The sequence below is a fragment of the Bacillus sp. FMQ74 genome, from assembly GCF_001875785.1.
In the GTDB taxonomy this organism is placed as follows: domain Bacteria; phylum Bacillota; class Bacilli; order Bacillales; family Bacillaceae; genus Bacillus; species Bacillus stercoris.
Window position 1 is genome coordinate 1 of record NZ_MOEO01000018.1, and the last position, 43,754, is coordinate 43,754.

Here is a 43,754-nt window from a genome sequence, read left to right on the forward strand (position 1 = left end):
TATTTGGTATAGGTCTGAAATTAATTATCAAAAGCAAGAAATTAAAACAAAATCAACATTTATATTTTTAAAAAGAAGTAACCCGCCTTGTAGGAGGGTTACACAGGTAATCCGAATTTATTTAAACAAGTTCTCTTTTTTTAGAACTTGTTTTTGTTTTTGTCCTTTAGCAGTTACGTAATTGTTTTTGAACCATGCTACAGTAGTAGTACTGGTTGTAAAGACGATAGTGAAAATTGTATATAAACAATCATATAAATCATTTATGTCCTCTTCGTTAATGATGAATGCTGTTTTACCCAGCATCATCATTATTTGATTGAGTAAAGCTATTGCGAGTAAAAGAGTCCTAACAATTGTGCCTTTATCAATATTCTCAAACATTGAATTCCTCCTACTTAAAATTTTGTTCGATTTTATCTAGCTTTTCGATTACAACATCGTACTTTTCACTGAATTTACCCAGCACTTCGTTTTGAGAATCGATTTGATCATAAAGTTTCGACTCTCTTTCCTTACTAGTTTTCATTACGTAGAAAAGTAGCCAACAAAATAATACAGCAAATGGCCCCTGGGTAATTAAATATTGTGTTATATCCATTTCCATAAAATGTTCACCACCTTAGTACCATAGAAAAGGATATTTACTGATACATTAGATCAACAAATATCCTCCGAGATAATTGAGTATAATTAGATTTTTGAACCGAACTGTCCTGAGATGTATCCTCGTTTACCTTTATAGATAACTTCCCAGTAACCTTTGGAATTGTTTTTACCTTTAACTGAACCAGAAATTGAAATAGTGCTTCCAAGCTTGACTGTACCAAAATTTTTTGAACTATTTCGATCAGGTTTGTCCATTACGATTGCTGCGCTTGATACACCAACAATTTTAATTTTTCCTACCGATTTAATAGATGAGGAACTTGAAGAAGTTGATGTTGTTTTAGGGGAAGGTGAAGAGGTTTTCACTGATCCTGTAACATCGACATATTTGTCAGAGGCAGTGATGTAATACGTAGCGCCTTTAGAGTTCTTAACTTTGTATTGATACGCAGATCCGACTTTAACTTTCTCAACAACTGTAGGGAATCCAATGCCTTTATTTACTGTACCGACAACATCTTTATCTTCCCAAGATGGTTTTGAGTAGAAACGAAGGCTATCAACTTTTGATTTAAGGGAACCACTTGCTGCTGATGAAGAGGAAGGGGAGGAGGTTGTTGGTTTGGATGGAGAAGTTTTTGAAACAGTTTTGCCTGACATTTTTGCCTTTACTCGATTTTTAAAGTCTACAAATTTTTGGCTGTTAGATACCCATGGTGCAGGGCAATTCTTATGGGTGATGTCATAATGACGAACAATATCATCAATAGGATCTAAACCAAACTTATTACATAATTCAACGAACACATCCTCGGTTCTTTCAACTGTTTCCGAATGGAATGAACCGTCTTTTTCAAGGCACATCTCAACCCCAATAGATAAGAAGTTAGCATTTGGTTTCAGTGCAGCAACTCCTCGATAAGGATTTCCGGCACTATCTCTTTGCTGAATATCATTAGCATGGTAAGCTACTTCATTTAACGGAATGATACAAATTGCTTCAGTCTTATCTACGAAAATGTGAGCTGATGCATAAACTTGTGCATTGCTGAAGTATCTTCGATGATTATCTGCGCCGGCGCCCGGATTTGCTGTGTAATGAACAACTAGCTTCTTAACACCATTTAACTTTAAACCAGGTCGAGTATACTTGTTTACTGGAATATAATTATTTGTATAAGCTGACAAAAAACATCTCTCCTAATAATTAAATTTGAGCACAAAAAAGAGAGAAGGGGACTAAACCCAATCTCTCTTTTATCTGACGTATGCTCTTGTTATTTCTGTCTTTCAAGTATGTATTTTGAATAAAATCTATATTTTATCTAGAACGTAACCACCACCTTTATTGTTCCTTTAGTCTTAATCCAAGTTCAAGCTAGGAATATTACCAACGTTACCCGACACTCGTCTTCTGTCTATATCTGATGGAGTTCTAATAAAAGCTGTTCCTTCAACATCACTGTAAACTGAATTCCCAGTTACAATTAAATCGTTTGTCCCAGTGTCTTCTTGAATAAAGTAAAGGTGATAATCAGAGTGGCATTGCTTGAAAACATTATCAGAGAAAATAGCTTCTCTTACAGATCCCCAAATTGCGCGATCAATATTATTAGTGATAATGTTTCCTGAGCAAATTGCATTTTGAGAGTTTTTATACCGGACGAAGGTTTTTAAGGATTTTGCGAGGTTATTCTTAGTGAAGATATTTGCAGCATTACCCACCCAAAGGGCAGTACCGCTAAATGTGATCTCAGAGTCAATTAGTTTAATAATTTCTCCTTCAGCAACGTTAATGCATTCGTTGGCTATATTGGAAATATACATTCCTTCAATCGTTATAGACTTGCCGATCCCGTGAATACTCACTCCTCGGTCTGTAGCATTAACCAAGCTGCAGTCTTTCATTTTAAACGATTTTATATTTCCGCCTGCGATCAATCGGCAGCTACTCTTATTTACACTGCTATTGCCATCAATTTCAATGCCTTCTATAAAATTGTGATCTGTGATTCGCAGCAATTCATCAAGTGAGTGATTTGGATTTCGAAGGAGTTTAGTGTAGGATCTTCTTTCACCAACAATTGAGACATTTGGAGGGAGTTCAATTTTTTCACTAGCACTAGTTGTGTTCTGTTTACCGATTAAATATGTGCCTTTCGGAAAATGTAGTTTCCCTCCACCTTTTTCGGATAAATCACTAAGGGCTTTTTTAAACTTAGCTGTATTATCGATTAAACCATCTGGTGAGAAGCCTAAATCTAATACATTCCAAGTAGGCTTGGATTCGATAAACTCTACACGTCTGTTTAGACTTGTTGCCAAACCTCTTCCTTCTTGAACTTCAAAAAATCTGCTATCTGTATCATCATCAGGATATGAAATTGTTAAAGTATCAACCACTGCACGTTCAATACCATCACTAATGTTATTAATATATTTTCCTTCGACAGCAGTTTGAGAGCTTCCACCACCATCTAAAAGAAATGCATTAACACAGCCTTCAGATAAAAATAAAGATGGCATATCATAAGCCGTAATACCACTGGATCGAAGTGAACGGCCATCTACAGTAATGATAACTAGTGTACCATCAGATCTTTGCCCAATGGCTTGTCGAGGATGCTTAACATTTAAATCTGCCCATGTAGTCATTTGAGCCGTTCTTGGCTTAGAATCTTTAACTAGCCAAATGCCAAAAGCAAAAGAGTTTCGTGCGCCTTTAGAAATTAGGATGTCGGCATCAACTTCTCTGTTTCCGTAAACCTTCATAGTTCCATCATCAAAAAATACACAAGCCTCAGCGCCTGTGTATCCAGCAGCGTCATAATCTTTGTAGAGAACTCCGTCTTTAATTTGAAGCCCCATGACTTCACCATTTGATCGCCAACCACTAGCGTTTATTGCAACAACAGATCTTTTTCGTTTGGCCATACTTAAAACTGTTTCACGATTTGTTGTACCAAAATAAGAAGAAGTGGGATCAATGGATTTTTCAAAGTCATATGCAAACGTTTTTTGAACCATACTTTTTTTAGCTTCGGTTGTTTTAGGAGTAACCTTTGTAACATAGTACTCAATACCGAGAGTGGTATCCTGTTTAAAAGAGCTTGTTACTGTAAAGTACCTGTCATCAGTTAATACCTTGTTTAAAATTTCTGTTGTTTTCGTTTCTACTTCGTTAAACTTCTGAGTAATCTTAGGAGCGGTGTATTCTTCTCCTTCTGAAGCCAGTAGTTCAACAGGCATCGGAACATATTTATCTAAATTTTGATCATATCTATAAAACCCAGCCATAACTTTCCTCCAATAAAAAAGATCCCGGAGGGGATCTTAGTCAGTTTTGTACCATACTTGTCCTGAATCTGGTGCTGTATCTGAAACAACAACTCGTTTTTTCTCAGGTGAAAAAGAGGCATCCTTATACCAGATATAATTTGCATTAAATGGTTCTGTTGCGCTTAGGAGTATATTAAAACCTTCATATACTTCGGAAGTTCCAATATCTACCCACTCAAATCCATCCCATCGATAAACGATTTTTGTTTCTTTAACAGTCACCGTCCAACCAATCTGTGGGGTTGGGTAATAGGTGAAAATATCTGAATAGGTATAGACAGATGGTTTATAAATTTTTCTTGTGTTTTCTACAACTTCTTCATAATTTGATGTGGCCTGTCTACACCAGGCTGTCACTTCTTGGCATCGTTTTGTAACTCGTTCACATTCAGCTAAACGTTCATTCATTCGAATTATTGTATCTTCAGCTTCATCGATAAGTCCTTGAAGAGTTTCAATAACCATATTCCCTTGTCGCCTTATCCAAATTCGAGAGGCAGGGAAGAAGGAGGCACCTTCGCCACTATAATTAAAGGTAAGTGATTTTCCTTCATTTGAAACATTAAAAAAGACAACACCCATAAGGTAATCAACCTTAAAATAATTGTCTTCAAGCTCTCCATCTTCAATTTCTCGCCATTCCTTGTTACTTCCTATAACTTCGACACGAAACTCTCTGTTTGGAATCTCAGTCAGAAGTACTCTGCCGTTATAGACAGTTAATGTCTCATTATAAGTCAGATAGGGATCATCAACTGAACCTTTTCTTTTTTTACTTAAAATTGGATCGTTATACAATTCAGCAAAGTCGGTCAGATTAATCACCTCCGTTTAATTTTGCTGGTAAGCTTCCCATATATATTTGACATTTAATTTGTTTCCTCTAAAATTTTCATCTGAGCCAGTTAAAAAGATTTTATCGCCTAAAGCTCCGTAGCTTAAATCTCCGCCAATTAGAGAGAGACCAGATGCTGTACATTGATAGGCATAACCACCTGTAGGACTTTCAATAACCAGCATACTGTCTTCGGTTGAAATTGGAGTTACTTTGACTAAATCTGGAGTAAAGGAGAGGGGGATTTGTTTACTTGGAGTACCGTCTCCTATATAAATACCCTTCGAGAACTTAGGAGGTAGAGGGATATTTTCAGCTAATGCATAATCTGATGCTGCTCGTCCACCTAACAACTCTGCATTGCCGTCTATTGAACCACTAATAATTCCTAATTCATTGCGCACTGGTATTGAATTTGGCGAGGTGGTTGTAGAAGCTGTAAAACCATTTAAGGAGTCTGCTGAACCTGCAGATGAGACAATCCATTCTTCTCCGTTAAACAGTTCTTGTTTATTGTTCTGGGGATTGATCCAAATTGTCCCTGTCTCTGGATCTTCTGGCTTAGTTTCTGTGGAGATTGTATAGAGACCATTAACTTTTCCACTAAGGCTTCCTTTTACTTCGATAGAAGGAGAAGGGAGGTAGGGGTTTTCAGAAGGATGATTTGATTTAACTATATCCGAAAGAAGAATCTGATTTATATCTATATCTGCATCTACTCTTCGATAAGCTTGAACACCGATAGTGTAGTACATATTTGAAGGTAATCCGGTAAAAGTGGCTGTGCGTCTGTCAAATTTAACATTTTGTAAATTTTCACTGGCTTGCACAGAACCAAATGTGTATTCCTCATTGTCATCACTACCGTGTAAGTAAACCTCAAATCCATCAATGTTGTATTTGTCTTCATCGGAATCAACATAGTTCCACTGAATGGTTATATCAACTGAACCATTATCATTTACTTTATGGGTAATTGCAGTGCCATCAGAAGTAATGGTAGGGGGTGCAGGCTGCACTGAGATTCTGTCATTTCGGATATTGAAGTTTTCAGTTACTTTGTCCCATTCAATCTTTCTTTTATTTAATTCAGTACTTATTTTGTTTGTTCTGTAAACGGTCTTAACTATTTTCTCAAAATCAGATTGAACTCTTTTTCCATTTGTTATAGTGACACTAATATTTGGTTGTTCAAAATCAATTGTTATTGCTGAAAGTATGGCTTTAATATCGGTATTTAAATCATTCTGTTGAACTCGTACTATGTCTCCTAAACTGAACCTATCCCAGTTATGTTTTTCACTAATACAGTTAAAAAAGTTTACTATATCGAGTGTTACATTCACTGGCGGTGTATTACGGCTTTCGAGTTCTTCGTTGGCATCATCATAAAGTTCATTCTCATCATAGATGCTGTCATTTGACCACTCAGTTGTCGAAATGAAACGTGAGAGCAGTTTTTGCTGATTTTCACTAAAATTGTTCTCAAAAGAAAGCTTTTCTTTAAGCTTAGAAATAGAAGCAGATATTTGAGAAATTGTTGATTCAGTCGTAGCAATTTGGTTTTTCTTTTCTGCAACTGCTTTCTGTTTTACGACAAGTTCAGCTTTCAGTTTACTTGTGTCATCACCAGCTTTCTTCGCAACTTCAATTCGATCTAATAGCTTTTGGACTTCAAGATCGAGGGTGTAAAGCTCATTTTTCAATTCGGTTAAACTAGTCTCAGCTTCGTTCTTTTTGGTGAGAAGTTTATTGAACGCATTTCCTTCGTTATTAACAAGGTCATTGTAATCAAGAATTGCATGACAAAGTTCATCGGGCATATAAGCACTGTGGGAAATTACATTTCGTTGTTCGTCACGTTGAAAGGGGAAGAGGAAATAAGAAAAGTCATCAATGTAGGATTGTCCAGTTGGGTTCACTGAATTAATACCGATACCATCTTTTCCAGTAGCATATAGTCTTGTTATTAATTCATCTGCATCATCCGAATCGTCCATGCTAATCATATACTGTCGGGGGTTAAGTTTAAGGCCTTTGTATTTGGAAATGTCAGATTCTTTATAGAAGCTTACAGTTTCTTTTACTGTATCAAAGACTGGAATTGCATCAAACTTTTCGCAAATTGAATATAAGAAATCAAGCTTGTTAGTCGATGATACATCAAACTGTCTTCGTTTTATGTTAAAGAGAGTATCTATGTATCCAATCGTCCAGCTTGTATGTTTTAAGCAGTCTGTAACTACTTCCTGTAGGTTTTTAGACGTCTCCTCATATTTAAGAACGCTCATTCTGCTTAATTCATGTTGAAGTGACCTACATTCAACTTGTATTGTATCCATATCGCTACTGTGTGACTTAGTTCTTTTAGTAATAATAAACCAAACAGTAAGCCCGTAAAATTCAGTTTTAATTAAATACCAGGGTTTGAGTAAATCTACAACATGGTTTCTTTTAATTATGCCATCATAGGTTGCTTTAAGCGGAATAGAGAAGGAGAGTTCGTGAACGCTGCTTCCATGATTTAAAGTTACAGTTGGATTCAGAACTTCATCAATGTTGGCTATTTTAGTCTTGTCTGGCTTAGCAAGGGATAAGCGTATGTTTTTTATTTCTGTGTCCTTGCGAATAGTTATCAATTTTTCACCTTCTTATCGATACTTAAATCTGAAAGTGAATCTCAGTTTGCATTTTCCGGTCACTTTTAATCGGTTTTTTCCGTAATCCAATCTAATATAATTGTCATTAAAATCATCATATCTTTCATTCCCATATAAAGACGATTCAATAATTTCTTTGACGCCATTCACTTTAACCATTTCTCTGTCTTTTAGATTACTGAAAATAAAGGGGGCAGTATAATCACTTAGGTTCTCGATTTTCACATCGCCATCGCCAATTTTTAGAATTTCAACAGTAGGGTAAATCGCAACATCGCCTTTATTATGGAGTTCAATGATTTTCATTCCTGATGATATATCAAAGGAGTGGGTACTTGTGTTTCGACTGTATGCATAAGGGGAGTTGCATTTCATTGTCAAACGAACATATCCATGTCTAGCTGCATTATGGACTAAATCACTGGTGTCCACGGGCATTGCATAATATACAATATCTAAATTTTCGCTGAACGCTAAGGGCTTGTAATCATCGACATCTAGCCAACGCTTAATTGTCCTTATTTTTTTCTCATCATAATTTTCACCAACGTAAAAATTTAAAGGGAATTGTTTTGATTCTCTTTTGACACCTTCAGTGTATGGCTCTGATCTTCCTTTTACATAAGTTTCATTAACCGATCGTGAACCCAAAAAAGATTCCTCAACTAACCCTGATTCTGTATTAACGTTTTCAACACCGTAGTCGATTGACTTAACGTTATCAAACATGAAATATTGGCTCTGCCTAATCAATTTTTCACCCCCAATATAAATAGAGCCGGCAATCTTAGCCGACTCATGTGATGTTGAAATTTAGTCCGGTATTTTTAAGCCCATTTGCTAATTGTTTGTACACTAAGCTTGCAGTCTCTTTAGCATTACTAGCTTCTGTTACATTAATTGTGAATGAGTTCTGATTGTTTGATGTATTCCCTTGAGGTGTAGAAGGGGGAACAGTAGGGGTCGAGAAGTTCTTAAGAGTTGGAATTAAACCATTAGTTAGATTTGTTTGACTAGAAACTGCGGCATTCATAGCAGGTGTGACAAGAGCAATACTCTTACTTAAAACATCAGAAATTTTATCAGGTTGACCCCATTTAGAGGCAGTCTTTACCGAGTTATCAGTGGACGTTTGACGTACTTGTTTCACTGCTTCCAGCATGTTTTCAGTATCTGTCTTGTTTAAAATAAGTTCCTTGTCATGTAAGAATGCAAGCTTTCCTGCTCCAAGTCCCGTGCCTGTATATCCACCAGAAGCAAATGATGACACCTTTTTACCTGTTGTATTTCCAGTTGTAACGGTATTTAATGCACTGGCAGCGTCCTTAAGTTTATCAATCAAGTTATTGGAAATACTTTTCCCAATCGACTTCATATTCTCGTTTATGAACTTGGTGAATTCATTAAGCTGTTTAGCGATATCAGTGATTTTACCATCCATAAGCTTATCTTCAAGCTTTTTGAATGCTCGTTCATCATTTACCAGGTCATCGTACTTGTTGTTAATTGACTCTTCATCTTTATCAAGCTGATCCTGAAGGGCTTCTTTCCGTTTTGTGTTGCTACGATCTTTAATATACTCATCCAAAGCTTCCTGTTGTTCTTGAAGCTGTTTCTCTAGGTCTTTGACTTGCGACTTAGCCTCAGAGGAGTCGTCCATGGAAAGTTTATTGATCTTATCTTTTGTTTCCTGTATTGCTTGGTTTTTCTCCTTTAATTCCTTTTGATACTTAGCTTCTTCGTCTTCTTTGTCGATCTCATCAATCTTATCTTGTGTTGCTTTCTGATGAGCTTCTAACTCAATATCCCGCATTTTTTCGTACATCTCTTTGTAGATGGATACAACTTCATCAGCCAATGATTTATAGATATCCTTGATCGACTTCTTGGTGTTATAAAGCTCTAGGTTAAAATCTTTCTGTTTATCTTTCCAGTTTTCGATTTCTTCAGTGATCTGTTCCTGGATGTCAGGGAAACCTTTCGCAGCTTTCTTTTGCTCTTCAAGCTGTTTGATATATTTTTTGGCTTCCTTTTGTTGTTGCTGAATAAGCTTTATCTGTTTGCTATAGTACTTAACCTTGTCTTCATCTTCTTCGGTCATTGATATTTTATTATCAACATCTTTAATTTTCCCTTGGGTTTTAGAAGATGACTTTTCAATTGACTTGAGTGTCTCATCAACTTTAGATTGAACTAGTTGTTTCTGTAGCTCACGAACCTGATCTTGAACAGAAATTAAATCTAGCTTGGCTTGTTTAAGCTCTTCTTGAAGCTGGGCACGTTGAGCGGAATTCAATGCTTTATTTGTTTTTATTTCTTTTTGAATCCAATTAACTTTTTGTTGTTGGATTTTAGCTTGCTCTGCCACAGCTTTTTTCTGATCAGAGGTGTATTTGCGGAATTCCTTGCTGTCAGAAGTGTATCGGTTAGCCATTGATTCATCTTTAGCTATCCGAACATCAAAATCCCCAATTCTTTTATCAAACTCATCGAGTTTAGATTGAACTAGTTCATACTGAAGTTCTTGAATCTGATCATTGACTGAACTGATATCTCCTTGAAGGGAGAGGAGATCAGATTTAGCCTGGGCTATCCCTTGTTGCCGTTCTGCCTCAGCTTGTGACGCATCTGAAATAGAAGTTCCAATACCTTGCATGTACTTTTCAGGATCGATTGTTTTTCCATTTTGCTCAATTTGTAGGTGAAGATGGTTCCCAGTTGAGTTCCCTGTGCTGCCAACTTTACCAATAGTTTGACCGGCTTTAACTGATTGACCTGTTTTAACAGAAGGAGTGTTAAGCATGTGCATGTACTTGGCAACTGTTCCATCATCCTGTTTAATAACAACCCAGTTACCTGCAGTTTTACTGTAGCCAGCAATTTGGACTTTACCACTTTGAAGGGATTTAATTGCTGTACCTGCTTTTGCAGCAAAATCAGTTCCTTTGTGTGGGGTGGAGCGGAGACCAGATTCCTGTTGTCCATATTTGGAACTTACCCTAAAAGCGCTATTATTTGTATAATAGCTGGCGATTGAAGAAGTTGCAGAGGAGAGGGATTTGCTGTAGTTGGACATGATCTTCTTGACGTAATTCTGTGTTTCTTTAAAAGGAGGGATACCACCATATTTAATTACGTTACCAGGCCCTGCATTATATGCAGCCAATGCTTTTTCAACATTACCGCCAAACTTTTCAAGTTGTTGGGCGAGGTACTTTGTTCCACCCATAACATTTTGATAAGGATCGTAAGCGTTATTTACTCCTAAGCTTTTTGCTGTTGCGGGCATCAGTTGCATTAATCCCATAGCACCTGCGCCAGATCGTGCTTTAGCATTAAACCCTGATTCTTGCTGAATTACAGCTGCAATAAGGGCAGGGTCAACATTGTATTTACTAGCTGCTGAATTTATGTAGCTTGAATACTTGCCTGAATATGATCCACCAGTTGAGGAGGAGGTTCCACCAGAAGAAGTTGTAGAGGTTACAATACCGTATTGAGTAATGTTACCGGATTTAATTTGATCTTTAAGCAGCTTAGCTTGTTCCTGCATAAGCTTTTTCTTTTGTTGAAGAGCTTTAATTTCTTTCTTAATTGCATCTCGATATTTCTGAGAGTATTTTGGATAATCATTGACCTGCTTGTTGTACTTGTCAATCTCAGCATTAACTTTTTCTAGTGCTTCCTTGTATTTATCAACAACATACATCGAAGTCTTGGTTTCTTCATTGGCTTTTTCTTGTTGATCTGTCCAATTCTCCAACGATGTTCCAGCTTCAACAAGTGCCTGTTTATTCATTTCTTGTGTACTGGTGGCCTCTTCAGATGCAGAAATATAAGATTCTAAAGCTGATTTAACGCTTTGCATTGCTTCAATTTGACTATTGGAGTATCCACCAGGTTGAAGCATTTTCTCTTCAAGCTTTTTAAGTTCTTTTTTTGCATCTGCAACATTATTAATTGACTTAACTTCTAAGTCTGAAAGTTCAGCCTCAGACATATCAAGCTTTCGTTCTTTTCGTAGCTTTTTCAGGCTGTCAATCCGTAAGGTATCAGCGTTTAAAGTTTTGATAGCGTTGTTAACTTCAGTTTTCATCAATTTATTGCTATAGGTAACCATGTCGTTATAAGCATCAAGTTTAACTTTTCTTTGTTTGATAACTTCATCACGGTTAATTTTCACAACGCCGTTTTCGATGCTAATAGCCTTGGCAAGTTCCTTATCTTTTTGAATAAGGGTATTGGCTTCATTTGCAGAAATGCTTTTACCTTCAGCCATTTTTTCTAGAAGATCATTGAGAGGAGCCACTTGATCTTTGGTGTTATTAAAAATATCCCCATTTAAGGCATCTTGAACGGAATCAAACTGCATAGCATCTGACATTTCTTTAATAGCTGCCTTAATATCATCGACACTATTTGCATCCAGAGCTTCTTTTAACTTCTTACCAAAATCTTCTGCCTGGTTACCTGCTTCTGCCAGCGTCTCACCCAAATCGCCAACTTCAGATTTAACGGAAGATAAGCTCTTATCTCCATCTTTTATGTTCTTCTGTGCTTTGTCGAAGCTCATTTTAAAAACATCAATAGAGGAATCGGATTTAGAGTATGTTTCTAAGAGACTTTGAAGATCTTTTTTTGCGTTATCGAAAGCTTTTTCATCGCCTGAATCTAAAGCTTTTTGCATTTTTTCTTGAAGCTTTCCTAAAGAAGAGGAGAATTTTTCTAATTCTTCAGGATCTAAATCATCTTTTAAGTTAAGTTTGTTGACAACATCACTAATACTCGTCTTTAAAGTATTACTGATATCAATTGAACTATAAGCATTTGCAATTGAAAGGACGCTATCTTTTACTTTAGCATTTCCACTCTCAATGTCAGATTGAGCTTTGAGCATACTTTGTTTAGCTTTATCAGCTGCAACCTTATAGTCATCGTCATCTGCAATGAGATCCCATTTAGGTCTACCTTTATCGTTGTAGTCAGCTATTTGTTTGTACTGCTTTAATTCATCCTTAGACTTTTTAATTTCCTTAGAAGCGTCTTCGAATGTTTTCTTTGCGCTGTCTCTTGTTTCTTGTTTCTTTAAAGCCAAATACTCTTTAGTATTCTCAATCGCTTTTTCAAGCTCTTTATTTGTCTTAAGAATTGCATTTCCTTGAGAATCATAGCCTTTAACTAATGCAGGGAAAGTTTGTGCTAATTGCTGAGTGACTTGAAGGTATTCTTGCTCTTCATCTGAAGTTAAAGATCTTGACTCTTTAACTTTTTGAAGCTCTTTATATTGCTGTATTAGTTTATCAGTGGAGTCTTTATTGGTCGTAATTGCTTCGACATTGGTTTGCTGGCTCTGCTCAAAATCATCTTTAGCTTTTTTAGCTTCTGCAAAAGAAGAAATCAATGATTCTAGCGCCCATCCTAAAGCAGCAAATGCACCGCCAACTAATGTTGAAACAAGCAACCCTCGAAGAGCAGTTTTTAGAACTCTTGAGGCGACTGCTGCACGAGTCATACCAGCTTCTAGCCCAGCAGTCGCTAAAGTTTCTTGCCCCATTGCACGTGTGCCCAAAATTAGGGTGCTGGCTAATGTGCGGGTATTCTTACTGAGCAAAAGGGTTGCAGTGCTTACTGCAGCTAAAAGGGGAGGTAGGAACCCAACTGATTTGATTACTCCTGTTGAAGCGTTAAGCAAAGAACCTGCGGCTTGAGTGAATTCAATTAATCCGTCGCTAATAAAAGCATCTGAAGCCGCAATAGCAAATTCAGTAAAGTTATTTTGAAGCTTATTTATCCTAGCTTGTAGACTATCAGCATACTTTTGCTGCTCACTCCAAGCACTTCCTGTTGAGTTAGCAGCAGTTTTAGCCGCATTCTGAGCAATAGAGAAGTTGTTCATCATTGCATTAAAACGGGATAACTGATAAATACCTGCTACTCCAATTGAAGTATTTTGCTTTTGAGCATCAGTAAGCGTATCCCACTTACCAGCAACTTCACTAATTAAATCACTTGCCGATTTAGCTTCTCCACTAGCAGTTTTGACAGAAATACCGATTTCATCTAATGCTTTAATTGAGCTTTGATTATTCCCAATTCGTGCGAAAATTGTCTTTAGAGAGTTACCGACGATATTCCCTGATTCACGTGTTGTACTAGCAATTGCGGTTGTGTAACCAATAAGATCATTTAACTCGACTCCGAATGTAGAAGCAGTTGAACCTGCTTTACGGATAGAATTCGCTAGATCGAGGGTTGTAACAGCATAGTTATTATCAACCTCATTTAATTTATCTGCAATTGATATTGAATCATTTGCTGCAATATTAAAGTTGAGCATTGCTGCCGTAAGAGTATTAACTGTATCATCGGGTGTTAAATCGGAGACATTTTGAAGAACTTGAGCGGTTTTTGTTAACGTGGTAAGCTCACTCTCGTCAAAACCCATTCTTCCAAAATCGCCTGTCATTTGGAGAATATCTGCGAATTTATTCGAAAGTGTATTACCTAAGTCAATAGATTCTTGGAGAAGTTCATTATATTTATAATCCGGCTCATTCATAACACGGCGAATATTTGTCATGAGAGTATCAATTTCTACTGCCTGGGATACCATTTCTTTAAGGCCGGAGATAGCTCCATAGAATAAAGAACCGGAGATTAAATAGGTGGACATGCTTTTGAAGGTTTGGGTTAGTTCTGCTCCAAAAGAAGAGGCTTGGTTAGCAGCTGCTTGAGCACTGGAGGCTAATTCTCTAAATTGCATATTCAAGCTTTGAATTTGTGATCTTGTATTACTGCTTCCAGCACTTACGTTAAGGCTATTTACTGCATTCAAATAATCTTGAACAGCTTGTCTATTACTAGACCCCATGGAACTGCCATACCGTGTATTAAGGTTTTGGACATTTACTTGTGCCTGTCTCTGATATAATTCAATGGTTTTCTTTAATTCATTGTTCTTCGCAACTGCCGCAGATTTATCATCTAACATCCTTATCTTATTTTGCAGTGCTTCAATTTGTTGAGCAGATTGAGCTGTGTTTATTTTTCGGCCAAGAGATGAGATGGTCGTATCGGTAACAATACCTTGCTGTCTAAGCTTCTCTAAATCTTGCTTAAGCTGCTCAATTGCTCTCCTTTGTTGGTCATAATTAGTTGTAGTTTTTGAAGAGGTCGAATTAGTTTTAGGATCAGTTGTATAAACAATATCATCGAATCCGTGGCGATTTTTCTGCACAACCTTTGTTGGTTGTCCTTGCAGATTTCTCTGCACAGTCTTTTTTTGAACCTGTCCTAGTTTCTCAGTGGCCTGTGTAAGCTTGTTAACCTCTTGAGTTTCTTGCTTTAATGCTGTATTACGATTGTTGATTATTTTTGTTTCACGTTGAAGTATCTCACCATTTTTCTTATACTGCTGGGTGAGCTTTTCAACTGATCCGTCAGCATTCTTAATTACTGTTGAGGTTTCTTTAACTGTTTGATTATAGGATTTTAGGTTTTTCTGATATGTGTCGACAGCAGAGGAGAATTCATGCAGAGCTTTTAAGGTTGTAGAATCAATGTTTGTATTGAGCTTGAGGGAGTTGAGTTTTTTTTCCAGAGATTTAATTTGCTGATTTAACTGTTCGACAGTTTTGGATGAGGTATCAGCTTGTGGGGTTAGTATAATTTTAAGGTTTTGACTCAAGTAAGAATCACTTCCTTTCAGTAGGGGAGATGACAAAGAAAAAAGCCACTCAGTTATTGAGCGACTTTGTTTGCTTTCTTAATAATTTCATCCATAACACCATGCCAATATTCAGCATTCTTAAGTGCTTGTTGAATGATATTACTATCTTTTTTATACCCCTGAGTATTATATCCTTCAACTTCTTGTGTAGGGAGAAAATCGATGTAATGGATAGGTTTACTGAGGTCTTCTACAGTAATCTTTAGCGTGACAGATTTGATCATTTCATTTTGTATTGAAGAGGCAGACAACCCTCCAATTGCAGCTCCAATGCCACCAGCTAACAGGCCGCCAGCTACGATTCCCGATTTTGATACTTTGGAAATTATTTGATTGTCTAAAGTAATTTCGGATTCGATAATATTGGAAAAAGGGACTGTGTATTCTTCAATATGTTCATCTCTATTAAGCTGATATATTTTCACAAGAGAATCAGATTCTTTAAAAGCAATTTTAGTTTTGTAAGTATTAAAGAAATTGTCTGGATTAAAACCAACGTCGAAGTGCTTAAGTGTTTCCGCATTTTCTTTTAGTTTATCTATATGTTTTTGGCTTTTAATTTTATAAGGTTCAAGTGCTAATAGGGCTAATCCTGCAATTATTAAGCAAATTCCCATGCCTCTCCAGCCATCCATTAACAAAAAGAAAAGACAGAATAAAAAATAGCCACCATAAGCCATTAACTTATATCCCATTCAACCACCGCCGGTATCATTTTCCTACATTATACCACTGTTGCCAAAAGTTTAGAACAGAGTGAGATGAATAGAACGTGCCTTTACCTGCTATCTATTGTTATAAAAATGGCTCTCTAATATATCAATATTATTTTCCCTTCACTAGAAAGGGAATAGTTTATATGTCCTATTGCGATTTTTGGATGTCATTCACTTATGAGTAAATAATATTACCTTAAAATTGCTAAAATGTATAGAATTGGACATAGATTATATGTTATGGTTCTAATTGAAAGGAGGGACATATTATAAAATGCCTACAACAGGTTTAATCAACATAGAAGGCTCTATTATCAATCAAAAAAGGAGCTGTTACTATGGGGAAATTTAAAAAAACACTTTTTTCTATTTTGGGTTTCGTGTTAATTCTGTCATCTTTCACATTTGCCACTGGAAGTAAAACAGCAAGTGCAAGCGAAAAGAATGAGATCAATTCAATTCAAGAATATCAAGATTTGCTTTTAGTTACACTAAAAATCTCTAATCCTCAAGATGAAGAACAATTAGAAAATGCAGTAGATCAGTTCAATTCTAAAAACGAATTCACCGAAAAGGCTTTGACAAAATATTATGTTGAAACTAACAGCAAAACAATATTACCGAATGTTGACAACACAAAAAAAGAACTTGATATTGATAAGTACATCCAATCAAACGTTGGTATAGGTCAATTCACCACACACAAACTTAACGAAAACATCTCCGTTACATTCACAAATACTCCAGTTTACTTCATTGAGTCTACCACCGAAGAAGAAACACCACCAACTTCATCCGATGTTGAAATAGCAGCAGCAAAATACAAAAACACAAAAACATACACACATAGCTATACGGCCAAAAACTTTTTAAATATGAAGCTTTTCACAGTTAAGACAAAGGGGTATTTCCAATATAATGGTACCGATGTTAAACCGAAGTTAAATGATGCCTGGTATACAAGAGGCTTCTTGTCCATCTGGCAAGTTTCCAACTGGCAAAAGAGCACATATAAAAAAGGATCTAATTACGCTGAGGTTTACGGAAGAGGAAATTTCCACTTTGGTCTCGAAATTAATGGTTATGGCTTGGTAGTCCAAGATCAATATATCAAAGTTTATTTAACAGGCAATAAAAAAGGAACAGTTTATAAGAAAACAAGCGTAAAATAAACAAAGGAGGTGATATTTTATTATGAAACATTTTTTTCTTTCTAAGACCTTCGCATTTTCATTTCTCTTTTTTGCTTTGTTTTTCGGATTTCAATTAAACACTGATGGATTACAAGTCATTTCAATTTTGAATTTGTTGTTGGTTAGCTTGATTTGTTCATCGGCGTTCACCTTTATCGTACGATTATTCAAAAGTAAAAGGCCCATAGCGAATTAGCAACAGAATTCAACCAAATGAAGAGGAACGCTTAATGCATTCCTCTTTCTTATTTTATGTAGTGTTTATATTCAATACATCCTGACACTCCTTTAATTTTATTTTTTAGAAGAGTGGTAAAAGATTCACTATGAATAAAAAAGACATCAGTTAAGATGCCTTTCCTTTAACATTCTCATCTTTAACCTGTTCAAGCAGACTCTTTAAATAAACGGCGCTAATTCGTCTACGTGTTTCCCTAGCTATCATTTTCAACAATACTAATATTATTAATGTTGTTACAATGAAAGCCCACCAGAAGTTAACCTCTAAATAAAACTTTGCTGAAAGTGCAATTAAAGCAACAATTGCTGCAAAGTATTTTGAGTGATCAAATTGTGATTCGACTTTTGTTGCTTTTGCAATGCCATAAAATAAACCGTCATTGTCAAGACTTCTTAAAAGATCTAACATATCAATAGAATTCCCTTCGGACTTTATTGAAAAATTCGATTCTATAAACTGATGAAATTGCTCTTCAGATGAAGTTAAGAAAAAGTGTTTAGCGTCTTCTTTGGTCCATTCTTTAACATCTTTATACTTTATCTCGATTTTTTTCTTAAATGGCCACATTATCATTAATCACCTCAAAGTGATTATCGACTAAAATGGGGAAATTTTAACAATCTTTTATACTTAAGCAAAATCCCTCAGATGAGGAATCTTGATTCTGCATAAAAGAGGGATTTTAACTAAACAAATATTTGATTCTTTTCTTCTTCAAAATCCCGTAAATCATAATGTTTGATTGTTGTTGAGACATCTTCATGATGAGCTACATATTTGCTTATCAATTCAATTTTGATTTTCTTAACTTCTAGGAGATAAGTGATGCATGAAGCTTTGAAGAGGTGAGGGTTAATACGCCGGCCAAGAATGTCTGATAAAACGTCCGAGCAAAAATAATCAGCCCAAGACTCTGACATCTGTTTAGGCTCTCCACCATACTGAGTAGTGAAGAGGTATTCATGATCATAACCGCGTTTTTCATGCCACAATCGAAGGTACTCCAATGCTTCTGTGTTAATCATGTACTCAAGTGGTTTTCCTTCACCTTTACCTTTTCCGAATACCTTATGACTCATTACATATGACTGCCCCTCTGGAATAGGGTAATCTAATATTTCTGTTTTTAACTGTATGAGCTCTGCTCTTCGTCCGCCGACATTAAAGGCAGTGGCAAGCCATGCCATCCCCAAATAATTTTCATCCTCTTTTAGGGCGTCCATCATTAGTTTATATTCATCATATGTAACTTTTACTTTTTCATATGTTGTGGTTTTTGGAGTAGCCGGGAGTCCACGTGTGAAGTTTCTGAATTTCTCATAATTCTCATCATCTTCTGCAACAACATTTTCAATGTAATTATTTAATGATGATACACCGGCTTTTTTTAATGCAATCCCACTGGATGACATTCCACGATTTTTTAAGAAACTTTGATACCTAATGAAATCACGCTTTGAGATCTTATAAAGTTTTTTGCCGTTAAGAGAGGTATGTACCCACCAAAAGAATTGGCGGAGGGAGGAGTAATACTGTTTTCGTGTTTTATCTCTAAATGAGTGAGCATCTAAAAACTCTTGAACCAAGCTTCTGTGTTCTTCATCTACTTGCTCCCACATTGACTCCGTGATCTCGGGGAGTTTTATTGCTCGAGATCTGAGCATATTCTTTTCAATTGGTTTGGTCATTAATTCACCACCATTAGTCTGTTTTAATACCATCTGATTTTAAATCTTTTTTTAACGCTGTATTTAATCGTCCATCTCTTAAGGTCTCAGAGGTATTCTTCATAAAAGGACGAGGTTTACCGTATCCATATCCATATGAATCAGGGTATGTATACCCCTGCCCGGTTTCAATAACTGAAGCAATGTCTTTTCCATCATCTTCTCTAATATTGTCTAATGAGATACCGTTACTTTCATTATTAGTTGTAAAAGCGCCTTTAAGGTTTCCTGTGCGTTCATAGAGTAGGGGGCTATAGGCGCCATAAACATCCTCTTCAACATGATCTTGGCCAGTTTTCATCATGACTTGTTTAACATTGGAGGAAGACTTATGTATAGACTGAATGGCAGCTTTCTCAATCATTGCTTTAATTTCTTTTATATTTTTCGCCATCATTGTGAGACAGCGCTGCCTTCAATTTCTTCGACCTTCTGAAGGATAAGATTATTTGCTTCTTCCTGAGATTTTTTTGATAACTCATCTATGTTTTGTTGCAACATCATAGTGGCCTTTCCCAGCTTCTCTAGACTTTCTTTAGGGAAACTATTAATAATCAAAGGGAAATACTCTGAGTCTACCAGTTTAAGATACCATTTGACTTTATTTTTAATGTCATTTGGAATACCCAAATCTGTAAATTCTTTGATTAGTGAGAAGAATGCCCAGTGAACTTGATTTATATCCTTGAAGGATTTGATACCTGCTTCTTTTGCTTCTTGTGGATCTGAAATCAATCCTGTTAACATTTTTGTTAATCGAGAAGGGGAGAAGTATGGATAAATGAATACATGAACGTCATCAGTTAATGTGACTTTTTCTTTCTTGTCATATTTACTGATGCTTTCCTCAATTAAACCTAAATTCAACTTTTTTGATGCCATTTAATATCCTCCTTTAATATCCTCATTTTGAGCAAAAACATGCTCATCTGTTTATTCAGTAGATAAAGTAACTGAAGTATAGGCTTCCCCAACAATTTCTTGATATTGTTCAGGAGTAATTAAGTTATTGTCTACTCCTTCTTTGAGTTCTTCCTTAGTTACATCATCGTAATAATAGGCTTCTTTAACCTGATCAAGAGTTGCCCAGTTTTTGTTTAGAGCTATAACCCAAAAATTGTTCATGCTGTTGTCCCATCTTTCAAGTTTTTAACTTCATTTTGTAAATTTAAGATTAGGCGATTTTGTTTTAAAATTAAAATTCTGGCTTCAGCTAGTGATTGCCCAAGTAATTCCACATCAGAAGGTTCTTCAGGGGGTGGTGAGAGGCTGTCTATGTATTCTTGAGAGGCTGTTTCTATCCAAACTTGTTTTGATAAATCAAATCGTGGAAGGTAATAGGAGGGAGAGTCAGGTAATGGAACAGAAGTGCAATTATCAGGGAAAATATAATCTCCCTTTTCGTCAATTTCAGTTACAACTAGGGGTTCAACAAACATAAAATTTTCGTCATATTTATAGACTTGTATCATGACTTACCTCCTAATTCAACGGAACAACTACATCTATGTAGTAACCAGTTATTGCAGCACTGTTGTCAGCTGATACCCCACTTAGCTGAAGGTCACCATTAGGATTTACAAATAATTTGCTTTTGCCAAAAGTTCCACTTACTTCAACAGACTTAACAGCACCTTGCGTTGGAGAAAATTCAGTTGGAATAGAAGCAAATACTACATCTCGGTTAGTTACAACGTGCCCACTAAGCTGTAAAGTTCCAGCTACTTTACGATATAGAAGTGGCCTAGAACCAGTCTTTGCGCCATTTTTATATGTAACGCTTAACCAAGGCACATTATCAATTTCACTGCTACTTATCAATCGTTCCCAGCTTGACCATGCTCCGTTTATCAATGATTTTCTGTAAGTCTTATTATCATTAGTTAGAACAATAGCTTGACCATAAAGTTTATCAGCACTACATGTCCAAAATCCCCGCCCGTTACTAGGAGGTGCTTCTAAGGCAGCCTTATCATATCCGAAGTATGTTAAAGTAGGAGAATTCAAAAGTTCAGCATGAAAGTCGCTCGTTATAGAAACTAGCGGTTGTCCATCGTCGCCTGATATTTTTGTTAATTGAGCCGAATTCCATTTGTTTCTTTCGGTATTGGTGATATGGCGCTCATTATCTTTTGTGTGTGCATCAAATTCTAATTTTGTCGCTTGTTTATCATTCGTAAGGTTTCCTAGCCCGACCTGAATTGCAGTTACTTTATGAGGATTGTTTGTGTTCTGAGAATGTGCGTCGGTATACTTTTTGGAATTACTTTCAGCTGCATTCCAAGTGGTTCTTTCGGCGGCTGTTATATGAATAATTGTATTTTGAACATGTTGATCAAATTCAGTTTTAGTTGCTTGTTTTTCATTCAAGACATTTGCTAAACCTACTTGGCTTTTAGTTACAGAATGGGGGTTGAGAGTATTGTTTAGGTGCTCGTCAAATTCCTCTTTAGTTGCTTGGACATTATTTAAAACATTGCCCAAACCAACCTGCTCTTTGGTAACTAAATGAGGATTAGACTTATCATCAGTATGTTTCTTAAGCTCATTCTGTTGATACTCCATAAATAAATTTGTTTTTTCTGTTAAAGTTTGTTCGTGCTCATGCATATGTTTTTCAGCTCTGTCATTAGATTCCCTTAATGAGTTGATCTGAATATTGTTTTGTTTGAGTTGACCAACGTATTTGCTGCTACTCATCTTAACTCACCACAATCCCTTTAACAGTCACATCACCTGTAACAGAAACAACTTCGAACATAACTTTAAACAATCCAGCAATTTCGAAGTCCCAATACTCATTAGTATTTAAAGTACTGCTCCCAAGTTGGAAATCTGTTTTGTTAGTACCACTAAGTGCAGTTTTTTCGCCATTTTCATCAACTGCATAGAACTTTATTTCTCGTGAAGTTGAGGAACCAGAGATCTTAACAGTAAGTTCCCGAAAATGACCCACTACAAATTCTTCACCTTCAGATGGGGAAGTTGCGGCTTCGTGAAATGTAAATGAAGTTTTGTCTGGAATCGTGATTACGACATTTTCAGTCGTTTCTGTCAACAACTCCACCTCCTTAATTTGAATAAAAACTGTCTTTTATCTAGAAAAACAAGAGGGGAGGACTTATTCAAAAAGCCCATCCTCTTGTAGCTTATTCCATATACCTTCCCAAGCTGGAGTAGAAGAAGGGGATGACTGCAGCGAACTTAAAGGTTCGTACTCATTGAAGTCGCCTTCAAAGCGTTGCTTGAAATCATCTGCACTGATATAGGAACCATCTGATAGCAATAGGAATTTTTGTTCCAAACCATCAAATTGTTTGAACAGACGACATACTTCATCAAATGTCATTATTCCATCCCCCAGACAACGATTTTTAACCCAGTTAGATCAACTGTACCGGCTGCTTTAACTGTCAGATGTATTTTTGGAGCAGTGAAAGTTAATTGTTTTTGCAAAGGGTAATTCTGAACAAAAGCAATGCTGTTGAATAAAACAGAATTATCATTACCTGATGTAGTTGCAGAATAAAATGGGATGTTTTTCGGTACGGAATAAATGCTTGCTAAAACTTTGCTGTTTGAGCTGTCTGTTTGAGTTGTGTACATAGCAACACCGTAAGTTCTGAAAACACCAAGTGAATCGATTAGATCAACTGTATAAGACTTAGTTGCACCTGTAGCTACGGTATCAGCATCAGTAACAACAAATTCAGAATAGGATTTTTGAACTTGGGTTTTAATTGCTGCAGTGTTTTTAACCAAAACAGGGACAGAAGCCGTATTAGTTATATTTACATCAAGTGATGTATTGGCCACATTAACATTAAGAGGCTGGTCATTTTTAAGACCAACCTCTAAAGGGACAGTGGAACGTTCAATTGATACAGCAGTTATGGGATTACCTGTCCCATCATCTTTTGCAGAGGTGTATTTATCACCGTCCTGGTTTAAAAAAGCAATAATAAACGCCTCCTTAATTATTCAGTTGTTCCGCCAAGATCTGAGCTTTGAGTTGAACCTGTTGTATCCTCAACCGGAGCTGCGGTATTTTCATCTCTACTTGCTTCGATTACTACAGCCATTTCGTCTGTATCTGTATCTGCTAACGCTTCAAACTTAATTTCAGGTGCTAAAGCATTTCCATTTTCTAATGACATTTCAAATTCCCCTGAAGGAGAAACATTAGGGAACTGGATATAGATGTCACTGTAAACTTCTTCTGTATCAGGGTTATAAGCAATGGTGCGATATTCAACTTCATAACGTTCTGAGAACTTGCTGGCTTTAATGGCTAAACGTCTACCGACTTTTTCAATTTGATACACAGCTGTTAGTTTGTCTTTAGCAGCAGCAAATGCTGTTGGGATTGTATATGTACCATCAGTTGAAATAGCTATCTTATATGTTAAACCTTTTTTGTTATAGAAAGTTACATCACTTACAGGTTTTCCTTTTAGAGTAACTTTGTTTGTATCATCTACAATCAATCCATGTTCTCTATCGAAAACCTTTACTTTTGTTTCTTCCTGAATTGTTTCACCCTGTGTCATTGCAAGCCATTCTAAATCAAAGAAAGCATTTTTGACAGTTAGGTTAATTTCCTTCTCAGATTTAAGAATGTAAAGCGGTTTATTTCCGATCCCACCTCTGAGTTTTTCTTCAGAGATTGCTTGGGAGAATGATGCTGTTTGTGCCTCGGCTGTGAATACAAGCTTACCGTCAGATTTTCGTTTGAAATAAACGTCAGCTGTATCTTGAATAACTGTTTTCATCTAATTGTTGCCTCCTTAAATAATAAAAAAGACAGCTATGCGCTGCCTTTACCAAAACCTTTAGTTTGTTTCATGAAACTTTCTCTACTTATGTAGTGTTTTTCTTCTTCAAATAAGTCGATATGTTTTCCCCAGCTTTCCATGTGTTTAGCTGCATCGGGTGAAACGGTCGCAAACAGAGTGGAGGTATCGTACTGTTTGAATTGACCAACTCTGTAGTAAGTCATGTATAACTGAAACAGAGTCATTTCATTTATATCTTTGTACAAATATCCAGTGTGAGTAGCAACACTGCTCATGATGTCTGCCATATCAACCATATCTGAATCCTGACTTTTCACCCTTTTGCTACGCTCGTTAGCTCGCTGAATCTCTGGGTTAGAGCTGATTTTTTCCTCTTTTAGACAAGACATTCTTAAGACCAGTTCTCTTAGGGCTTCGAAGTTTTCCGGTGTAAGTTTCTCTAAAATTTCAACTCCATTAAAAACTGTGCTAAATATTACTTCATATGCTTCTTTAAAATTCGGAAGGATACTTGTAATTTCAAATAGAGACAGTTTTTTAAGTTCGGCGATAAGACCGTCTAATTGGCCAAATTGGTTATTTTCCTTTTTGCTGTAAGTATAAATAATCTCTTTCTTAGACATTTTAAACCAGCTAAGGTACGGAGTTAAAAATGCATATTCCTTAACTTTAATAAATCGACAATCTCCAAATTCAGTAGGGATTGGTTCACCGGTTATGAAGAATTCACTATCAATCATTTCATCGCCCCGAAGGTATATATTAATTTATATCCGAGGTAACCATCAGGTGGATTAGTAATTAACAGTCTTTTATAAGAGTATGTTTTACCAATACCAGCAAAATTCTGATTGAACAAGAGCTTATTAATTCTGTCATTAATCTTAAGATTTCTAAATTCGGTTTCTTCAAAGGTATTAATATGGGTGAAAACATCAATCATCAAGTCTTGATCAAGAAGCATCGCACTTTGGTTTGTCGGCTTAGGCAATGCATTCCCTAAATAAACACACATTCTACATAATGGTGAATCTGATAGATCATCTGTTTTAGGTGCTCGCTTAAATATGGTATTGATTATAGCGGGTGAGTCATTTGTGGAGTCATAATAATTTTCGAGTGATTGAACATCTGGATGAGAAGGGGAGAGAGGGTCATTTTTATAATACAGAAGCCGATTAAGTTCAACATCATCCATAACTAATCTGAAGATTTTTGTCATCTGTTCAACAGTCATGCTCATGTCTTTTCACCAACTTTCTTTTTGGCTACCAGTTTTATTGTTCCATGGTCTCCATAAACTTTAGAATAGTCTATATCATCGACTTGATAATCTTCGCCAAAGAAGGTGAGGGTAAGTCCAATTTTCAATTTTTCATGAACAAGATAAGGAATTGTAATGTTTGCTTGACCATCTGGAAGATTTACAGCCAATTCAGTGCCATTTATTGAAGTTGTCCTTTCGAATATGCAGGGGACTTCCGTTTTTTCACCAGGCACTTTTTCATAAATTGGCTTACCGGTGATCTCGTTAATTTTGCCAGTATCAATTAACTTGTCTTCTGAGGTTAGGAAAAATGATGTCCCGCATATTTTTATCTCAGCCTTTTTGTAAATCTTATTACTGAGAGGGTGGGAGGTGACGAGCCATGTTTCATCATTAAACTTAACAACTCCGCCACGATAAATGTCAGCAATTTCACCTAATATATATCTTGCAGAACCGTCGCCACTAGAGTACTTAGAGGTAATCATTACTGTTTTTTCAATACCATCAATTGTGACTTTTTCAGATTCAAGCCCCTTAAGGCCTTGTTGGAAAATAAGCTTACCATCATGAAGAAGTTTATTATTAATGTTAACTTTGTGGTAATTACTGTAGTCCTTCATTTGAATCACCGTCTGTTACTAAGTTATCACTAAGTCTGTTTAATTCACCACTTACTGTTAAAATAGTGTCCCTAATTTCTGTGAGTTCAGGATCACTTAGCAGCTTTTTATTAAGGTATTTCTCCAATTTGAAGAGGACTGAATTGTTTCTCTTACACAGCTTACTGCAAAAAACATCTAAGTCCTCAAGCTTTATTTGTCCATCTTTATTTGGTGATTTTACTTTAATTGTACTCATAGATAATCCACCGCAGCATTCAATATCAAACGCTCGATTTCATTTTTCTGATCTGCCACACTTTGTTTAAGGGAATTGATTTGTGTGCCAAAGTTCTTGATCCCCACGTCATTAGTAAATGGCTGCCACGTATTCTCAAACAATGTCTTTTTATTTAACAAAAAGATGTATCTCAAGAAGTGTGCAAGAATAAGAAGATCATCCTCAGATAATTCTCTATTTACAGTTTCTGTTGAATCATCAGCCTTTAAATTGTCTCTGAGCCTGTTATTGAAATGTAGAATTGCATTTCGAATTGATTGATAAATGTGTTCTTCAGTTTGAGGAACATCAAAATCGGATGTCTCACAGTTGTTTAAAAAGGTTTCCCATATTTGATCATAAGATGTCATAAAAATCCCTCCTCTTAATCAAAGAGAAGGGAAGGATCAGCGACTCCCATCCAATCAGCCAAAACTTTTAATTTGCCTGCAGCAATGTCATCGCTAAATTCTGAAGTAACGTCAATAATAAATTGCTTCTCAGAATCGACTGTGATTTTATCAAGCTTATTTTTTAGTTGAGCAATATTACCCGATTTAATCATCTTTTCAATTTCTTCTTTGGTGTGAATGTTATTTTCATAAGCATCTGATTCAACAATAGAGTCTTTAATCTCTTGGGTTGTTTCATTGTCTTCTACAATAACTAATTCACCTTTATCGAAACAAACGCTATTCATTGTAAGCCACTCGACAACTTCTTTTGGAACTTCTTTAATATCGACCTTGCCATTTTTGCTTCCAGCCCAGGTGTATTGTTTATTTCCTCCATCGCCAGTGAAACCTACAAAATAAGATGTACTTCTGTAGCGTGCTAATTTAATTTTTTCAGTCAAATTTAAATCCTCCTAAAAAATCCTCATATTTTGATTTAGATAGATACTGCAGCTTGTTCTTCAATAATTCCGATCGCTTCTCCAAAAAGAAGGTTAACAGAAGCATCTTGAACAATTTTCATTTTGATTCTTTCATCTTCAATATCTTGTTCTGTCAATTGACGCAGTCCGCCATACTCAACAACAGAAAATGGTTTTTGAGAAACACCACCCGCAAACATATAGCCTTTGTTGACAGGAAGTTCAACTTTACTATTTGTATCATCAGTAAATGGGTTAGTGAGGTTGACAGCAGTTGTTCTGCCGATTGTAGCAGGATTCAAGGCAGTAAGGAGTTCTCCTTTAACTTCTTCTGTTAAGAAGTTCTTAAACGTTGAGTCTGTTCCTTGTTGGAATGCGAAGTAATCAATGAGGAGAGTGTCAGCTACGAAGATAGGTTTTCCACCATACCGTTGAAGCACAGAAGCTACTTTGTTGTATTGTTGAAGAGTTAGGTTTGAGCCTGTTTGAACATTCTTTGCAGGGATTTTACCAGCTGTAATTGCGCTAGCAGTTAATTGATGGATTTTATCGAGGTACAAACGGACTTTAGCATCTGCAATATCATTCACTAATTTATTGAAGTACACAATTGAGTCTGTTACGAGATCTAGAGGTTCATAATAAAAACCTGTTGACATAGTTTTTGGAACAGCTGGAACTGTTTCTTGCCCTTCAACACGAACTAAATCAACACCAGAGCCTGTAGCAGACCAAATGACTTTCGCTTTATTCTTTTTCGGAATTTTAATTTCTTTAATATTGCCTCGTTTCTCTTGTTGGACATTGGCCAAAAGGGAGAGGAGCTGAGTTACTTTTGGTTTTGCAATTTCATCTGCTTGTTCAACGACAAGGTTATTAAATTGATGGAGCATGGAAGGATCAGGTGTAGTACCGCCATCACCAAACACTTTCTTAATGTAAGTTTGGATATCAGCTTGATCTGTACCGTCCATTTTGTTATTTAACACACGGCTAAATAAGCCTTTGATTTTCACAGTATCTAATTTCATTTATAATACTCCTTTTATTGAAATTTATTTGTTATGTATTAGGCCTCGATTACTTCAAGGCGAACAAGCTTTTGACCCATTGTGTAAACAAGGTCATCTTCATTATTTACAACGAGGAACTTAGCAGAAGAATCAGCATAATCCTCATGAGGTGAAGCAGGATCACTGAGAATATACTTTTGAGTAGCGATATCAAAGTGAGCTACTTGACCTTGTTTAACCTCAGTCACTCCTGTATTAAATGAAAATGCAGATACATCAAAACGAGTATAAGCTGGCTCAAGGATAACAATACGAGCATGTTCTCCTACGCCGTTATAAAAGTCTCTCATTGATTCACCAAGATAGCGTGCTTCAGGAGATGCAATTAAGTATGCTTTTTTTGTTTTATCTGATAGCTTCGAAGCTGTACGGTTTCCTTCAGCATCAAATCCAAGTTCAACAAGCATAAAGTTGTCAATGTCTGATCCAGTTACTTTTGCACCGTGAGCAACTGTTTTAATTTTTAAAGAATTTAAGTTTCCAGTAGTATGATTACCTACTTCAGTAAGGGCTTTTTGTAATCTTGTAGCCATATTTTATTCCTCCAAGTTTAAAATTTATTGTGAAAAGCGTGATTCAAAAGAGTCATCCTTAGGGATTAAATTTACCCGTTTACTTGAAAACTCTCTAATGTTTGTATTTGTTTCAGCAGGAACACTAACTAAGTCAACTAACATTGTGTTAAGTTGTAATACAGCTTTTTCTCCTTCTTCATCTTGTTTAACCGAAGCATGAATAAGGTTTTGTACTTCTTCTGTACTGAACTTATCCTCAGCATTTAAAGCTTCAAATTTGGCTTTATAGAATTCATTTTTCTCATTTAGTTTTTGCTCTAATAAAGTTTTCTCGTGTTTTTCTTTATAAGGCTTCAATTGTTCAACTTCAGAATTTAATTGCACAAGCTTTTCACTGGCAGTGTTGAATTGCTGTTCAATATCTGCCTTATTCTTATTGATTTGGTTTACTTGTTTCGTTAAATCTTTAATCTGTTCATCTTTCTGGTTAAGTTGTGATTGAATAGGTTCAGGAACAACTTCCTCCCAGTTACGCGTCATGAATACCTCGGTTTTACTGTCAAAATCAATTGAAACAGTATCGCCTGTTCTTGTGTAATTGAACTTAAAGTATTTGTCATAGCTATTTTCATCTGACCAGCTATACACGTTTACGATGAAATATGTATCATATACATCTGTAATATAAGATGCTGACTCCTTATCAAGGGTTGGATCTAATTGGTTATAAAGAAGCGTTCGAACGTCAGAATGAGACAATTCAAACACTTTTCTAAACTTATTCATTTTTTCACCTTCCTCATTATTTTGTCTTATAGCTGCTTGAGCAACTAATCTTTCAAATTGTTGAATTTCATTAAAGCTAAGAAGTTTGGAAGAATCATAAGCGGGGAGGACAATGTCATGCTCTCCACGTTTCTCTGAATTTAAAATTGCATGACCTTCGAAATAGATGGGGGACTGCAGGTGTTCAATGCCATCTTGCATAGTGTAATTTGAATAAAGGATCTCACAACTTGTATTAATGTTAATGCCCCGACCATACCATTCAAGTAAAAGTTCACATGCATCTTTAAATCGGGAGCTCCAAAGTATTGCATCTGCTGCCAATACTTCTTTTTTACCATCTGGGGTTTCAATTTCAGTCATGTATCCCTCAGATGTAAAGACACCAATTGGGACAGTATCTCTTTTTACTTCAAGTTCACCGTGCTTGTCCGTGTCTAGATAAGCTTCATGAGTTCCCAATGCATCTGTAGAAGTATTTAATTCATTTAATTCATCAACCTCGTAATATTTTGCAACAATCGGTTTATTAATAATTGTTGAAGCTGCTTCAAGAGCAACATCCTTAGAAATTACTGCGTTATTGTGAGAGACATCGAAATCAAAAATGACAAAGCTACATGACAACTTTGTTGGATCATCTGATGTTTTAATCTCATTCAATTGAAGTTGGCATAGTTTTTTCTTTTGCTTCTTTGTCAAATAATTTCACCTCCCTTCAAAAGTGAAGTTTTAAATAGGATTGTCATTACCGTTGGAGGTAGCTGACTTCACTGTGTTGTCGTTGTTTTTATTTCCTTCATTTGGGCGACCTGCTTCATTCCCAGTGAAGGTATATGAAGTTTGATAAGGTCTAATTTTTTCTTGGAGTTTCAGCTCTTCAGTTTCATATAGAGTTTGTTCAAGGTAACTTTCCCAAGACACTCCTGCCAAATTATCAACTACGTGCTTAATAGACCAGCCCTTATCGTTTAATTTAATTAAGATATCCATTTTTTCTTTGAGAGTGAGCGGCTTGTCTTTATCGTAATTCATATAGTAGTTGTCTTTTTGGGCAACAGGCAAAACAAGGTTGAATAACTTTTGATAAACCTCTTGCTCAATATCCTCCATTAAAACTCCAATACGCTTATAAAATGTATCCAAGTTTAACGACGAAGTTGCGTAGTTACCCCCATCACCATTTAAAAGGGAGCCGGATAAGCCGTAAGCAGATTGAATGTCGCTATTGATATGGTCAAACTTTGCTCCATCTAATCCATCTGCTTTAACATCAGGAAAGTTGATATCAGCAAAGTCAGGGATTGATACTACAGTTACTCCATCTTTTTGGTTCTTTTCTAAAGCTGCTTTAACTCCACCATGAATTTTTTGTTTAACTGCTTTAGGTAGCTTCATGTTTGTGTATTCGCCATCACCTTTATCTGTTCCAATCGTTAGAACTGCAACAGCGTTAATAATTTTATTTGCGATGGATCTTTCAACATCCTTAAGCTTCTTTTTATGGAGAACATCATATAGACCTGGGGTAACCCAAGATGTTCCTAATCCTTGATTTCTTTTTAAAGTTCCTGTGCGTAGTGGAAAAGTTCTTTCTTGCGGCAGTTCCTTATATCGATATTTCTCTCGATCTTTCATAAAGTTTTCATAATCGCTCTGTTTAATATAAGGGGAGAGGCTTTTTAACAATTCATTTCTGTAATCATCTTTATACTTAGTGAACATCTCCATGTCAAGTACACATACCCAGTCTCCATTTCTTCTAAAGGAGGGGAACACATATTTAATCTCATCAAAGATAAACGGATAGGGGCTCTTAGCATCCCCAAGCCATATACCCACAAGAGTGCCAGATGTAGCTACCTGTTTTAACAGATCTCTAGTAAGTCTTTTATGTTTGACCTTATGTAAGGATTTATTCAAAAGGGAAATATGCTTATCTGAAGACTTAACTTTATTAAAGGAGTCAATTTTATAGTTGAGGGTAGGGAGGGCTTCAATCAATTCAAACAATTGGTGAATCTCTGCAGTCGAAATGTAGAAATATTCAGCAAGGTCTTCAATTTCTTCTTGAAATTCATCGGGGTTAGAAAAATAATTCTTTAATTGTTCGGCCTCAACTTCCGTAACAATGCCATTGGAAAACATATTTGAGATAAAGCCGGAAGCAAATGTAGAAGTATAAGTTGAATAGTCATTCAGCATTTGCTTATACTCTTCAGACTCAATGTCAACTTTATTTAAGGTTACCATGTTTCACCTCATTTCTTTTAAAAATAGACTAGTTCATCTTCAACGTCATATTCAGTTTGTTTGTTTAACTGCCTTTCTAATACAGTGGCAATGTAGTTGCCATAAGCCACTGAGCTATATCTGTCTTTTCGTTTGCTCTTTGGCTCTTTAAGCTTAACTTGTCCGTTATCGCTGTATTCAGCTTCTAAGTTGATCATTTCATTTATCAGAAGGGTAATCTGAGCATAGCTTGAAAGGAATTTTCCTTTAACTTCAGGAGATAGCCCTTCATAGCCTTTAAATCTTTTTAGATATTCTTTTCCTTCATTTTCGTTGATAGGAATTTTGATTTTTCCTCGTTTGAATCCATCTTTGAGTAATACAGCAATTTCACTATTCAATTGTGCATTACCTTTAATGCTATAAATTACTTTTGCGGCATTTTGATAAGTACAACGCTCAGCCATTCTTTCATCGTTTATACATGAAAATGGATCATATTCTTTTGCACGTTCTTTATCATATAAAGGCTGGCATAATGCATCATATACACCTAGTCCGATACTCTGAGTATCCAATACAATATAATCACAATCATAATCTTCGTATATTTGTCGAATTCTTGTTGCTTGAGTTCCTGTGTGACCGCCTACGATGCTTTCCATGTATACAATATGACGATCATACCCATTGGAGTTTGGGATCAGTCTGAATACAGTGTAAACACTGGCGTCATTATCCTTACCCGCCATTCCAGCGATATCGTTGCTTACCAGTCTGATTTCTCCTGGTTTCTTGCCTTCATATTTGAAGTTGGAATCCTTGATCAGACTATAATAGTCAGGAGGGAAGAGGGGAGAAGCAAGCTTGCGGTTCTTTTCAATGTCTTCGAATTTAAAATAAGCTTTTTCAGATTCACCAAACCAGAGAGCTTCCATTTCCATAGACCAACCAATAGGATCGAAGTCTTCTTCAGCCATTTCATCTCTAACCTGATCTTTATCCAAAAGGCCTTCCTTTATTGCGATCTGATAAGGGAGACCGCACACAAAGTATTTTGACCCTTTCATCATGGCATTGTAGTAAGTTATGAATCTGTTAAATGACCAATGAACCTTATACCAGCAGGATGATAAGTAAATTTCTTTGTTTCGTTCTTTTAGATGAGCGTATTCTTCTTTTTCAAGATATTTAGGAGAACGGGGAGCTGTTAGGAATTTTCGGAGTACTTTACTGATGATTTCAAAATCAACCATTCTGAATTCATCTACAATAAGGAGGTTTGCACGTTTGGAACGTGCGCCGTCATTTGAGGCTACGATTTTAATCCAGCTGCCATTATGAAATTCAACTTTGGCATCATTCGTTGAGGTTTTTAAATCTTCTATTTCTCGCCTTAAATTGAGCGATTCTTTGCGTAAGTCATCAATTTTCTCTATGACTTCACGAGCTTGTCCCTTTGTGCCCGATGCGATAACTATTTTAGTACCTGGGAAGAGTATGGCTTGCACACAGCAGTATACAGAGGTTAACCAAGTTTTACCCTGCCCACGACTGGCCAGGTACATAAAATAATGGTTATGTACCATCATGTAAATTAAAATACATTGAAACAATTTAAGTGTAATACCCAAGTATTCTTTTACAAAGCGATGTGGATTTGCTCTATAGAAGGAAGTCCATGCGCCGATACCATCCATTAATCGTTCGGATTTTGATTTCTTCTTAAAGTTGTTACCCTTTTTAAAGATATTGATTCCTCGGCTGTGCTTGTTGCGATCTGTTGTGAAATTTTTATGTGAGGTCATTTTCTCGATCCTCTTCTTCTGCAACAGGTTCTTCAACAGTGTGCTTATTCATTTCTTCCCAATATTCCTCTGAATATTGATTTTTCAAACCAAGCATTCGGGACAGATGCCCAAGGAAAAATACCTTGATGTATTTCCCAATTTTATCAGGATCTTTCCACCTAGGCTCTGGCTCAGGAATAGGTCTCTCATTCTCATATTTTTTGATCAGAGTGCCAAAAGACTCTTGTTCAACTCCACTTGCTCCAGTTTCTTGAACTGGTTTTAAATTACTTGAGCCAAGTAAATCTTGGAGAGTTTTTTGTTGCTGATCGACTTTTTCACCATTTTCACGCCGTTTGCGGATATCTAGCCGAGTCAAACATATTTCATTTATAAGAAGTTCCATCCCTTTAGAGTCACATTCATACCTATTCGTGAAGTCAATGTACTCATTCTGAAGCCAAATGTAATCTTCAACATCAAGACCACGCCCCCAGAATTGCATCAATTCATCTATGTCTTCCTTAGATATATCCTCTGTACTTTTAGCTAATAATAGCTGTGTTGTGTATTCCTGTTCTTCTTCAAAGTCAAATTCACTGTCTGCCCAAGTTTTTGACTTGTAGTCTTTCATTCCGATATTTTTCATATACGTACCTAACACATTTCCAGCAGATTTTTTTTTAGACTCTGATTCATTAACAGCAGAAACCCACAAGTCGTAAACAAATGGACGGTCAATCATTCTCAAGATGTTTTGCACATTCTTTAAGTTATCTTTGTCTTTTTGGAATTCATTTTGAAGACAGCTTTTACACACTGACAGCTTGCCGGTTGCAGAATTGAAAGGAGATTCCGATATATAATACTGATTGGCATTTTGCTCTTTGCCGCAGCATGAGCATTTGATTTTTTCTATAGCCATATTTCACCTCCATAAAGTTAGTTGATGTAAACACGTTTTATAAAACGCCCAGTAATAGAGCGGAAGGGGAGTACCGCAATCATCCTGGGCGTTCTAAAAAGGTGTTTAAACTAAAGAAGAGAGGACTTCATCGTGATGAAATCCTCCTTTGATCTCAATTCCTAATTTTTTAATTGTTTTGAGTTGATCTTTAGTAACAGTACAGTCAATATAAACGCCATTTGGGAAATGATTACCTTCTAAATAATTGGCTGAGATAATAGTACAACTAATTCCTTTTTCTTTAGCCAAGTCTTTATAAATCTCTTTATGAGCACCTACAAGTAAAGGGATATTATTCTCTTGTGATAACCTAAGAAGAAGAGTTGTTTTGCCTTTACCTCTCTGAGAATCATTTACCAGAAGAACCTTAGGTGCATTTTTATGGAACTTTTCTTGTAGTGATTTATCAACGTCATTAAAAACAACTTTCATTCGTTTGAATGGTGGTTCGATTTTATCTCCAAAAATAGTTAAATGAATAGCTTCTAATACTCGCTTAATCTCAGAATCACATCTGTAACCAGACTGTTTTAACTCTGAGAGAGTTTCTAAGTGCTTATTCAGATATTTAAAGTCTTCATTCGTCATTTTCTTCTTCATCCTCAATCGTTTTTTGTATTACTTTAAAAAACCTTTTTGTAGTCAGCTATTAATGTGACTCCAATCTAAATAAAATTAAAGTTTTATATCAATTAACAATTATATTTACTAGAGTGTTCTTGCTTTCAGTGGACAGGTTGTCCCACTGTTCTGCTAATATTCCTATAAATTCATTGGCAGACATAGACTCATCCCTTTACTTTTCATTTTTAAAGCGAATAATGTAAGTAGCCTCAATACCATTATCATCAAAGACCATAAACTTTTGAGACGGTTTCGTACCAAAGCGACCTTGCATCGCATAATCATCAGCGCCAACAAGCGCTCCATTTACAACAACTGTTGTGCTGCCATATTCTTTTTCATAGTTATGATGAATATGACCACCGAATATGTAAGAAGGGATATAGCCAAGTAATTGAGGTAGGCGGGTTACGCATTGATCAACACGATCATAGTGACCGTGGACAAACACGACTTCTTGATTGTTGATTTTAGCGGGGATAAAACCATCTTGTTCCGGTTCAATGGAAATGTTATTAATATCTCTTAATCTGGCTTCAAGATACCAATTAATAAGGTATTCAAAGTTTTCTTTAATCCCTACATCATTTTTAGAAGGGGAGAGGCGACCGTGATTGCCTGCCACGTTGTAAAACTTAACCTCTTGAAACTCACTTGCCAACATAGCTAACACCTCAGCAAGCGTTTCTGATACATATTTAATTTGTTCTACAGCATCTTCATTGGCCTGAACTCTTGTAGACACATGAATAAGCCCTCCAATTAAATCGCCTAGATTTGCAACATGTAATGTGGAGACATGATTCATCTTTCCATACTCAATTACTTTGTTTGTGAGATGCTCTACTCGTTCATTGAATATTTCTTTATTGAACTTATTGATGCGGTTATCGATTTCCATTCCGAAGTGCCAGTCACTGAATAAAGCAAGCCCATGCTTTTCAGCTGCAGCAGGGAGGGGGAAAGTGAAATGTAGAGGTCTTTTGGATTCTAAATTAACAATAGCTTGGACTACGTCATCCTTGATTTTCTCAAAGCGAGCTTGATTCGCTATACTTTTTCTATATTCTCTTTTTTGGTCACGAGTTCTAATCTTTTCTTTTTCAGATTGCAGTCGCACTTCCTCATATTTCTTAAGAATTTCTTCATCCAAATTCTTGGACATTATGTAATCATTCCAACGTTCATATTGCTTAAAATCTTTGCGCCATTTACTCTCATCATAATTTGTACCTTGATCTTTGTTTAAAAGAGCGGCAATTGTCTTTGTGTCAATGCGATAAGTGTCTTTGTTTTTGAAAAGTCTAATATGATAATCGGTAAATGATTCGTCTTTTTCTCGTTGTAAAACAGTATCTAAAATAGCTGTCATTCAGTCACCACCTACTCATTGATTTGTGGAAGTTCATCTTCCTCGGTAATAGAAATTTTCACTTTCCGACCATCAAATGATTTTAAAATTGAATTCAGATCATAACGCTCGATGTCTGTTTTTGTTTCTTCTTCAATAATTCCATCAATGTAAGTATAATTACCTTTTAAATTTACTGTATGAACTTTCTTAGCCAAATTAAATTCCTCCAATATGTGTTTTATTTACGTACAATAAGCTCCTTCGGAAGCCCGATGATCCGAAGCATCGGTAACGTCCGAGAAGGGGATATAAAGGAGATGAAAGATAAGTCGGATAGGCGTTGGGGAAACGCCCGAAGGAGATTATTGATAACTTGCGTACCGGAAGGCTCGTAAGCACATTCCGGCTGATCGGTAAAGTAAAACGCAAGCACAAAAAGGCCTTCTAACGATTTAGATGACCTTGTTCTGATTACATTCTAACCCCGTTTCACCTACGTCAGTAGCTCACGTTGGGACGCAAGCCTTCAGATCGACAGGGATTACGCTGATTACGGGTTCAGCGATTGAAACCTTTGCAGTCGACAAACTATAAGTAAGTCGAAATATCAAAAGACGCCAATAACGTCTTCAGGAACTCCTTGTACATCATGGTACATGAGCATATAAACCGGTAATCGCTGTGCGAAAACCTGATTCTTGCTTCTGAACATGGCAGATGAATTATGACAACAAAAATACAAGGGAAAAATAATTTGAGAAGGAAAGACCCATTATAAGCCTTCTCAATGGCATTTTCAGTCTCTCTTGTCGGGTTACACGCCTTATTGAGAAACAAAGCGTCTCAAACGCTCGCCATTTATTTTGCACAGTTTTCTCTGACCCGTGTAAGGAGGTATGTGCATGGAAAAGGTAAGTCGCCATTCAGAACATTGAAGGAGAGGTAGCGAATAAATAGTGAATATGTTGCTAAGTGAAAATGAAAAGGCAAGACCGAAAATAATCCTTTTCAATGAAATGGGAGCGGTGATCAAGCGCCCAAAAACCATTTCACTTATTTTACGAGTATAGAAGACTCGCTAACCCGGAAGAAATTTTGATGACCGCATAATAAGCACCTGAGCTTACAAGGGCATTATTTAAAGGGAAGGGAGACACATCTACCTTACCTAAGTGCAAGCCGAAGCAGTGCACCGCAATTAATATTCAGGCTACATGTCACCCATAGTAAGACTGTGATGGGATTCACCCTACATAAACAGCTTGAGTAGCAAAGGTCTTACCGACATGTTTAGCCCGATAATAGCCATTTACCTGTCTCCTTAAGATACAGACATCCGAGTTAACCTCGCACCCTCATAAATGACTATTATCCGACTAACTGCAGTGACCAGCCGCAGTTTTATGTGTCAGAATGATACAGAAAACAGGGAGTAGATATTGTTTAATCAAGAAAAGCTAGTCCACACTGGAGAGGAATCTCCACTAATATTCATTTAGATTAGTCTTTACCTTCATAAATGAACATTAGTCGAGAACTGATATCCCAAATATCAGTAATCAACTAATTATTGACGACACCCCATGCCATCAATAATCAACTCTAATTAATTAACCCGGAGATGAAGGGAAAAGAGGGGAGGTCGACAATTTCCTCCATAACTTCTAACTCTGCCACTTTTAGGAGCATAAGCTCTTTGTGACAAAGCGTGCAGGAAGCCTTTCCTGTCGTCCTCATTAACTCTTATTAAGCTTTGACTGCGTCTTTAAGTGCTTTTGCCGGCTTAAATGCAGGTGCCTTTGTAGCAGGAATATCAATTTCCTCACCCGATTGTGGATTTCTCCCTTTACGAGCTGCACGTTCACGAACTTCAAATGTTCCAACTCCAGGAACCTTAATTGATTCACCTTTTGTTAGCGTTTCAACGATGACATTAAATACTGCTTCAACTTTAGGAGTAGCTTCTTTCTTAGTAACACCTAATTTTTCTGCAACTGCTCCAACAAATTCTGTTTTGTTCATGTTTTAAATCCTCCTAGTGATTTCGTTTATTTTTGTGTTAAAGTATAATTACGGTAACGTTTGTGATTTTTTTGAAAAAATGGGAGACTTACTCGCCCTTTTATGTGGAAATTAGCTTTCTTTCTCCCTTATGGCGATTATCTCAAAAGGGGCTTTCAGCCCAGTCGTACCAAGGGTTCAAGGTGTTTTTTTGTTGATCTTTTTTTGCCGAGAAATGCTGTATCCCTTGGGGGAGTAAGGCTCATGGCACTTTCTATTGGTCGTTATCTTTTTTTATTGTAGCGTTTATGTTTATCTAAGATCATTTTTTTTGAGCAATTGTTACAGTATTTAGATTTATTAGAAGAGGGACTGAACATTTTTCCGCAATTCCCACAAGCCTTAAAATTCCTTAAGTTAATCTTTAAATTTTCCAATATAAGTTCGCCACAGCACTCCCACAAAGTCGATTTGAATTTACTCTTCTTTTTATATAGGTACTTAACTAAAACATCTGTAATAAGTTGCTCATCGTTATGTATTTCCATTAATCTTTGTTTGATAATCTTATAGACGTATAGCTTTTCTCCTGGTTTAATTTCTTCATTATTCATGAGCCACTTTTTGTTTCGGTCAAGACGTTTGTACTCATTGATAACCGATTCATCAAGTTTCACTTTTTTATGTCTGAGTAAGAAACGGTAATCAAATTTTCCTGCAACTGCGTTAAAGTTGATTCGGTCATTAGGAATAATTGAGTCTAACTTATTTACTGTACTTTCATTAATCGATTCTACGCTATGTTCTTCTTTATCCTTTGCATTGATGAAGAAGTGGGGCACTTTATTTTTTATGTAATCTTTGATTTTCTCATCAACGTGATCAGGGCGGGTGGGCATGAATAAGGTTTTTGCAAAATCGATAGTAAAGTTATTCTCCATGCATAACCATTTGATCACGTCCAGGTTTATATTGTCACTGTTCCATATCTTAGTGATGTTGTTACTGTATTCCCCGATATTGATTCCATAAGCAAGAGTTAGTGCTTCATAGATGTTCCTGCTATTAATCTCTTGTTTCTGGGCTACAGACATTTCATAATACAAAGGAACGATGTTCTCCATATTACGCTTGGCAATATTGACGATCAGCTCATCAGAAATAATTAAGGCCTTATCCCCGTCATTGTCAAACTGTAGCAGTTTCGATATCGGATCATGAATACTGGTATAAACACCTGGGGTAATAAACCAATTTTCATATTCCTTATCTTTTTTGTTCCACCTAACTCCATGCTCTCTGAATAGGTGAGGGGAGCGAAGGATATCAATATACCCTTCATCATATAAAGAACAATGGACATTGCTTCCTGAAAGCAGTCCTTTCGGATTCTCAATTCCAAGAAACAATCTTTCACAAAAAGCATATAGATCAGGACATAAATATGTATACCTAGCATCACTGACAAGTAATTTTCCTGATTTGGCGTCCTTAATCATACTCTTCTTCTTATTCTTAATGATTTCTTTGGTGTGATCATCATTTAGCAGCTCAGGATATATTAGTAGAGCTTCTTGAAGGCTTGTCTTATGTTTATTTTTCTCGGTAGCCCCCAAAACTTTCATCATTGTTTCTTTATCAGTGCCTAATTGAGTAATCTCACTAACAGTCTTTGAACTGATTTGTTTCAATTCCTCATCTGTGATATCAGTGAGTGTTTGTAGCATCTGGTAAGTCAGTTTTCCCTCAACAGATGGATCTTCTTCATTTAATTTAGCTCCTAAACATCCATACTTTTTAAATTTAGAGCGATAATCATCCCAAGAATCATAGTACTTCCACATCTTAAACTGGCTTTTCGTAAAAATTATTTGGATATCATCTTTAATAACGTCCCATTCTTTACCGTAGACGTCCTTAACTATAAATGAACTGTGTTTTTCAGCAAACTTTCTAAAATCAAATGGAACTAGTAGGCCCTTAACCCAAGGCAATCTGACCATAAAGCTTTTCTGGCTCAAACTAGGAAGCATCATTCCACAACCATCTGTATGTTCTATAGGAATATCCATAATCTTACGAGTGATTTCATATGTATCACGGTCAATATAATCAACCAGGCTGGAAACGTTTGTTTCTAAGTCATTTACGACAATTGCTTTATCAATATCAATTTCCCATGGACTACTTGCGCTATTAGATAAGGCCATGTAGCTATTCCATTTGTTTATGCTGCTTCCACCTTGAGCATTGATTTGCTCCACGCTAAGGCCACAAGTTAAAGCATTTTGATACTTATCTAAGGTGCTTTGCTTGATAAAACATGACTTTTTGGTTCGTATTTGACCGGCACTGCTAGTGAAATAAACGTATTTCTCATTGTTATGTATGAATCCTTTATCAATAATGTCCCTTAAAATTTGAAAGTGATAAGTTTGGACAACCATGATCTCTTCAGAGAGAGAGTTTTCTTTGATTCCCAACGTTCGAGTTAAGACAGAATCAAATAATGAAATCACATTATTATCTTTCAGGGAATCTGTTCTAAGTGTTCTTATTTGATTATGATTGTTAAAGGCGTTATAAAGATTTTCTTTTAAGGAAATAATCCTTTGCGTTATGTACTTCTTATGTTTTTTATCAACATGTTCAAGTTTTTTGAGATGATCTCTGTACCTATATGATTTTAAAATCTTGTTATGTAATTTGTTTTCTTGATCATTATAAAAAGCAGAAGTGTCAATACTGTAAATATGTACTTGCTTATTTAGGCCATCTTTTTTTCCTTTCAATAAATTATCCCCTTATTACTTTTATACATATTTTTTGATTTAATAATCGCTTTTTAGATACTTATATACAAGTTTTTTGAATGCATAGCTCTTTTTATCGATTGTTCCAAATAGTTTATAGTCCTCATAAAGAGTGTTTTCTTCTTGTGAAGCAGTTCCATCGATAATAGTAGTCTCCAAAAATTCAATTAAATCCCTAGACATGTATGTAACTTTTTCTGAGTCCATTTGCATTACCTCACCTCCTTACCCACAGTATAATCATATACATATTATTTGTATTTGTCTATTGTTTTTTTGAGCTTCTGGTTATTGAGGTGAATTATGAGGCAAATAGAGTGATTATCGTAATCTAAAAACATACCTATCGTAAAAATAGTTAAAGAGCTTAAAAATCCAGTAAACATAAGGGTATTTCATGTATCGAATGGTAATTAGGGGATAAACGATCGTAAAACATAAGTGAGAGTAGGGGGAAGTGGCTGCTTTATCTAAATATTAAAGAAAACGAGGTAATTTGAAAAGGTGAAAACGTTGATACTATAGGCTTTTACGATAGCGATTACGATGTTAAATAGGGTAATTTTGAGGTGGGATTAGGAAAATGAAAATTTGGATAGGGTGTGGAAATGGAAGTGCTATGGGTACATTCGTTCCCTCATTTTTACCATTAGATGTAAATATACCCCCATATATTGGTATTGTAATACGTGTATAAGGAACATTATACGTGCATTTGATGAATTGGGTATGTCTGCAACAGCACTAACATAATTCCAGGCCAAACACAAGAATAAATTAAAAAAAATAAATTGATTTGCAATTTAAAAATGAATAACCATTCATTAAAAATAATCGTATCTATAACGAATCCGAGGGAATCGAAGACATATTTATTTATCTTCATCTATCCTCATCACTATACATAACCTTATCTTATCTAATCATATATCCTACACTAACCATTCTACACATTAACCTCATCCGTTCCCATATCATACAAACACTTATCATCCAGTCATCCAACCTAATCACTCTCACACGCTCTCAGAATGAATATTACACCTCTCTAAGCATTCCTTATCCATCTCCAGTCCATTTTACATTACTGTTCACTCAGACAGCACACAAAGCATCTCAATGCCATCCATTAACGTACAAATAACTTAATACAAATACAAAAAATATGTATATAAAAACCGCGAATTATGTTATAATAGAGTCATAGGAAAGGAGGTGTACATAGTGCTTGAGAAAGTGGGTATCATAGTTGCTTTCCTCATATCTTTAACGGTTCTTACAATCAACAGTCTAACAATAGTTGAGAAGATAAGAAACCTAAAGAATGGGACAAGCAAAAAGAAAAAGCGTATACGCAAGCGGCTCCGACCAAAGAGACAACGCAAACGTATACGCCGATGAGAGCTAAGCTAAAGGGGAATAACTTCTCCTTTAGTTCCTACCCATATTATAACATGATCAAGCACATTGCAAACATGAAACGATTCTCATTATGGTTTACCCATATCACATTCATTGGCTTATTCTTAATGTTTCAACTCATTAAGGATTACTTCAGCAGCGAAGCACAAACACTAATCAATACAATATTTGTAGTCTCATGTATCATTGCCATATTGTTATGGATCATTTATTTTGCTTTCCTTAAACTAAGAAACAAGTCACACTAATCATATAGGCCTCATGGTATAATTAAATCATTGAGGTGAGATGAGTGGAGAATAAATTCCTGGATGCTATTCGGCAGCTTGCTAAGGAATTAGAAATGCTCAAGCAAGATATTGACTCCATCAAGAAAACAACTGACAGAATAGATTCAGACCTATTAGAGTACAGAGAAGAGATAAGTAAAGTTAAACAAGATGATTCTTATTAATCAATCAGCGAACAGATAAGAATAATTAAATATTCGTTATAAATAAGGGAGCGGTAAGGCAATTATCGTTCCTTATTTTTCGATACAAAATTAAAATATAAGGAGGCTATATGGAGAAGGTAAAAGTGATTGATTCTATTATGGGATCGGGGAAAACAACTTACATTATAAAGATGATGAATGAAGCACCAAAGAATGAGCATTTTATCTTTATCACACCATATCTTGATGAGGTAACAAGAATAAAGAGGTCGTGTACGAATAGAAAGTTTTACGAACCAAAAATACATAGTGAGGAAGGAGAAACACTCTATAAACTGGATTCATTACATAAACATTTAGCAGATAACAATGACATTGTAACAACGCATGCTTTATTCAGTATGGCTAATGAAACAACTAAAGAATTGATTTACTCAGGCAATTATACTCTTATCCTGGACGAAACTATGGAAGTAGTAAAGAAATTGAATATATCCAAGGATGATCTGGATATGTTGTTCCAAAATGAGTGGATTAAGAACAATAATGGTACAATCATTTGGAATGATGAACAAGAAAGAAACCTTAATAGGGAATATAAAGGAGAGTTCCAAACGCTTAAACATTTGGCCAAGAGTAAAAACTTAATATTGCATAATGAGTCTGTATTGTTTTGGCAGTTTCCTGCAGACATCTTTGCCCAATTTAAACAGGTTTATAATCTTACATATTTGTTTGATGCTCAGATTCAGAAATATTATTATGACATTAACGGAATAGAGTATGAACTTTATGCAGTAGTCAAAGAGAATGCCAGTTATAAATTAATGCAGCACAGTAGGCAATTTGATAAAGCAAAGAAGGATATTC

42 protein-coding genes and 1 pseudogene are annotated in these 43,754 nt (G+C 36.0%); 5 read left to right on the forward strand and 38 right to left on the reverse strand.

The window, feature by feature from the left end; genetic code table 11:
• Positions 1-117: 117 nt before the first annotated feature.
• From BLL41_RS20925 to BLL41_RS20965, 9 genes are all read right to left on the reverse strand, one after another.
• On the reverse strand, positions 118-384 hold the full coding sequence (locus tag BLL41_RS20925; protein ID WP_071579281.1) for a phage holin: 267 nt from the start codon (positions 382-384) through the stop codon (positions 118-120).
• Positions 385-394: 10 nt separating this feature from the next.
• Positions 395-607, reverse strand: a complete 213-nt coding sequence (locus BLL41_RS20930) for a BhlA/UviB family holin-like peptide (protein WP_071579282.1) — start codon at positions 605-607, stop codon at positions 395-397.
• A gap of 86 nt (positions 608-693) precedes the next feature.
• Positions 694-1,797: an N-acetylmuramoyl-L-alanine amidase BlyA gene (gene blyA / locus BLL41_RS20935; RefSeq protein WP_071579283.1), complete on the reverse strand. Its 1,104-nt coding sequence runs from the start codon at positions 1,795-1,797 to the stop codon at positions 694-696.
• 174 nt (positions 1,798-1,971) lie between these two features.
• A complete protein-coding gene (locus tag BLL41_RS20940; RefSeq protein ID WP_071579284.1) occupies positions 1,972-3,906 on the reverse strand; it encodes a phosphodiester glycosidase family protein in 1,935 nt (644 codons plus the stop codon).
• A gap of 36 nt (positions 3,907-3,942) precedes the next feature.
• Positions 3,943-4,764: a hypothetical protein gene (locus BLL41_RS20945; RefSeq protein WP_071579316.1), complete on the reverse strand. Its 822-nt coding sequence runs from the start codon at positions 4,762-4,764 to the stop codon at positions 3,943-3,945.
• Positions 4,765-4,779: 15 nt separating this feature from the next.
• Positions 4,780-7,422, reverse strand: a complete 2,643-nt coding sequence (locus BLL41_RS20950) for a DUF7361 domain-containing protein (protein WP_071579285.1) — start codon at positions 7,420-7,422, stop codon at positions 4,780-4,782.
• A 12-nt stretch (positions 7,423-7,434) separates the two neighbouring features.
• Positions 7,435-8,196 carry a distal tail protein Dit gene (locus BLL41_RS20955; RefSeq protein ID WP_071579286.1) on the reverse strand — a complete coding sequence of 254 codons (762 nt, stop codon included), beginning with the start codon at positions 8,194-8,196 and terminating at the stop codon, positions 7,435-7,437.
• A 43-nt stretch (positions 8,197-8,239) separates the two neighbouring features.
• Positions 8,240-15,130 carry a transglycosylase CwlP gene (cwlP, locus tag BLL41_RS20960; protein ID WP_071579287.1) on the reverse strand — a complete coding sequence of 2,297 codons (6,891 nt, stop codon included), beginning with the start codon at positions 15,128-15,130 and terminating at the stop codon, positions 8,240-8,242.
• Positions 15,131-15,183: 53 nt separating this feature from the next.
• The gene (locus tag BLL41_RS20965; RefSeq protein WP_071579288.1) at positions 15,184-15,867 is read right to left on the reverse strand and encodes an immunity protein; all 684 of its coding nucleotides are present in this window, start codon (positions 15,865-15,867) and stop codon (positions 15,184-15,186) included.
• Between the two features lie 359 nt (positions 15,868-16,226).
• On the opposite strand from BLL41_RS20965, the gene BLL41_RS20970 reads away from it, so the two are divergent.
• Positions 16,227-17,060: a hypothetical protein gene (locus BLL41_RS20970; RefSeq protein WP_071579289.1), complete on the forward strand. Its 834-nt coding sequence runs from the start codon at positions 16,227-16,229 to the stop codon at positions 17,058-17,060.
• 367 nt (positions 17,061-17,427) lie between these two features.
• On the opposite strand, the gene BLL41_RS20980 is transcribed toward BLL41_RS20970, so the two are convergent.
• The 29 genes from BLL41_RS20980 to BLL41_RS21120 form a co-directional block, all read right to left on the reverse strand.
• Positions 17,428-17,889 carry a hypothetical protein gene (locus tag BLL41_RS20980; protein ID WP_071579291.1) on the reverse strand — a complete coding sequence of 154 codons (462 nt, stop codon included), beginning with the start codon at positions 17,887-17,889 and terminating at the stop codon, positions 17,428-17,430.
• 119 nt (positions 17,890-18,008) lie between these two features.
• The gene (locus BLL41_RS20985; RefSeq protein WP_071579292.1) at positions 18,009-19,010 is read right to left on the reverse strand and encodes a tyrosine-type recombinase/integrase; all 1,002 of its coding nucleotides are present in this window, start codon (positions 19,008-19,010) and stop codon (positions 18,009-18,011) included.
• Between the two features lie 13 nt (positions 19,011-19,023).
• Positions 19,024-19,443, reverse strand: a complete 420-nt coding sequence (locus tag BLL41_RS20990) for a hypothetical protein (RefSeq protein WP_026113701.1) — start codon at positions 19,441-19,443, stop codon at positions 19,024-19,026.
• Positions 19,443-19,931, reverse strand: coding sequence for a hypothetical protein (locus BLL41_RS20995; RefSeq protein ID WP_017696885.1), 489 nt, complete (start codon positions 19,929-19,931; stop codon positions 19,443-19,445). The genes BLL41_RS20990 and BLL41_RS20995 overlap by 1 nt, the downstream gene beginning before the upstream one ends.
• 51 nt (positions 19,932-19,982) lie before the next feature.
• Positions 19,983-20,174, reverse strand: a complete 192-nt coding sequence (locus BLL41_RS21000; protein ID WP_003230945.1) for an XkdX family protein — start codon at positions 20,172-20,174, stop codon at positions 19,983-19,985.
• Positions 20,171-20,521, reverse strand: coding sequence for a hypothetical protein (locus BLL41_RS21005; protein ID WP_071579293.1), 351 nt, complete (start codon positions 20,519-20,521; stop codon positions 20,171-20,173). The genes BLL41_RS21000 and BLL41_RS21005 overlap by 4 nt, the downstream gene beginning before the upstream one ends.
• Positions 20,522-20,531: 10 nt before the next feature.
• Positions 20,532-21,749 carry a hypothetical protein gene (locus tag BLL41_RS21010; protein ID WP_071579294.1) on the reverse strand — a complete coding sequence of 406 codons (1,218 nt, stop codon included), beginning with the start codon at positions 21,747-21,749 and terminating at the stop codon, positions 20,532-20,534.
• Position 21,750: 1 nt separating this feature from the next.
• A complete protein-coding gene (locus BLL41_RS21015; protein WP_071579295.1) occupies positions 21,751-22,107 on the reverse strand; it encodes a hypothetical protein in 357 nt (118 codons plus the stop codon).
• 63 nt (positions 22,108-22,170) lie between these two features.
• Positions 22,171-22,398 (reverse strand): hypothetical protein, encoded by a 228-nt coding sequence (locus BLL41_RS21020; protein ID WP_071579296.1) that lies wholly within the window; start codon positions 22,396-22,398, stop codon positions 22,171-22,173.
• Positions 22,398-23,009 (reverse strand): hypothetical protein, encoded by a 612-nt coding sequence (locus BLL41_RS21025; RefSeq protein ID WP_083428092.1) that lies wholly within the window; start codon positions 23,007-23,009, stop codon positions 22,398-22,400. Before BLL41_RS21025 ends, BLL41_RS21020 begins: the two co-directional genes overlap by 1 nt.
• A 17-nt stretch (positions 23,010-23,026) precedes the next feature.
• Complete coding sequence (locus BLL41_RS21030) at positions 23,027-23,821, reverse strand: hypothetical protein (protein ID WP_071579298.1); 795 nt, start codon at positions 23,819-23,821, stop codon at positions 23,027-23,029.
• Positions 23,822-23,856: 35 nt separating this feature from the next.
• A complete protein-coding gene (locus tag BLL41_RS21035; RefSeq protein ID WP_071579299.1) occupies positions 23,857-24,585 on the reverse strand; it encodes a hypothetical protein in 729 nt (242 codons plus the stop codon).
• A complete protein-coding gene (locus BLL41_RS21040) occupies positions 24,582-25,088 on the reverse strand; it encodes a hypothetical protein (protein WP_071579300.1) in 507 nt (168 codons plus the stop codon). The genes BLL41_RS21035 and BLL41_RS21040 overlap by 4 nt, the downstream gene beginning before the upstream one ends.
• The gene (locus BLL41_RS21045) at positions 25,085-25,735 is read right to left on the reverse strand and encodes a hypothetical protein (protein ID WP_071579301.1); all 651 of its coding nucleotides are present in this window, start codon (positions 25,733-25,735) and stop codon (positions 25,085-25,087) included. The genes BLL41_RS21040 and BLL41_RS21045 overlap by 4 nt, the downstream gene beginning before the upstream one ends.
• On the reverse strand, positions 25,719-25,973 hold the full coding sequence (locus BLL41_RS21050; protein WP_071579302.1) for a hypothetical protein: 255 nt from the start codon (positions 25,971-25,973) through the stop codon (positions 25,719-25,721). The genes BLL41_RS21045 and BLL41_RS21050 overlap by 17 nt, the downstream gene beginning before the upstream one ends.
• Positions 25,970-26,365, reverse strand: a complete 396-nt coding sequence (locus tag BLL41_RS21055) for a hypothetical protein (RefSeq protein ID WP_071579303.1) — start codon at positions 26,363-26,365, stop codon at positions 25,970-25,972. Before BLL41_RS21055 ends, BLL41_RS21050 begins: the two co-directional genes overlap by 4 nt.
• A gap of 14 nt (positions 26,366-26,379) precedes the next feature.
• Complete coding sequence (locus BLL41_RS21060) at positions 26,380-26,850, reverse strand: hypothetical protein (RefSeq protein WP_071579304.1); 471 nt, start codon at positions 26,848-26,850, stop codon at positions 26,380-26,382.
• Positions 26,851-26,885: 35 nt separating this feature from the next.
• Positions 26,886-27,902: a hypothetical protein gene (locus BLL41_RS21065; protein WP_071579305.1), complete on the reverse strand. Its 1,017-nt coding sequence runs from the start codon at positions 27,900-27,902 to the stop codon at positions 26,886-26,888.
• A gap of 38 nt (positions 27,903-27,940) precedes the next feature.
• Positions 27,941-28,477: a hypothetical protein gene (locus tag BLL41_RS21070; RefSeq protein ID WP_010328108.1), complete on the reverse strand. Its 537-nt coding sequence runs from the start codon at positions 28,475-28,477 to the stop codon at positions 27,941-27,943.
• Between the two features lie 24 nt (positions 28,478-28,501).
• Positions 28,502-29,947, reverse strand: a complete 1,446-nt coding sequence (locus BLL41_RS21075; RefSeq protein ID WP_071579306.1) for a coiled-coil domain-containing protein — start codon at positions 29,945-29,947, stop codon at positions 28,502-28,504.
• Between the two features lie 30 nt (positions 29,948-29,977).
• Positions 29,978-31,498, reverse strand: a complete 1,521-nt coding sequence (locus BLL41_RS21080; protein ID WP_071579307.1) for a hypothetical protein — start codon at positions 31,496-31,498, stop codon at positions 29,978-29,980.
• A 17-nt stretch (positions 31,499-31,515) separates the two neighbouring features.
• Complete coding sequence (locus tag BLL41_RS21085) at positions 31,516-33,285, reverse strand: terminase large subunit domain-containing protein (RefSeq protein ID WP_071579308.1); 1,770 nt, start codon at positions 33,283-33,285, stop codon at positions 31,516-31,518.
• Positions 33,272-34,192, reverse strand: a complete 921-nt coding sequence (locus BLL41_RS21090) for a hypothetical protein (protein ID WP_061187726.1) — start codon at positions 34,190-34,192, stop codon at positions 33,272-33,274. Before BLL41_RS21090 ends, BLL41_RS21085 begins: the two co-directional genes overlap by 14 nt.
• Before the next feature lie 105 nt (positions 34,193-34,297).
• The gene (locus BLL41_RS21095) at positions 34,298-34,822 is read right to left on the reverse strand and encodes a hypothetical protein (RefSeq protein ID WP_071579309.1); all 525 of its coding nucleotides are present in this window, start codon (positions 34,820-34,822) and stop codon (positions 34,298-34,300) included.
• A gap of 208 nt (positions 34,823-35,030) precedes the next feature.
• Positions 35,031-36,230, reverse strand: a complete 1,200-nt coding sequence (locus BLL41_RS21100) for a metallophosphoesterase family protein (RefSeq protein ID WP_071579310.1) — start codon at positions 36,228-36,230, stop codon at positions 35,031-35,033.
• An 11-nt stretch (positions 36,231-36,241) separates the two neighbouring features.
• Positions 36,242-36,427, reverse strand: a complete 186-nt coding sequence (locus BLL41_RS21105; protein ID WP_019712268.1) for a YonK family protein — start codon at positions 36,425-36,427, stop codon at positions 36,242-36,244.
• Positions 36,428-37,958: 1,531 nt separating this feature from the next.
• Complete coding sequence (locus BLL41_RS21110) at positions 37,959-38,234, reverse strand: HU family DNA-binding protein (RefSeq protein ID WP_071579311.1); 276 nt, start codon at positions 38,232-38,234, stop codon at positions 37,959-37,961.
• 263 nt (positions 38,235-38,497) lie between these two features.
• The gene (locus BLL41_RS21115) at positions 38,498-41,005 is read right to left on the reverse strand and encodes a hypothetical protein (protein WP_071579312.1); all 2,508 of its coding nucleotides are present in this window, start codon (positions 41,003-41,005) and stop codon (positions 38,498-38,500) included.
• Between the two features lie 39 nt (positions 41,006-41,044).
• Positions 41,045-41,239, reverse strand: coding sequence for a hypothetical protein (locus tag BLL41_RS21120; protein ID WP_071579313.1), 195 nt, complete (start codon positions 41,237-41,239; stop codon positions 41,045-41,047).
• Between the two features lie 1,011 nt (positions 41,240-42,250).
• On the opposite strand from BLL41_RS21120, the gene yonT reads away from it, so the two are divergent.
• From yonT to BLL41_RS21140, 4 genes and pseudogenes are all read left to right on the forward strand, one after another.
• Positions 42,251-42,427: a type I TA system toxin YonT gene (gene yonT / locus BLL41_RS21125; RefSeq protein WP_071579314.1), complete on the forward strand. Its 177-nt coding sequence runs from the start codon at positions 42,251-42,253 to the stop codon at positions 42,425-42,427.
• Entirely contained in the window at positions 42,424-42,696 is a 273-nt protein-coding gene (locus BLL41_RS21130) for a hypothetical protein (protein ID WP_083428093.1), read from the forward strand. Before yonT ends, BLL41_RS21130 begins: the two co-directional genes overlap by 4 nt.
• A 44-nt stretch (positions 42,697-42,740) precedes the next feature.
• Positions 42,741-42,902 carry a hypothetical protein gene (locus BLL41_RS21135; RefSeq protein ID WP_071579315.1) on the forward strand — a complete coding sequence of 54 codons (162 nt, stop codon included), beginning with the start codon at positions 42,741-42,743 and terminating at the stop codon, positions 42,900-42,902.
• 110 nt (positions 42,903-43,012) lie between these two features.
• Positions 43,013-43,754 (forward strand): annotated as a pseudogene (locus BLL41_RS21140) (hypothetical protein); the annotation flags it as partial.

Bases quoted from the DNA above. Each gene is read 5' to 3' on its own strand.
- BLL41_RS20990 (WP_026113701.1), bottom strand. From the start codon at position 19,443: ATGGCGAAAAATATAAAAGAAATTAAAGCAATGATTGAGAAAGCTGCC.
- BLL41_RS21085 (WP_071579308.1), bottom strand. From the start codon at position 33,285: ATGACCTCACATAAAAATTTCACAACAGATCGCAACAAGCACAGCCGA.
- BLL41_RS20970 (WP_071579289.1), top strand. From the start codon at position 16,227: ATGGGGAAATTTAAAAAAACACTTTTTTCTATTTTGGGTTTCGTGTTA.
- BLL41_RS21090 (WP_061187726.1), bottom strand. From the start codon at position 34,192: ATGGCTATAGAAAAAATCAAATGCTCATGCTGCGGCAAAGAGCAAAAT.
- BLL41_RS20965 (WP_071579288.1), bottom strand. From the start codon at position 15,867: ATGGGATATAAGTTAATGGCTTATGGTGGCTATTTTTTATTCTGTCTT.
- BLL41_RS21000 (WP_003230945.1), bottom strand. From the start codon at position 20,174: ATGAACAATTTTTGGGTTATAGCTCTAAACAAAAACTGGGCAACTCTT.
- BLL41_RS21130 (WP_083428093.1), top strand. From the start codon at position 42,424: ATGAGAGCTAAGCTAAAGGGGAATAACTTCTCCTTTAGTTCCTACCCA.
- BLL41_RS20925 (WP_071579281.1), bottom strand. From the start codon at position 384: ATGTTTGAGAATATTGATAAAGGCACAATTGTTAGGACTCTTTTACTC.
- BLL41_RS20985 (WP_071579292.1), bottom strand. From the start codon at position 19,010: ATGACCAAACCAATTGAAAAGAATATGCTCAGATCTCGAGCAATAAAA.
- BLL41_RS21010 (WP_071579294.1), bottom strand. From the start codon at position 21,749: ATGAGTAGCAGCAAATACGTTGGTCAACTCAAACAAAACAATATTCAG.
- BLL41_RS21120 (WP_071579313.1), bottom strand. From the start codon at position 41,239: ATGCAAATGGACTCAGAAAAAGTTACATACATGTCTAGGGATTTAATT.
- BLL41_RS21110 (WP_071579311.1), bottom strand. From the start codon at position 38,234: ATGAACAAAACAGAATTTGTTGGAGCAGTTGCAGAAAAATTAGGTGTT.
- BLL41_RS21065 (WP_071579305.1), bottom strand. From the start codon at position 27,902: ATGAAATTAGATACTGTGAAAATCAAAGGCTTATTTAGCCGTGTGTTA.
- BLL41_RS21005 (WP_071579293.1), bottom strand. From the start codon at position 20,521: ATGATACAAGTCTATAAATATGACGAAAATTTTATGTTTGTTGAACCC.
- BLL41_RS21095 (WP_071579309.1), bottom strand. From the start codon at position 34,822: ATGACGAATGAAGACTTTAAATATCTGAATAAGCACTTAGAAACTCTC.
- BLL41_RS21020 (WP_071579296.1), bottom strand. From the start codon at position 22,398: ATGACATTTGATGAAGTATGTCGTCTGTTCAAACAATTTGATGGTTTG.
- BLL41_RS20940 (WP_071579284.1), bottom strand. From the start codon at position 3,906: ATGGCTGGGTTTTATAGATATGATCAAAATTTAGATAAATATGTTCCG.
- BLL41_RS21055 (WP_071579303.1), bottom strand. From the start codon at position 26,365: ATGACATCTTATGATCAAATATGGGAAACCTTTTTAAACAACTGTGAG.
- BLL41_RS21035 (WP_071579299.1), bottom strand. From the start codon at position 24,585: ATGATTGATAGTGAATTCTTCATAACCGGTGAACCAATCCCTACTGAA.
- BLL41_RS20930 (WP_071579282.1), bottom strand. From the start codon at position 607: ATGGAAATGGATATAACACAATATTTAATTACCCAGGGGCCATTTGCT.
- BLL41_RS21070 (WP_010328108.1), bottom strand. From the start codon at position 28,477: ATGGCTACAAGATTACAAAAAGCCCTTACTGAAGTAGGTAATCATACT.
- BLL41_RS20980 (WP_071579291.1), bottom strand. From the start codon at position 17,889: ATGTGGCCATTTAAGAAAAAAATCGAGATAAAGTATAAAGATGTTAAA.
- BLL41_RS21030 (WP_071579298.1), bottom strand. From the start codon at position 23,821: ATGAAAACAGTTATTCAAGATACAGCTGACGTTTATTTCAAACGAAAA.
- BLL41_RS21100 (WP_071579310.1), bottom strand. From the start codon at position 36,230: ATGACAGCTATTTTAGATACTGTTTTACAACGAGAAAAAGACGAATCA.
- BLL41_RS21040 (WP_071579300.1), bottom strand. From the start codon at position 25,088: ATGAGCATGACTGTTGAACAGATGACAAAAATCTTCAGATTAGTTATG.
- BLL41_RS21080 (WP_071579307.1), bottom strand. From the start codon at position 31,498: ATGGTAACCTTAAATAAAGTTGACATTGAGTCTGAAGAGTATAAGCAA.
- BLL41_RS20995 (WP_017696885.1), bottom strand. From the start codon at position 19,931: ATGGCATCAAAAAAGTTGAATTTAGGTTTAATTGAGGAAAGCATCAGT.
- BLL41_RS21050 (WP_071579302.1), bottom strand. From the start codon at position 25,973: ATGAGTACAATTAAAGTAAAATCACCAAATAAAGATGGACAAATAAAG.
- BLL41_RS21045 (WP_071579301.1), bottom strand. From the start codon at position 25,735: ATGAAGGACTACAGTAATTACCACAAAGTTAACATTAATAATAAACTT.